Below are 55,134 nucleotides of genomic sequence, written 5' to 3'. Positions count from 1 at the left end.
ATGGAGCACGGGTCGGGACCATCTCCTCACCCGTTGAGTACTACCTGGAGTGGAAGGACCCCTACCCCAAGACCCATCAAGACCTGGGAGAAAACCCAGCACCTCAAAATCTGTTGATTCAAGGGTTACTGGACCCAAGGAACTTCCTTGACATCATCCAGAATTTCACGATCTACGAGACCGAATCAGGTCGCACCATCAAGAAGATCGCCCGTTACCAGCAGTACAGGGCAGTTCAGAAGACCATTGAGCGTCTGAAGGGTCCAGGAGATCGCAAGAGTAAGGGCGGAGTCATCTGGCACACCCAGGGTTCGGGTAAGTCCCTCACCATGGTCTTCCTCACCCAGAAGATCCGTCGGGACCCACTGCTTCGGGACTACAAACTCGTCTTTCTTACAGACCGCACCCAACTGGACGGGCAACTGACTGCCACCTTCAGGAACGCACAAGGCGAATCGGTTCTTCATGCCTCGTCGGTGTCTCACCTCAAGGAACTGTTGGCAAAAGATGCCTCCGATCTGGTCACCGCCACGATCCAGAAACTTCAAGAAAAAGATTTCGGGTACTCATGCCTCAATGATTCTGATCGGATAATCGTGCTGGCGGATGAGGCACACCGAACTCAGTACGGGACCCTGGGTTCTGCCATCAATACCGCTCTGCCCAATGCCCCCAAAATCGCCTTCACGGGGACGCCCCTGATCACGAGCGAGAAGACCACCAATGAGTTTGGTGGGTACATAGACACCTACACCATTGAGCAGGCGGTCGCTGATGGTGCCACCTGTCAGATCCTCTACGAAGGGCGGGAGGCAACCACCAAGGTCACAGGCGATTCGCTGGATGCCTTGTTTGACCGCTACTTCCACGACAAGTCACCAGAAGAGCAAGGTGCCATCAAGAAGAAGTATGGGACCGAGCGGGCAGTGCTGGAAGCACCCCAGCGTTTGGAATGGGTAGGTCTGGATCTGGTCGGGCACTTCCGCAGCACAATCCTCCCCAACGGGTTCAAGGGGATCCTGGTCACCTCCAGCAGGGAAGCAGCAGTCACCTACAAGCAAAAACTGGATGCCATTCCAGGGGCACCCGAATCGGCAGTGATCATCTCAGGGGACCACAACGACAAACCCCATATCGCCAAATGGACCAACCCTGCTGACCACAAGGCGGCAATTGAGAACTTCAAGAAACCCATATCAGAGCACCCCCTGTCCCTGCTGATTGTCAAGGACATGCTGCTGACGGGGTTTGATGCCCCTATCTGTCAGGTGATGTATCTGGACCGCAAATTGACCGACCACACCCTGCTGCAGGCAATCGCACGGGTGAATCGCACCAAGGCAAACAAGCACTGCGGGTACATCGTTGATTACTACGGACTGACCGACTACCTGGCAGAGGCACTCCAGGTCTTCTCCTCAACCGATGTCCAAGGTGCCCTCAAGGACCTCAAGGACGAGATCCCAAAACTCCAAGCAGCACACACCAGGGTCAAGCAACACCTCAAGGGGCATGACCTCCAGGACATTGATGCCTGCATCGCTGCCCTCGCAGACGAACTGAAGCGACAGCAGTTTGAGGCGGACTTTCGGACCTTCGCCAAGCAGGTGGAGATCGTCCTACCCGAACCAGCAGCAAACCCGTTCCTGCCAGACCTCAAGGCACTGGGGAAGGTGGTGATCGGTTGCCGCAACCGCTATCGGGATGAGCAGTTGGACATCGTGGGGTGCGGGGAGAAGGTCAGGGCACTGATTGAAGAGCATGTCCGTGCCACAGGGGTGGATCCACGGGTGCCCCCCACCAAACTCTTTGATGTGGAGTTCAAGCAGGCGGTCAATGCCCTGGGCAACGACCGAGCGAAGGCATCTGAGATTGAACACGCCACCAAGAAGGTGCTCAGGGACCGCATGGACGATGACCCCGAGTACTACCAGTCCCTATCGCTCCGCCTGGAGGAGATCATCCAGAAGTACCAGGGCAAGTGGGAGGAACTGGTCCAGCAACTCTGGTTGTTCCGTGATGGCATGGAGCGAGAAAAGACCCAACAGAACGAGGACCTTGGACTGAGTGAGATAGAAGGTCCCTTCTACAGGTCGCTGATGGCAGAGATCACCAAGGCATCAGGCGACGAAACCATGGATGAGGAGACCCATCAGCGGGTGCTGAACCTGACCAAGGAACTGGTGAGCGAGTTCCAGGAAGCAACCCAGATCGTTGGGTTCTTCCAGAAGGACGACGAGATCAAGTCCGTCGCCAAGAAAATCAAGCGGTCGCTGCTGGATCAGGGGTTTGATGACTCTGACCTTCGTAAGGAGGTGACCGAGGCATTCATGGCGCTGGGCAAGAGGCATTTCCGATGACTGCCATCCCAGAAGAGGTGCTGGGTCTGCGGGTGGAGGTGGTTCGCTCCATCAGACGGTCTGCTGCTCTCCACATCATCGGGAGTGACCTTCAGGTGAGAGTCCCAGAGCATGTGGGTGATGAACGGGTCGCTGCGTTCCTGACGAAGAAACGCCCCTGGATCAGGAGCAAGGTTGCCGAGATCCAACGCATCCCACCACACCGACCGAAGGAACTGGTCAGTGGGGAGTCCTTCCCTTACCTGGGTCGTCACTACCGCCTCAAGGTTCAAGAGGGGCATCAGGTGGGGGTCTGCCTTTCAGGTGGTTACCTGAAGGCAACCATCCGACCCACTGAGCAGGGTGAGCATCGGACGCTAAGAATCCAGCAATATTTACAGAACTGGTATCGCTCCCGTGCTCTGGAACGACTCCAAGAGAAAACCAACCGCTACGCCCAGCAGATCGGGGTGTCGCCTGCAGGGGTGTCCGTTCGGAACTTCAGGTCTCGCTGGGGTTCCTGCGACAAGCGTGGTCAGGTGGTCTTCAACTGGAACATCATCAAGGCACCCCACAGCATCGTGGATTATGTGGTGATCCATGAGTTGTGCCACCTGATCCATCCGAACCACTCCAGGGACTTCTGGCAGGTGGTTAGTCGCCATGACGCTGCCTACCCTGAGCACAGGCAGTGGTTGAAGGAACGAGGCGAGGGACTGCTCTAATGGACAAGACCACCCGTGGCAATGCGAGTCAGTTCTTTATTGCAGGGCAACTCTGCAGGATGGGGTACTCAGCGGTAGTGACCCTGGGAAACACACCCAATACGGACATCCTGTGCAGCAATGTGGAGGGGACCAAATTCGTCCATATCCAGGTCAAGACCTATGTACCTGGGATAAGGACCTGCAGCGTTGGGAGGAAGGCGGAAAAGTTTTATGGCGACAACTTCTTCTGGATACTGGGAGGAATTCCAAAGTGGGGTTCAGAAGACCCCTTTGAGTACTACATCATTCCGTCGGCAGTTATGTCAAAGAATGTCAAAGAGAAAAGCGATCATTGGTTGGCAACTCCAGGGAAAAACGGGCGTGAGCACAAAGACAGCAATGTTCGCATTGTCACGCTCCCACCCTTCAAGTCAGAACACTCATGGAGCATTGAAGGGTACAAAGACCGCTGGGATTTAATTGAAGAAAAACTGGGAGCACCACACCAATGAAAGAGTTTTACAGAGTCATGCTTGGGCGGGGCAGTATGTATGCCCATGAGTGCCGAGAGCAAGGTTTCATTGGTGCCGATTTTGACATCCAACAGGATCTGACACATGAACTACCCGATGATTGGCGGGAGTTCAACAAGAAGTTTATCCCGATCTACCTTCAGTCAAATCCAGGGAAAAGCAAAATTGCCGCTGGTCTATGCTGTGGTTTTCTTTGGACTGTCTGCAAGAAAATACAAATCGGCAATGTTGTCTTATCGCCCGATGGCAAAGGTAAGTATTTTGTGGGCGAGGTACAGAGCGAGTACCGATTCATACCTGGAGCGGACCAACCTCACCAGAGGCAGGTTCATTGGTTTGATGAGACCATTGACCGCTCAGAAATGAGCGAAGCACTGAGGAGATCAACAGGTTCCATTGGAACCGTCAGTCAGATCAGCAAATACCAAGAGGAATTAGAAGGTCTCATCAAAGGAGAAGCACCTAAACCAGTGCTGATCAGCACCGATGAAACCATTGAGGATCCAACGGTCTTCGCCCTGGAACGACATCTAGAAGATTTCTTGATTCACAACTGGGCACAAACACCTCTTGGTCGTGAATATGACATTTACCAAGATGAGGAGAATGTTGGGAGACAGTTCCCAACGGATACAGGACCAATAGACATCCTGGCAATCAGCAAAGACAAGCAAGTGGTCTTGGTGGTTGAACTTAAGAAAGGGCGGGCGAGCGACTCAGTGGTAGGGCAAATCCAAAGATACATGGGATATATCGCAGAGGAGATCGCCGAAGACCACCAAAGCGTGAGGGGCGTGATTATTGCTCTTGAAGATGACCTGCGAATCAAAAGGGCGCTCAAGGTTGCCCCGAATATTGAGTTCTATCGGTATGAGGTCAAATTTGACTTGATCAAGTCCTAAGCGACAAATACTACTTCCAGCAAATCCTCAATCCCACAATCCAATACCGTCACGATCTTCCCCGCCAGATCCAGAGACAGTGCCGCCGCTGCCTTGTCATCAGTCCTCGCCAGGCGGGTAATGGTGGTCGCTGCCACACCCGCCTGAACCGCCAGCGAGTTCATCGTGATGGGTTTCTCACCCGCCTCAGCACGGCGCAGATTTGCCTTGGCGATTGCCTTGGCGAGGGTCAGACGAACTTGCTTTGCCATAAGGCGCACGATACCTCAAGCACCCCGAAGAGGCAAAGCAGTTTTGAGTGCCTATGCCTCAGTGCCTAGCACAAACAGTAGAGTGTCAGACACCAAACCAGAGCAGTACCTGAACCACGGCAAATCCCACCAGGGCGACGAAGGCAAGAAGTGACGGGAAACCAGTTGCGACCATACCGACTCCGCTTACGACCCCATTTCTAAAGCAAATCTGAAACGATGCCGTAGCGATACACACACCAGCACCGAGCGGAACATTCCTCAATGAATAGAGGTATCAGGCGCTCGCTCTCCAGTTCAATGTGCTATGATTGCTGTGTTGAGGGCAAGAGGTTCATAGAAACCCGCCCTCTCAACCACTCACCCGAATCCCACAGAGGATCAGACCAATGCCCACCGACCTTTCCACCCTTGACCTGGCGACCATCAACGCTGCCCAGAGCGTGATCGTTGCCGCCATTCGGAACCAGTGCTGCCAGTGGGAGCAGGAATCCAGCGATGCCGTTGCTGATGGTCGCCTCTCCAACGCCGTGATGGTTCAGCACTGGGCGTTTGCCGCTGACATCCTTGCCAGCAAGGTAAGCAGCGAGTTCAGCACCCTGTTCATCAGGACACTGGATGCCCGCATTGGCGACCTGACCAGCACCCCTCAGCGTTCTGCCGCCGATCAGGTGGTGGATGCCATCGCCTTGGAAGTGGCATCAGCACAGGAAGCACCCGAACTGGTTGCCGTCTGAGCGACAAAAGCAGCACAAGGAGCACTGTTACCAGTCCCCTGTGCTATGATTTCAGTGTTGAGGGGCAAGAAACTCATAGCAGTTCGCCCCTCCAACCCTTTTCCCAGAAACCCACAGAGGTTCCATCCGATGCTTCAGCAATCCATTCCCCGCCACTGGCACTTCGCCACCCCAGAGCACGAGGGTCTATCCATTCGCCTCTCACGCTTCACGGGTGAGTTTGATCTTTCCCGCCGAACCCAAGTTGGCGAGATGTGCTGGGAGACAACCATCCTCTCCAGTCACCAGACCCTGGAGCAGGCAGTCGCCGCTGCTGATCAACATTGCTTGGTGGCGTCACGATGAAAACCCAGACCGCTGCTGGCGCTGGCGGAATCCCACGCCAGAATCACGCGACCCATCCCAGCAGCAATGGCATACGACCATCCTGACGCTCCCAAGCAGTTCGGTATCCGCCTCAGCGACGAGACGATGGAACTGGTATCCGCCATTCAGGAGTTTCGCCAACGCACCAATCAACCCACCACCCTTGCCGCCATCGTGGAAGACGCCATCGGCATCTATTACGACACCCTGGTGAAGGAGGGAGCGATTTATGGAAACAAATGACACCACTACCGCCAGGAGCACTGAGTCATCTGCTCAAGACCCTGCCACCAGAGCGACCAGACCCATTCCCCCACCTGGCAGACCTCAATGCCGACCAACTGATTCAGAGGCGGGTGGAGGTCACAAGCACCATCAAGACCCTGGAGCAGGAACGGCAGGTGATTGACGCCGAACTGCTTTCCACCTTTGGCGATGCCGAACTGCGCTTTGGTGTTCGTGCCCCTGGTGGTTGGGTTCTTCGCCAGCGGTCGCGAACCTCCTGGGAATACTCACCCGAAACCAAGGAGACCATCAAGGGTCTTCAGCAGCAGGCACAGCGCGATGGGCGGGCACAACCGCTGGTGAGCACCTATCTGGTGGCAGTTCAGGAGGAAACCTGAGAGGGACCGATCGAAGCAAATTCTGGTAATATATTACTACTTGTAAAGGCGGCAATGTTCACGAGTCTCTTCGGGATCCTATTTGCGGTGCTGTCCTTCGTTCAAGTGCCCCAGTGGGACAACGACTGGAAAAAGTGCTCCGTTGCCGTCCCCGACACTGCCTGCCATTGGTATGTGGTGAACCCTGACAACACCTTTGGCAAGGGGTTCAGTTGGATCACCGCTCCTGAGTTTGATGTCGCCACCCTGCGGGATATCGGCATTCAGCACGAGGTCACCGTGGCACAGGGTTATCAGACCACCGTTGAGTTGATGAATGCCACCTCAACGGTCAAATACGGCGACGATTACTGATCGCTTCAACGCCTAGTAAGGCATGTATCAGCGACGGAACACCCGCTGGAGGTGGGCAATTGGGTTGGTCTGATCGTCGCCACGAACAGTCCAAAACTCGGTGCTGCCACTGGTCAAGAGAGCGCGGAAGTCATCAGCGTCAATAAAGATGCCTGCCGCTACCGCCAATGCCACCATCTCCTCTGGGGTGTTGGCACCATAAAACTCTTCCTCAATCTCAGGGTCACGATCTACCTGATGGCAGATGTGATCAAGCGCATCCAGCAGGGGTTGAGAGTGGGTTTCCACACTGCTTTGGCGGGTAGATCTCAACGCTACGCGAGCAACAGGAATCGCAGCACAAAACTTTACGAATACTGCGCTAGACGCTATAATCACAGCAGTGAAACCCACAGAGGTTCTATCCAATGCTCAAGACCTCAAGCAACGGCACTCAGGCACCTGCTGCCATCAAGTTCTCTCTGCGACCCACTGCCGAAACCCTGGCGGATCTGTCACGCCCCATTGACCCTCGGCACCTCAAGACGAGGAAGCAGGGCAACACGACCCTGACCTACTGCCCCTGGAACACCATCGCTCGCCACCTTCATCACCGTGCTCCTGGTTGGTGTTGGGAGGTTCAGAGCGTTCAGGAGGTTGGTGGTGCTGTGGTGATCACTGGGCGCCTGACCATCCCCACTGCTGATGGAGACCTGCTCCACTACTCGGCAGTTGCCTCTGAACCACTGGAATCAAAATCCCAGGCACCTGCTGCTGAGGTTGCTGCTTCATCTTGCCTTAGGAGGGCGGCAGCGTTGGCGGGTCTTGGGTTGGAGTTGTGGGGTTAATCCAAATAAAAACTATTTGGTTGCGACCTTAAGTAGAGTCACAAGTTGAGCAGTGACATCAGCAGAAGGGAACCACTCATCAGTTAAGATGAATCAAACAAGAGATGGGGGATTCCCAATGTATGAAGGCCTTTCCACTTTTGAAAGGACACTCGCAAGGTCTGGAGACAAGGTAAGTCTCATAGCAGGACTTGAGTTGGCAGGAAAACTCTCACCAGAAGATGCTTATCAGCAAACAAAAGGTCTCTACAAAGAACTCAAAGATCTGAGAAAACAGGAAAAAAGTGGTTGGGACATCAACTGATGATCCCTACTGCCGATGGAAACCTGCTTCACTACTCGGCAGTGGCATCAGAACTGTTGGAGTCAGCGTCCAAGGCACCCGCCATTGGGGTAGACCTCAACAAACAAGGACTCCCCAGCAGAAACCCGATATTTCTTGGACTGGGGTTGAAGCGCCCTAAGATCGCTGTCGGTGAAAGGCATTTGAGAAATACCCCAACACGCAAGTAGTCATACCCCAACAAATCCCCCAACCAACTTTTTCGGCGACCCTGGTTTTAGGTGGATGTCCCTGGACGACCAACCTGCCAAAACCCCAGAACCAGCAAAGGGTCTGGACGTACCAGACCCTTTGAAAACCCTTGGAAAGCGGAGAGGGTGTCCGTGTGCAGCGGATCAGATTGGATTCCCTGGGACGGTTTGGGACAACGGGTGGTGCTTTCTATACCGTCTTTTATACCGTCATTCACCATCTGTGATGGATGACCGCTGTTGGAGGCAGATTCTCGCTGCCGTGCCGCACCTGAAAGCGCCGGTGCCAGGTCAGGTGGCTCAAGCCTCAGGCCATGACCCGCAGGATGAGAGGAGGGGCCGTTGAATCTGGAGACGTTCAGGCTGGCCACTGATCCGGGGCCAGACTGAGATGCTCCATCAGACGACAGCAAGGGGCTGAGCAGAACCCTGTCATGGCCCACCGATTGATCGTTTCCGACAACCGTGACGACCCGGGCAACCCCCTGGTGCTCGATGGTGAAGTCATTGACGCAGCGGCGCAGGATCCACTGGCGATCGGAAAGCTGATGGTCGATCAGGTCTGGGCAGAGGGGACCGATCCCACAGGCGGGGGCCTGTACTACGAACGCAACAGCAACCAGCACCGGCGGCTGCAGGCCTTTGAGACCGGCAGCGAAGACTTCATGACTGGCGGCTGGGTGCGGGTGCTTGCCACCGCCGAGCAGGTGCGCAAGGAGCGTCCCGGCATGGAGCGTGCCGCCAAAGCTGGCCTGGTGAAGATCCACGGCACCCACCGGGGTGTGCTGCTGGTGGAGTTCCTGGACGTTCCCTGGGGCTGAGCAACCGCCGCAGGGCTCCGGTCGGCGGCGGCCGTCCTTCAGCGTGCCACGGCTGCGCCGTGGCGTGCATCGGCCAGCCGCCGCCGCCCTCCGCTCCGGGGCCGGTGTGGGGGTGGGCAGGCAGGGCCGCTCTCCCGCGGCTGCGGTGGCCGGGCCTTCGCCCGCGTTGATGAGGAAGAGGAAGGCCCCAAGTTTCCTCGCGCGGCTGCGCGGTCAGCTGGTTGTTCAGCTGGTTGTTCAGCCCTGAATCTGGCGGGTCTGCTTATCAGCTTTCCGATCCATCAGCGCATGGCTTTGCTTTGCGTAGATCCACTGCCCCGCAGCCATTCTGCCCGCTGCTCAGTGCGTTTGTACTGGTAGAATAAGAGCTGCGCCAAAGGCCACGAGCCCATCGCCTGCGGCAACGAAATCCTCGGACAACTTGCCCCGTTCGTTTGCTCTGTAGCCCATGAGCTTGTCCTCTGCTGCAGTGGCCCAGGCCGCTGCATTGTCTCTTCCTGGCCTATTGCCGGCGCCGGTGGCAGCCCATCGCTCGGTCGTCATCGTCGCGGCCGGTGGCCGTGATCTCGTCTGGCCCCAGGAGCGCATCGCCTCCGCCCTGCTCCAGCGCAGCGGTAGCCGGCCTGTCCATCTGCTCCTGCATGGCGGGGCCCGTGGCGCTGATCGTGCCATCGGCCGTGCCGCCCATCAGCTCGGCTGGCGGGTCCAGTCCCTCGCCGCTGATTGGCGCCGCTATGGCCGCAGTGCAGGCCCCATCCGCAATCGCCTTCTGCTCGAGCAGGCCCTGGTCGAGGCCCAGGCCCACACCTCCCCAGCGTTCAGCGCCTCGGTGCTGGTGATCGCTTTTCCCGGTGGGGCAGGCACGGCCTCGCTGGTGCAGCAGGCCCGCCGCTGCTCCTCCCGCTCACCGGTGCCGGTGGTGGTGATGGAAGTGCCGCCGCCGTTCTCGCCGGAGCCCCTCCCCGCCTGAGCGGCATCCGCCGTCCCGTTCCTCTTGTTCCTCGTTCCCATTCACATCCCCATGGCTGTTCTCACTGCCCCCGCCGCTCCACTTTCCCCATATCTCCCCCAGGCCGCCGGGCCGTCCTGCTCCCTGCAGCGCTCAGGCTCCCTCTGGCAGCTGGGCATCGAGGCCCAGGAGCTCACCACCGCCGTTGGCCAGCTGGCCGAGCAGCTGGAGAGCGACGACGCCGAGGTCCGCGCCCAGGCCCTGGCCGAGCTGGAGGCTGCCCTGCTGGCCGAGGAAGGCAACAAGGCGGCCCTGGCCGCCAAGGCCGATGCCACCTGCTGGGTGATCGAGCACCTCCGCGGCCAGGCCGCCTACCGCCAGCAGCAGGCCAAGCGGCTCACCGAGCTGTCCCGCTCCGATGCCTCCCGGGCCGACGCCCTGGAGGAGTCGCTGGTCTTTGTCCTCACCCAGCTGCAGCCCACAGCCAACCGCTTCTCGTTCCCGAATCACGAGCTCACCTCCCGCAAGTCCTCTGCCGTGGTGATCGACGACGAGCAGGCCCTCGATCCCGCGTGGCTGAGCTTCACCACCACCAGCAAGCCGGACAAGGCAGCCATCAAGGAGGCCCTCAAGGCGGGCCAGCAGATCACCGGCGCCCAACTCCTCTCCCGCCGCTCCTGGCGCATCTGCTGAGGGGGCAAAGCCCCCTCATAGGTGGGGTCCTGGCTGAGCAGCCGGGGCCCTCTCACCTCCTCACACCATTGCTTCCAACGCCATGACCGTCGCCGCTCCTTCCGCCAGTGGGGCCCGCACCACCAGCCGCCCCGCTTCTCCTCGACCCAGCCAGAGGCCTCCATCGGCCCTGGAGCTGATCCGCTCTGCTGACCGCGCCGAGGAGGCCCCACCAGAAGCTGGCTCCGTTCCTCAGGCTCAGCCCTCCGGCTTCTCCCCAGAACAGCTCGCTGCCCTCTCCGCTCCCCTCGATCGGGCCAACGTCCGCCAGCGGGAGCAGGGCCGCAGCCGTGTGAGCTATCTGGAGGGTTGGCAGGTGATCGCGGAAGCGAACCGCATCTTTGGCTTCGATGGCTGGCAGCGGCAGACGATCGCCGTCCGCTGCGTCGCCCAGGCCGAACGCCTCATCGGACGCGATCAGAAACCAGGCTGGGGCGTCACCTACACCGCCCGCGTGCGCGTCACCGTCACCGCCGGTGGTCTGACACCCCTGGTTCGGGAAGGCAGCGGCGCCGGCCACGGCATCGACGCGGATCTCGGCCAGGCCCATGAATCGGCACTCAAGGAGGCCGAAACCGATGCCATGAAGCGGGCGCTGATGACCTTCGGGAACCCGTTCGGCCTCGCGTTGTACGACAAGGCGCAGAGGCAGGTCAGCAGTGCTGCGGGCCATGGTGATGGAGCCCAGCGGCCAGGCGGGCAGCGAGCACCTGTTGGCCGACCGGCGGCTGGTTCTCCATCCGCCGCCGTTGCCTCCCCTGCTCAGGGCCGCACCCAGGCCACGGCACCGACTCCACCACCATCAGCCCCGGCCGACTCCGGCCAGGTCCCCCTCGATGCCGAGACGATCCAGCACCTCCACAGCACTCTGCGGGCCCTGCCACGCCCCCTGCTGGAGAGCCTGACCCGGGCCTTCCGCAAGCGGTTTCAGGTGCCCGAGGAGGCGGTGACGATCGCCGATCGGATCAACCAGAAATGCCACCACGACTGGATTGAGACGTTCCTGGTGCAACACCAGTTGCAGCCAGGCCGAGCTGCTTAGCCCCTTTCCTGAGGGGGCCAGTCGGCGGTTTCTGCCTACGGTTGGCCCATGGCCTTCTCCCGCATCAGCCACGATCCCGCCGTGGTGGGCGGCAAGCCCTGTATCCGCGGGCTGCGCATCACGGTGGGCACGGTCGTGGGGTTAATCGCCAGCGGCAGCAGCCGTGAACGGATCCTGCAGGCCTACCCGCAACTGGAAGCGGCTGACATCGAGGAGGCGCTGACCTCGTGGCAGCGGCAACCCACCGGAAGCTCAGCAGTCGAGATAGCGCTGCACCGTTGCCGTGGTCCAGGTGGCCACGCCGGTGCCGAAAAAGTCCTGGTCTTCCGTCCAGATGGCGCACTCCAGCTGGAGCGCCAGAGCCAGTGCGGGCCAGTCAGCAGGATCGCGGATGCGCTTGAGCGCCTCGTCCCTGGCCGTTTCGATCCAGGTGCTGTCGACGATCTGCACCACCTCCATCAGGCTGAGGAAGGCCTCCTGGCAGATCTGCAGATCAAGGCCTCGACGGGCTGCCAGTTCGCTGAGGTAACCCGAGGCTTCAGAGGCATTGGCCTCTGCCACGAAGAAATCCACCTCACGGGCGGAATCGGCGATCAGAGCCCTCACCCTGACACCGAGACAGCCGCGGATGAGGATGTTGGCGTCAAGCACCAAGCGTTTGCGCTCTGCCATCAGGCCGGGGCCTGATGCTGCTGATCCCGCCTCCAGTCCTTGAAGTCAGCCGCCAGCTCCTCTTCTGTCAGGCCCATTCGCTGCAGCTCAACCTGCATGAGGCGGCCGGCTTCCAGGAGCCGCTCGCGTTCGTTGAGATCGGATTCTTGCGGTAGGGGGACATAGAGCCCAACGGTGCGCCCATGGCGCGTCACCTCCAGCGGGGTGGCTGATTCCAGGTGCGAGGCCAGGCGCGCCCGAAGCTCTCGAATGCCGACACGGACAGCCACGCAGCACCCCGCAAAGTGTGTACACATCCTAGGCGGATGTTTCGGCCTCTGCTGGTGCAGGTGCCACGCCAGCATGAGCACACCGGGACTACCGCCGTGCTTCTGAACCCCCTCTGCCCGTTCACTGCCGCCAAGGTGCTGGCCCTCAAGGCCACGGTGATGCTGCTGCTCACCCTGCTGATCAAGGCCAGGGTGCAGATCGGCGCAGCATCAGCGGTTGGCATCGCCCTGTTGCTGCTGCAGACCCTGGTGTTTCTGGCGATCAGCGGTGGCCTGGTGCTGGCAGCCGGTGGGGCAGCACTGGTCGCCACCCAGCAGCGCCGGCCGGCGGCAGCCTGATCGCAGCCATCGCAGTTGAAGTCGCCCTGGCGATGCTGCAGCGGGAGGGCCGCTGGCTGATGCAGCTGCGCGACGAGATCCCCACGATCGTCGCCCCCGGTTGCTGGGGCCTGTTCGGTGGACACCTCGACCCTGGCGAGACGCCGGAGCAGGCGCTGCGGCGTGAGCTGCTGGAGGAGATCAGCTGGCAGCCCCCGGTACTGGAGCTGGTGATGGTGCACCACATCCACCGCCGCACAGCCCATGTGTTCCGCTCTGAGCTATCGGTGCCGCTGGAGCAGCTGCAGCTGCTTGAGGGTCAGGACATGGCCCTGGTCAGTGCGGAGGAGCTTCTGGCGGGATCGATCTGGAGCAGTCAGCTGAGTTGCCACCGTCCCCTGGCCGATGGGTTGCTGGAGGTGATGCAGCAGGTGCTCGCGGGGCAGATCTGAGCGCCACGGAGCGCACGGGGAGCGTTCACCCCCTGGGATTCCCCCGCTCCACCGGCTTCACCAGCATGGATTGGGGCAAGACTCAGCTCGGCGGCGGGGACGATGCGGCCAGCCGTTGGGCGATCGCCTCGGGTGGCACACCCACCTGCTGAGCGATCAACAGCACCAGCAGCTCCAGTCGATCGAGGCGTTGCTCCAGCTGTTGCAGGTCGGCACCACCGACCTTGCCGGTGGCTTTTGCACCCTTGCTGGCCTTGATCGGCAGGGCAGTGCGTAGGGGCGGGCCGTCTGGATGGTTGAGCAGGGCCTCGATCTGCTGCGGCTTGGGCCCGCTGCTGAGGCCCTTGATGCCCCGCTCTTTGCACAGGCCCCACAGCACCTTCACCGACAACGGCTCGAGGTCGGCACGGTTGGCTCGCTCCTCACCTGACAGCAACGCCGTTGGCGTACTGGTGGCGGGGGTTGCATCAGAAGAAAGCTCCTCCTGCAGGCCCCGGTAGAGGCGGGCATCGGACTGCGCCAGGTCCCGCAGGGTTGCCCGCAGGGTGTCAGCGATTTGCCCCACGCTGGCCTCCCTCTGCAGCGGTCCCTTCATCCTCCATCTCCTGGAGATCCAACTGCTGGACGCCGATGTCCACAGGGCCCTGGTGGCCGTTGCCGCCGAGGCTCAGGGGCGGCAGCTCCTTACTCTTTTCAACGAACGCCTGGCGCTTCTTGTCGAGCTCCACCACCTTCTCTTTGGTGGTGGTCCAGCGGTTGATGAAGCGGATCACCGCCTGCACCAAGCCACCAATAAAGGAGCCGCCCTGATAGGTCCTGCGGCCCAACTTGTACCGACCGAATTCATTGACTAGGTCGTCCCCGGCGTCTTCCAGATCACCAGCAATAACGGTGACGATCTCCAGCATTTCGTAGACGTCGGTTCGCACGGACGCCTCACGTTTGGCCAAGGCCAGCAGCCTCACCCGCAGCTGGGCCGCTTCTTCTTTGGCCTTGTTGGCCAGGCTTCTGTGCTGGCCGCGGCTGCGCAGGGAGCTGGTGTAGCAGCTGCGCAGTTCGCGGTAGGTGCTGTTGAGATCCTCACGCCTCATCGGCTCGGGATCGGGCGGGAAGTCGCTTGTTGACGGCAGGAAGACCATGCAGCACACTCAGCTGCTCTGATCCTGGATCGCAGCCCTACCCAACAGGCCGCCACAACGCAGGCCAGGAAATGCAGAATTCGCATGGACCGGCCATCGCGTCCTGTCAGCGACGTGACTTGTGCCAGAGGCTACCTTTCGCCTCTGACGGGAATCGTTGCAGCTCTTCTTCTTTCGTAACGGGCTATCCCGCGCTCGTAACGACTTCGGATTGGTTCGCCATGCTCACTGGCGCTGATCGGATGCCCGGTATCACCAGCAGCGGCTGGGGGTGATTCAGCTGATCGTGGCCAGGCCCTGGCGCTGGCGATCACGCCACCCGGCCTGCCCCGGCTTGCGCACCACGCAAGGGCTGACGCGAGGCGCTGCGCGCCCCTTGCCTGGCGCTGGCAGCGCCGGGGCTGAACGGCGGTGTCGTTCGCCAGCCCAGCCATGGCCACCACTCCTCTCAGTCGCTCCTGCCCGATCCGCATCATCTCGGTGCATCTCCTCGGGGCTGCCGGTGAGCTCCTCAGGGTGCTCTTCCTTGATCGCGAGGGGCACCTCTCTGCGGAGCCTCACTACGTGCCCCGCGATGAAGCCCTGATCCTGGCCTCCAATCAGCAGCGGGTGCTCGGGCCTCAGGCCGAGGTGCGGGTGCTCTGAGGCCCGAGCCCAGTCGCCCATTCATCGCCCGGCGGTTCACCCCGCCGGGCTCTTCTGCGCCTGGAACTGTTGATGGCTGCCGCGCAGGCCTCGTCATGGCGCGCGGAGTTCAAAGGGCCTCGATGAAGGTGTCGCCATCGACGCCGGCTTGACGCAGCACGCTGGCCAGGGTGCCGATGGCCAAATCCCGGCGATGCAGGGGAACCACACAGATCACTGATCCAGTCGTGCCATCGGCGTTGGTGCTGGTTCTGCGGAGCACCAGGTGGCTGCCTTTCTGGCGCACCTCCTCAAACCCCAGCCTCTTCAGTGCTGCCACCACCTCGGCGGCAGGGAGGCGCGGGAGCTTAGGCAACGCTCACCTCAAAGGTGGTGAGCAGCCGCGGGACCGGCACCGGCTGGGGACACTCCTCCAGGAAAAGCTCTGTGGCCTCCCGCAGGTTGGCCAGGGCTTCTTCCACGGTTTCGCCTTGGCTCACGGTGCCCACTTCCGGGCACTCGGCCACGTACACCTCCTCCTCGCGGTGAAGGATTGCCGTGAGTCGTTGGGCGGTGGCAGTGCTCATCGGCGTTGAGCGGTGTCCTTCCAGTCTGGGGCTTCTGCACAGGACCAGCTAGCAGCCCGGCAGTCAGGGGAGGGGATCGCCACCAGGGCCGGCGCACACCCACCGGATCCCTCGGCCAGTCCTCACGCCGTGTCAAGGATCGGGCCAGGCGCCCCAGGGGGGCGTCCTTGCCGCGGCGCTGCGGCCGGCCGGTGGGGGTGGGGTTCTCCGCCGTCCCCCAGATGGCTTCCCCCGCTTCCTCCCTCAGCCGCTCGGCCCTACGTGCCCGCGATGGTGCTGGAGCACCTGCCCCTGGCCGATGCCATTGCCTCCGCCACCGCCCGGCGCCTGTTCCCGCTGGTGGAGCGGGAGGATCTGATCCAGGTGGCCCGAGAAGCCCTGGTCCGCTCCGCTCCACGCTGCAGAGCCGGCGAGCCAGCTGAGCCCTATCTGCGCCGCTGCATCACTGGGGCCCTGCAGCACCACCTCCGCGATCGCGTGCGGCTGGTGCGGGTGCCACGCCGGCTGCATGAGCAAGGCCATTGCCCGCTGCGGCATCTCAGCCTGGATGCCAGCTGTGATGGCGAGCCCTGCCTGCTCGATCAGCTGCCCTCCCCTGAGCCTGAGCCGGCCCTCAGCGAGGCCATCCATGGCCTGGCGCTGGAGCAGCTGGTCGATCAGCTGCCTGCTGCCCAGGCCACAGCCCTGAGGCTCACAGTCCTTGATGGCCTATCGCTGCGGGCTGCGGCTGAGCGGCTGGAGATCAGCGCCATGTCGGTGATGCGGGCCCAGAAGAAGGCCATCGCCGCCCTGCGGCAGCAGCTCTCTGGTGGGGGCTGAGGCCCCTTCCCAGCTCTGCGCTGGGCCTGCCTGGCAAAGGCCCATGGAGGGCTGACCGCATCCGTAGGCGGTGGCCCCACTGATGCCGATGGCACCTCCGCAGCTCAGTAGCAACACCGCCCCAATCCTGGCCCTAGTCGGCGCGGAGATCTTTTCGTTGATGGCCTTCGTCGGCGTCTGTGAGGCCCGCGCCACCGACATCGCCCTATGCGATAGCCGCTGGTCGCTTGCCCTGCCGGCCATCGCCCTGGCGGGTCAGTCGGCCGCCACCTACTTCATGGACTCCGGCCGCCCGGGTGCCAGAGGCCCCATGGCGCCGGGCCCTGGTGGTGGCGGCCCCGATGGCGGCATGCCATCGCCTGTGGTGCGCCACCTGCCCCCGCGCAACCGGCTTGGTCAGTTCCGCTCCAACAACGACGAGGACGGGGACGATGCGCTGGCTGCTTGATCTGGCCGTTGCCCTCCTCGCCCTGGGTGCCGTCGAGGCCCTGGTGAAACAGCTGGCCCGGCGGTTCGTGCAGCGCCGGATCCTGGCGGTAGCGCCACTGCTGTTCCGCCAGCTTGATCCACTGCTGGCGGCACTGCTGCAGCGCTGTTCCGGCGCTGAGCTGGAGCAGGTGGTGCGCCAGAAGCTGGAGGCCCTCACCGGCGAGAGCTGGGCCAGAGAAGACCTGGGGCCGCTGTTTGCCCTGTTCGACCCGCGGGCGGCGGCCGATCACGCCCTGGGACAGATGAGTGATGACGCCTTCTCCCGCTGGCTGGAGGGGGCCACCCCTGAGGAACTGGAGCGGTGGCAGCCATGAGCAAGACCGCCAAGCCCAGCAAGCCGCTGGTGCCCACCAGCAACTACGTCAGCCACTACGACCCGGCCAAGAGCCACCACCGCGCCTGGCTGCAGGCGGTGCTCGATCGGCTGGTGGCCCTCCATCCAGCAGCCCTGGCCGAGGGCAGCGAGCTGCGAGACCTGTGGAAGGCAGCGGTCGAAACCAAAGCACCAGAGGCGCAAGTTCCCCAGGCGTGGCCAGAACAACCGGCCACGGTCATAGGCCTCCCGCCAGTCGTTGCCGTCGCACTCCCGCTCGTGAAGGAGTTCGAAGGCTGCCGGCTCACCGCCTACCCCGATCCCGAAACCGGGGCTGAACCCTGGACGATCAGCTGGGGCAGCACCACCTATGCCGATGGCAGCCAGGTGCGCCAGGGCGATCGCATCAGCCAGGAGCTGGCCGACGCGTTGCTGCACACCCGGCTGATGCACGACGCCACAGAGCTGGCTGCGGCGTTGCCGCCGGAGAGCTGGCAGGCGCTGAACGTCAACCAGCGGGCTGCCCTGCTCTCCTTCTCGTACAACTGCGGGCCCTACTGGTTTGGCAGCCCGGGTTACACAACGCTCACCAGGCACCTGCGCAACCAGGCGTGGGAGCAGGTGCCGGCGGCGCTGATGCTCTACGTCAACCCCGGCGGGCCCAGCGAGGCCGGGCTCAGGCGGCGGCGCAAGGCGGAAGCCGCGCTCTGGAATGCCAAGCCTGCGGGAGCGGGCGCGATGCCATCGGCACCGGCGGTGCTCCGCCACCCTAACCCGCTGGTGGGAGTGCCCCGGTTCAATCAGCGCGATTCGGTGCAGCTGGCCCAGCGCGATCGCACCTGTTTTTCGTCGAGCTGCGCCATGCTCCTGGAGGCCATCAAGCCCGGCACCCTCAAGGGCGCCAATGGCGACGACCAGTACCTGGCCGTGGTGCAGCGCTTTGGCGACACCACTGACGCCAGCGCCCAGCTCCGTGCCCTGGCCCATTACGGCGTCACCGCGCGGCTGGTGCAAAACGCCGACTTCAAGCTCCTCGAGCAGCAGATCAACCGGGGCATCCCGGTGCCTTGCGGTTACATCCACCGCGGGCCGGTTGAGCGGCCCACCGGATCGGGCCATTGGCTGATCGTCTACGGCTACACCCCCACGCATGTGGTGGTGAATGATCCCTGGGGAGAGCCGGATCTGGTCCACGGCACCACGCTCAACGCCAAGGGCATGGGGTTGCACTTCTCCCGGCTGAACTTTGGGCGGCGCTGGATGGTCGAGCCGATCGGCGGGGGCGCCTACAGCTATGCCCCCGGCAAGGGCTGGGCGGTGGTGGTAGACAGCATTCGCTGAGGCGTGTCCTGAGAAAAAGCGGCTGCGTTGTGGGGTCGGTGCCGCAGGCCCTTCCATGCTCCGCGCCTCGGCAAGGGTTTCACCAGCCAGCCGGGCTGGGCGTTGGGCTCCGCTGCGCTCCGCCATTCGCTGGTGGCTGGCCCTTGCCTTTCGGCGCGGTTGCAGGGCGGGTCCTGCGTCACCCCTCCTGTGGCTGCTGCCGAGTCCCACCGTGCCTCCCTGTCCTTCCCGTCTGACAACGGCAAAACCGGCCCGATCGCTGTCTCCAGCACCAGCCGGCACACCTGCCCCTCCAGTTGCCCGCTGGCTGGCGATCAGGGCTGCTACGCCGAAGCGGGCTTTCACACCCGGCTGCACTGGGATCGGCTCAGCCGCGGCGAGAGCGGCTTCCCGGCAGCAGCTTTCATCCGCCAGGTGATGGCACTGCCGGCCGGCATCCTCTTCCGCCACTGCGTGGCCGGTGATCAATGGCCTGATCCAGCCGATCCGCTGCGCATCGATCAGGCCCTGTTGCTCCAGCTGGCGCGGGCCACCCGGCATCTGCGAGCCGCCTGGTCGTTCACCCACTTCCCGATGGGGCCCGCCAATCAGGCCACGTTGAAGCTGGCTGCGGCCAAGGGGCTGGTGGTCAATGCCTCCACCGAGTCCCGCTCCAGGGCGGCCGCGTTGGTGCGGCAGGGCATCCCGGCGGTCTGCGTGGTGCCGCCCGATGCGCCAGCGGTGTTCTGGCATGGGGGCGTGCGGTTTGTGGCTTGCCCCGCCAGCCGCAGGGGCCGCAAGGTGCAGTGCATCAGCTGCGGCGGCCGGTTTGGCCGGCCCCTCTGCGCCCAGGCCGAGCGGGGGTTCGTGATCACCTTCCCGGCTCATGGCGCCCGCGCTGCGGCGGCAGCAGCTCACTGCAGCTGAGCGGGCAGGGCCCGATGAGGCTTGCTCCTGTGGGGCTTGACCCCCTGGGTCTTGCTCCGGGCCTCTCCAGTCTGGGGCCTTCCTGCGTCAGGCCCCGGCTGGGATCGGTCCCGTCGCTGCGCCGCTCTCGGCGCCGATTCCATGGCCATGCTTTCTACTGCGGCTTCTTCCTTCTGCCGGATCGCACCGGAAGGTGCGTGTTGCAGGCCGGAAGAGGATCCGTTTCTACTGCTCGAATCGAGCCTCAAGGCGATCGAGCGGATCCTGCAGATGCGGCGGGGGCTGCCGCTGCGCCGTACCTGGATCGAGCAGCCTTATGGAGAAGAGGAGATCACGATCCTGGAGGAGGAGGTGATTCCGGCGATCCAGCAGTGCCTGGCGCGCATCGATGAGCTCGATGGTGAGCTTCAGGCCCAGCAGGATGCCGAGGTGGCGCTGCGGCAAGCTCAGCGCTCCGCAGAGATCGAGCTGGCGATGGCCTGAAGCCCACGGGGGGCTGCGGCCCCCTGCCGCGGCAACAGCGAGCCGCATGCCGGGGAGTCCCTGATCGGATCCAGGACTCCAGGCCGAGATGCAAAGCCCGCTTCAGGGCTGGATGCTGCAACCAAGCAGCCAACCAGTCAACGCGTCACTTGGTGTCATGCCGGTAAAATGCTGATGTTGTTTTTGGTGCACTAAAAAATGGCGGAGCCTTGTTTTTGGGGCTTCGGATGTGTCCCATCCCCCATCGAGCGGGGCGCCGATAGCGGCAGCCCGCATCAAGCGCTGGGATCACGCCAAAGCTGAAGCAACGTCTGGCTCACCACTGAGTTGTCGTAGGCCTGCAGAGGCGTGCTCACAGCCTGCAACCAATCCACCAGGGGCTGCCGGGGCGCATGGACAGCCTGCGCCAGGGGCTGGCTTTGGGTCTGCTGGGGAGAGCCCAAGGGGTCGGGCCAGCTCAGGACCACCCGCTGTCGGTTCGCCGTGATGGCATGGACCGCAGCTTGGGCGGCGCTGTCCTGACGCCAGGCGCGATCTATTGGCAGGCCTTCCTCCTGAATCGGATCAAGGCTGCGCGGGAAACGCACCACGGTCATCGGAAGACCGGGAAGGAGTGCAGCAGCCTCAAGGACGGAGGCTTCTGCAGCGGCCAATGAGGCCCCGAGCACAGTGTGGGTCTGGAGGGCCAGATCACTGCTGAGGAAGACAAAGGGTCCCGTGGGGGTACTGATGACAACCTGCAGCACTTGACGGGTGAGCAGCAGGTTGCGGTGCACGGCATCGCAGGGGTTGGCCTGCGCCAAGGACTGGGAACGTCGCGTTTGACCATGAAACAGCAGGCACCCCTGGCGCTTGCTCAAGGCTGCCTCCAGCGAGGCGCACTCGCGACTGCCGGAAAACGAGCAGAAGTCGAGTTTGGTGTGAGGAGCCTGGAGCTGTTGAAAGTCCTGAAACACCTCATGGGCCTTCCCTAAGTCCGTGAGGTCACTGCAAAGGGCCAGGCTTTTGGGTTGCTCGCGCAACAGTTCGAAGACAAATGGACGGACGACCGGCAGTCCAGCCCCGGTGACAACGGCATGGCGGATCATCATCCTGCACCTCCCACGTCAGGGATGGCTCCGGCTGCACGTCCAGCTACAGGACAGGACAGGGTCGAAGCCAAGAGAAAAAGCATGATTAAGAGAGCAACAGCAAAAGAATGAGTCGCCTCACAAAAGATCTGAGCCCACCACAAAGCCGCTCAACAGCTACAGCAACCTGGGGTTGATCGAGCCTGAACTGACCCCGGCAAGCAGACCAGGTTATGAACATGCAGGATCAGCATATCTGTTACCAAAGGGCCGGAGTTGGAGCGGGTCTATTCGATTTGGCGGGCTTGATCCCAATACCCAGGCAGACCGTCTGTGTGCCCCTAGCTTGAGCGCGACTGTGGTTCATGGTGACGCGAAGCAAGCCTGCACCTTGCGTTGGCGTTTGGCCGCTTTGATGGAAGCCCCGGTGCTGCCGGTGGCGCGCCAAAGCTGCAGTCGTAGAGCATCACGCCACGACGGCCAATGGAGCCACCACTCTTCTTCAGTCATCAATGGGACGCCGGTGGGAACCGGCAAGGCCACAACCTGGCTGCCGCTGCTACCCACAGCCACCTGAGCGGCCCACTGCGCCCGGGGGAAGTGGTGGGGGTCGCTCACCAGCAGCAGCTGGCCTGGGGCGGGCTGCCCCTGCTGCCGGCGTTGCTGCAGCCACTGGGCCAGGGCCACCGCCTGGGTGGCGGTGTCAAAGCCCTGGTGCAGCACCCGCAGCTGGGGGCGGTTGGGGTGGGAGCGGGTGTTGCCCTGGTGGGTGCTCCACTGGGCGGCGGTGGGTTGGCGCGTGGCCAGGCAGGTGATCAGCAGGATCGGTTCGCCGCTGCGGCCCTGGCGTTGCAGGGCCCAATCCAGGCGGTGGTAGCCATCGAGTACCACCAGCCAGGGATCCCCAGCCGCGGGCCAGAGGCGTGGCCGCAGGAGCGGCCAGGCCAGCCACAGCAAGGCCGTGGCCCCTGCCAGGGCCAGCCACGACGGCCTGGGCGGAGGGTTCCGGTTCACCAGGAGCGGTAGAGGGTGCGGCCGAGGGCTTCCCGCAGGGCGCGGCTGCTGCGCTCGAGGCCATCGGCCGAAGGAATCCAATTGAGGAGGTTGGCCGCGGGGTGGCCGGCCCAGGCGCCGCTGGCCTGGAAGTCCACCGGATAGGGCAGCACCTGCAGGCCCTGGCGCTCAAACAGGCGCCGGGCGCGGGGCAGGTGGAAGGCGGAGGTCACAAGCACCACGCGGCTGCCGGCGGGGAGCTGGGCGGCGATGGCGCGGGCCTCCTCTGCGGTGTTGCGCACCCGGCCGGTGGTGGCCAGATCGGCGGCGGGAAGGCCCAGCTCCAGGGCCTGCTGGCGCAGTACCTCGCCTTCCGGGGGCAGCTGGGGCTGCAGGGGCCACCAGCCGCCGGTGAAGATCAGGCGGGGGCGCTGGCCCTGGCGGCGCAGCTCTTGGTACGCCTCGATCCCCCCGAAGAAGCGATCGGCGTCTACCCATTCACTGGTGCGGGCCGGGCCTGGGGCGGCGTGGCGACCGCCGCCCAGCACCACCACCGCCGCCGGTGCTTGGCTCACCCGGGCAGTGGCTTCTCGGGCAGGGCCGAGCAGGGCGGTGGCCGTCTGCCGCTGGTAGGGGCGCTCCAGCCAGCGCCACAGGCCCTCGGCCACCAGCGGCGTGGCGAACACCCAGAGGAGCGCCAGGGCGGCCAGAGCAGGCCAGCGCGTGCCGCGCACCGCGCCCCAGAGCAGCAACAGCAGCGCCAGCCCCAGGGGCAGCACCAGCAGGGGCAGCAGCTTGCTGAGCAGAAACATCAGATCAGCCCCATCGCTTCAGCCCCACTCGGCCAGCCAGGCCTGCCACATCAGCACGGCCCAGAGCTGGGGGGTGTGGTCGGCGCCGGCGAGGTGCTTGCGCCAGAGGCGCTGGATCGGCTGGGGCTGGAGATAGCCCTGGCGGTGGAGCAGGGCGGGGTCGAGCAGGTCGTCGGCCCATTGGCGCAGGGGGCCGCGCAGCCAGGCGCCGATCGGCATCGCAAAGCCGGCCTTGGGGCGCTCGATCAGGTGGCGGGGCACGTGGCGATCGAGCAGCTGGTGCAGGGCCCATTTGCCTGTGCCGCCGCGCACTTTCATGGCAAGCGGCAGGCGCCAGGCGGCGGCGGCCACGCGGTGGTCGAGGAAGGGGGCGCGGGTTTCCAGGCCCACCGCCATCGCGGCCCGATCCACCTTCACCAGGATGTCGGCCGGGAGATAGGTGAGGGCATCGGCGAGCATCAGCCGCTCGGCCGGGCTGGGGGCCGGCGGCAGGGGCTGGGCGCCCGCCAGAACAACACCGCCACCTGCAGCCGTGACATCAGCGCTCTGCAAGTGGGGTTGCAGCAGGGCGGCGGGATCGGCCCACACGCTGGTGAGGCTGGCCTGGAGCTCCTCCAGGGAGCCGGCGGCGCGGATGGCGGCGGCCAGCTTGCGCTGCTTGTCACGGGCCAGGCCGCTGGCTGAGACGGGCAGCTGCTCGAGGGCGCGGCCCAGGCCGCGCCGGGCCAGGGGCGGCAGCGGGCCGAGGCGCCGGTGCAGGGTTGGAATCAGGCGGTGGCGGTTGTACCCCCCGAAGAGCTCATCGCCGCCATCGCCGGACAGCGCCACTGTGAGGCCGTTGCGGCGGGCCTCTCGGCACACCAGATGGGTGGGCAGCTGGGAGGAATCGGCGAAGGGTTCGCTGTAGATCCGCGCCAGGGAGGGGATCAGGGCGCGGGCATCGGCGGCGGTGAGGGCTACCTCGGTGTGGTCGGTGCCGAGGTGGGCAGCCACGGCGGCTGCGTATGGAGCTTCGTTGAAGCCGGCGGCACCAGCGCCGCTGTCGGGGAAGGCGATGGTGAAGCTGCGCACCGGCCGGCTGCTGGCGGCCTGGAGCAGGGCGGTGATCAGCGACGAATCGATGCCGCCGGAGAGGAAGGCGCCGAGGGGCACATCGGCGATCGCCTGCTCAGCCACGGCCTGCTGCAGGGCATCCTCCAGGGCCGTGAGCGCCTCAGCCTCGGAGACAGCGCCAGGAACCAGCGGGGAACCCGGCTCGCAGCCAACCGCTGGGGCCGAGCCCTGCTGGAGGGCGATGCCGGCTGCTGCTGCACTGGCATCCCACCAGGGCCGGGACTGGGGGAGCTGCTGGGGCGCCTGGCCGCTGGCGGATGCGGGGATGGCCACCAGGTGGCCGGGGGGCAGTTGCTGCAGGCCGGCCTGGATGCAGAGGGGGGCGGGGATGCAGCCGAGGCGGAAGAAAGCGGCCAGGGCGCGCGGATCCGGCGTGGGGACAGCGGCGCCGGGGAGGGCGCGCAGGGCGGCGAGCTCGGAGCCGAAGGCCAGGGCGCGGTTCACATGGCCTGCTGCTGCGCCGCCGGTTTGCTCGATCCAGCCCCAGTAGAGCGGTTTCTCCCCGAAGCGATCGCGGGCCAGCCAGAGCACCCGCTCACGCCGATCTCACAGGGCGATGGCGGCCATGCCGGCGCTGCGCTGCATAGTGGCCTCCAGGCCCCAGGCCTCGATGGCCGCCAGCAGGGTTTCGGTGTCGGCGTGGCCGCGCCAGGGGCGCTGCAGCCGGCCGGAGTGCTCCAGTTCGCGGCGCAGCTCCAGGTGGTTGTAGATCTCGCCGTTGAAGGCGATCACGTAGCGCCCCGTGGCGCTGGCCATGGGCTGGTGGCCGGCCGGGGAGAGATCGAGGATGGCGAGGCGCCGGTGGGCCAGGGCCAGGCCGGCGGAGGGATCACACCACAAGCCGGCGTCATCGGGGCCGCGATGGGCGATGGCATTCGCCATGGCGCGGGCCTGGGCCTGCAGCGTTTCAGCTGGGGTGGGTTGGGGGAGCCAGAGGCCCGCGAGGCCGCACATTCAGGAGTTCAGCCGATGAACGGCGCAGATGTGTCGAGCAACAGCAGGGCTGCCTTCAGCGACCTGCGGAGCGCTCTGTTTGAAGCTCATCTTCGTGTTCAGCGACATGCCCTGGATGGGGGTGGCAAGGATGCTCACGTGGACAAGCAACACGGGGGAGAGCTCAGGGCGCTGCGACAGGAGGCTTGCTGCCAGGCCTTCCTATACCTCTTACAAAGATGGGTCCCATCGACTGGCTGCGCCAGGGGCATGTGGATGCGGTGCTTGCAGAAGCCCGCCAGGTTGGTCGTGGTCAGAATTGATCCCTCCCTCGAGGGAGCATCAGCCCAGATGTTCAAGCCCTGTTAGCAGGGGAACGGCTGCTGAGGATCTACAGACCAGATCCGCAGGTTGCCTGCGGAGAGGGGCAGATCATCAACCGCGTCAGACACCCAGCACCTCGCACCAGCGTTGGAGCACAACATCGGCGGCGAAGCGCTGGCGCACCCCGGGAGCCCGGGCCGCCAGGGTGGCGCGTTGGGAGGGATCGGCCATGAGCTGATCCAGGCCAGTGGCCAGGGACTCGATGGAACCGGCTGGCACCAACAGACCATTGACGCCGTGCTCGATCAACTCGCGGGGCCCAGTGGGGCAGTCGGCGGCGAGGCAGGCGCAGCCAGCGGCCATGGCCTCGAGCAGCACGTTGGGGATGCCCTCGAAGCGGGAGCTGAGCACAAAGCAATCAGCGCGGGCGTACCAGGCAGCCATGTCGGCCACCGGGCCCACGACGTGCACGCGGGTGGCAAGGCCGGCGGCGTGGGCGCGGCGGTGGAGGGTGGCGGCGCTGAGCCCCGCCTCGATGCGCTGGGGATCCAGCCCCACGATCGCCAGATCCCAATCGGGATGGCGGGGAGCGATGGCCTCAAAGGCCTCGAGCAGCAGATCGAATCCCTTCTGGTGGGGCTTGGTGCCAGCGGCCAACAGCAGCAGCCGGCCGGCAGGGATGCAATCCTGTGGCCCAAGCTGGCGGATCGGAGGTGCTGCTCCAGCTGGCGATGGGCGCAGCACGGGCAAGGGGTGCTGCACGGCATTGGGGATCACGGCCAGGCGGCGACAGGCGGCGTGGCGGTGGAACCAGGCGGCGATCGGCTCGGTTTGCACCACCTGGGCCGCAGCGCAGCGGTAGAACAGCCGGCGCAGTAGGTCCAGCCCCCAGGGCAGCTGCCGCCGCCAGGGGGCATTGCGTTCCGTCACCACCACCCGCAGCGGCAGGCCGATGCAGGCCAGCACGGTTTTGACGGACGCGTGGGGCATGAACGCCAGGGCCACATCGACGCGCTCCCGTTGCAGCAGGCGGCGCAGGGGCCGCAAGGAGGCGCCGTGGCCCAGATATTTCCCGAAGGGCCTCCAGCCCCAGTGCCAGGGCTGAGGACCGAGCACATGGCGCTCCAGGCCAGCGGGCAGGGCGTAGACATCGGACTCCGGCGCCAGCTGGGTGAGCAGCAGAACGCGGTCGCCGCAACGCTGCAGGCTGACGGCCAGCCAGAGCGCAACGCGTTCGGCACCGCCGAGGCCGAGGCTGGGGATCACGATGGCCGCGGTGGCGGCAGGCCTGGCGAGAGGATCGCCCGGGGCAGGAAGGATCAATCCCGTGGGTCAGTGCGGTGTTGTGCTTACGAGAGGATCAGCGGCCTCGCTGCAGCCACGGCCACAGACGGGGGCGGAGCAAATGGGGGCGAAGCAAACGGGGGCGCAGGTGGAGGATGCGGGGCCTGGCCTCTTCGGGACTGTGGCGCCAGAGCCAGAGGGTTTTGCGGTAGCGGATGTTGTATTCGGGCGGCAGGGTGGCGATGCGTAGGTCTGACTGCCAGAGCAGTTCACGCAGGGTGACCTGGTCTTTGCGGAAGCCGGCCTGGCGGTAGTGGTGGGGCCAGGCCTTGAGCAGGGCCTGGGTGGCGGGATTGCGGCGCCAGGCGATCACGCCACTGTTGAACTGGGGGAAGGCATCGGGCAGGACTTGGCGCCACACGGCCTGGGTGGCGGGGCGGTTGCGGGCATGGGCGTGGGCCAGGGCGATGTCAAAACGATCGAGCAGGGCGAACACGTCGCGTACATCGGCCACCAGGCGGGTGTCGGCGTCGAGATAAAGCGTGCGGGTGAAGGGCGAATGGGCCAGGGCATCCACCTTGGAGCGGCGGTGGGAATCGGCCAGGGGGATCACGTCATCCACGCAAGCCGTAGGCCCGCACTGCCCCGCCAGCACCTGGCAGCCCTCGGCATCACTGAACAGCACCACCGGCAGGCCCGGGCAGTGGCGCCGCACCGAGCGGGCGGCCTGCAGGGCGAGCGCGCGGTGATGAACGCCAGTGGCGACCAACACCACTCCAAGGCTTTCAGCAGCGGCAGGGTTCATGGCACCACCCATTGCCGCAGAGCGGCGTAGAGCGCTTCTGGATCCTGGCCCTGACGCACCCAGGCGATCATCCGGGCCAGCTGATACGGAGCGGTGCGGCGGGGCTGGGAGTGCCGCAGCTCCGGCCGGCGGCAGTCGGGCAAGGGTCTGCCCACATGGCGTGCCAGGGCATGCAGGCCTGCGTCGCTGGCGAGGAAGGCGTCGTAGTCGAGCAGCAGCAGCTGGGGGTGGCGCTGCTGGATCGCCTGCAGTTCGCGGTTGTGCACCAGCCACACGCTGAGGCACCGCCAGAGCAGGCGCCAGAGGCTGCGCGGCCGAAACAGCAAACCATCCCCCCGGTAGTGGGCAAATACGGCCGCGGGATGGCGCACGATGCCCACAAGGCAGGGGCTGTTGAGCAGGGGCTCCCAGAGGGCGCGGTAGGTGAGCAGGGTGCGCGGATCTTTGAAGCCCCAGGCCGGAGCCTGGCGGGAGGTGGTGGCGGTGAGGGCCGCGAGCAGGTGACGGGCAGCGGCTTGGTGTTGAGGCTGCAACTGGGCTGGGGAGAGCGGAGCCGCGATGCTGAGACTGTGGGCATGACCCATCGCCAGCACAGCTTTGTTGAGGGCACGGGTGCTGGCGCGCTCCACGGTGGGGCCTTGGGCGTTGCCCTCCACCATGGCGATCCCGGCGCCGTGGAGGGTTGCGGCGATCAGGCTGGTGCCGGATTTGTGCATGCCAAGCACGACCAGAAGAGATCCGCCTGAACTCAGCGAGGAGCACTGGATGGCGGGGTGGGCTGCGGCCTCACATCCGTCCTTGCATGGCGTAGAGCAGGGTGGCGGCGGTCTCGCGCAGGGCGAGGCGGTTCTGATCGTGGGCGGAGAGGGTTGGCTGGGCAGCGATCGGCACCACGGCGAGCTGCTGGTGGCGGAAGGCCTGGGCGGAGCGGGGCAGCTGCCAGCGGTCGGTGATCAGCAGCACGGGGGCACCGGGATGGTGCTGCTGCAGCCAGCGCTGGGTAACGGTGGCGTTCTCCCAGGTGGTGCGCGCGCAGCTGTCGCCGGCGATGCGGGCCGGTTCAACACCGAGGGCCAGCAGGCGCTCGGCCGATGCGGGCGCATCGCCGGACACGTACACCGCAGCGGCCCGGTGCTGGGCGAGCAGGCTGGCGGCCTCAGCGGTGGTGGCAGCGGCGATCGTGTCGCCTCGGCCTGGGATCACCACCACCGGCAGGGGCTGGCCGGATGGTCCGGGCGCAGCCAAGACGGCAGGGTCGGGCTGCAAGTTCTGCAGCCAGGCGGTGAGCAGGGCGGTGCTCGCGCTGCTGTAGAGCGTGCTCAGGGCCAAGGGCACCAGCAGCACCAGCAGGCTGCGCTGCCACAGGGGCCAGGGCAGCCGCCAGCTGATCAGGGCACTCAGCAGACCGATCAGCGACAGCAACAGGGCTGGGGTGTGCAGCAGCTGCAGCAGGGCTTCTCGCAGACCAAACCAGGCGAGCGGCTGCGGCGGGCAGTGCTGCCAGGCCACCTCAGCGGGCAGGGCAGGCTGGGGCAGGGCGCCGGGGTGCAGCTCAGTAAGCATTGAGTGAGCGCAGGCGCAGGAGGGTTTTGATCAGGATCTTGATGTCGAGCTTGAGGCTCCAGTCGCGCTGGTAGCGGAGGTCGGCATCGACGCGGCGGGCCATGGCCTCGAGGGTGCTGGTTTCGCCGCGCCAGCCCTCCACCTGGGCCAGGCCGGTGATGCCGGGCTTGGCGGCGTGGCGCTGCATGTAGCCGGGGATGAGCTGGCGGTATTGCTCGTTGTGGTCCACGGCGTGGGGGCGTGGGCCCACCAGGCTCATGTCGCCGCGCAGCACATTGAACAGCTGGGGTAGTTCATCGAGGCTCCAGCGTCGCAGCACGCGGCCCACGGGGGTGACGCGGGGATCATCGCGGGTGGCCTGGCGCAGGCCGGGCTGGTCGCCGGCCTCGAGCACGCGCATGGTGCGGAACTTGTAGATGCGGAAGCGGCGGCCGTCGAGGCCGTAGCGGTCTTGCGCGAACAGGATCGGGCCGGGGCTGGAGAGGGCCACGGCCAGGGCGATGGCCAGCAGCAGGGGGCTGATCAGCACCAGGCCCACGCTGGTGAGGAGCAGGTCGAAGCCGCGTTTGAGCTGGCAATCGAGCAGGGAGCGCTCGGAGCCCCAGAGCTCGATGCAGGGCTGCTCACCGATCGCATCCACCGAAAAGCGCATCGCCCGCTGGGCCCATTGGGGGGCGTAGATCACGGGCACCGAGGTATCGCCAAAGAGGCGCAGCACCTGTTCCATGCCAATCCCATCACGGGTGATGTGACTGAAGACAATGCGATCGACAGCATTGCGCTCCAACCAATGGCGCATGTCGTTGATGCCACCCCTGCAGAGTGGCAGGTGCTGGCTGGGGAGCATGGATCGTGGCGGAACCGGTGAAAACCAGGCCACAAGGCGCAGGCCCATCCAGGGGTTTTGCTGAAGCTGGCCCGCGAAGGCAAGGGCCGCCTCGGGGGTGCCCCAGTACACGATCGTGCGCTGGTTACCGCCCTGGCTGCGATGCCAGCGCAGCAGCTTGCGCAGGCCCACGTGGTTGGCCAGCAGGACCAACCAGGAGACGAGTGCCCAGATGCTGGTGTCCACCCGGGAAACGGTGGCGGTGGTCTTGGTGAAGAAGGTGATCAGCAGCAGGGTGGTGATCACCAGCAACCAGCCACTGGTGACGCGGCGTGCCAGCAGAAGCAGACTCTTCTGGCGATAGCTGGCGTAGAGGCCGGCGCGCGGCAGCAGCACCACGGTGGTGAGGGCCACCCACAGCCAACCGGGCAAGCCCAGGGCGGCAGGGAGGGCGCTGCGCTGCAGCAGCAGGAAGAGAGCAACCACCACCAGCGGATCACAGAGCCGCTGCAGGCGGGTGAGATCGGCACTGTGCAAACGCAGACCACCACCAAGACGGGGGGTTACGGCCAAGCTGGGGATGCGCATGCAAGGGATCGACAACCGGGGTGAGGGGGGAGCCGGGATGAAGGCAGCACTGAAACGGCTGCTGGCGCGGCTGCGGCTGGTGTGGCTGGCGGCCGTGCTTTACGAGGGCTGGCGCCGGCTGGTGCGGCCGCACACGCACGGCGCCCTGGTGGCGATCTGGTGCGGCGAGCAGCTGCTGCTGGTGGAAACCAGCTACCGGCGCAGCTGGGGGCTGCCGGGGGGCGGCATCGGCCGGGGCGAAACGGCGCGGCAGGCGGCGGTGCGGGAGCTGGCCGAGGAGCTGGGGCTGCGGGTGGCGCCGGAGCAGCTGCGCGATCCGTGGACGATCACCGAGCGCACAGCCGGCGGGCTGAATACGGTGACGATTTTTGCCCTGCACGCTGGGGAGCGACCGGCCGTCGCAGTGGACGGGCTGGAGATCGTGGCCTGCCATTGGCTGGGGCGGCAGGAGGCCCTGGCGCAGGTGCTGCCCAGCCATGTGCGCCAGTATCTGCTCACCGCCGGCCAGGCGATCGGCCAGGCTGGAGGGGTTGGGGCAGCGGAGTAAACGGTGCGGGTGCTGGTGTATGGGCTGAACTATGCCCCTGAGCCGGTGGGGATCGGCAAGTACAGCGGTGAACTGGCCGAATGGCTGGCGGCGCGGGGGCACCAGGTGCGGGTGGTGACGGCGGTGCCCTACTTCCCGCAGTGGCGGGCGGTGGGCAACCGCTACCGGCGCGAGCGGCGGGCGGGGGTGGAGCTGTGGCGCTGCCCGCTGTGGGTGCCGCGCCGGCCCACGGGGCTGACGCGGCTGCTGCACCTGCTGAGCTTTGCGCTCAGCAGCCTGCCGGTGCTGCTGGGGCAGGTGCGCTGGCGGCCGCAAGTGGTGCTCACGGTGGCACCGGCCTTCTTCTGCGCGCCGGGGGCACTGCTGCTCGGTCGCCTGGGCGGCCAGGGCACCCGCACCTGGCTGCACATTCAGGACTTCGAGCTGGACGCGGCCTTCGCGCTGGGGCTGCTGCAGGGGCGGTGGCTGCGGGGGCTGGCAGAGAGCTGGGAGCGGCGCACGCTGCGGGGGTTTGCGCGGGTGAGCACGATCAGCGGCGCGATGCGGCAGCGGGCGCTGGATAAGGGGGTGACTGGCGAGCGTGCGCTGCTGCTGCCCAACTGGGTGGACCTGGCGGCGATCCGGCCCCAGAACGCGGCGGAGCGGGCCGCCAATCCCTACCGGCGCGAGCTGGGCCTCAGCGCCGAGCAGCTGGTGCTGCTGTATTCGGGTTCGATGAACCGCAAGCAGGGGCTGGAGCTGCTGGTGGACGTGATCCGCGAGCTGGGGAATCTGCCGCAGCTGGTGTGGCTGCTGGCGGGGGAGGGGCCCAGCAAAGCAGAGCTGGCGGCGGCCACGGCGGGGCTGGCCAACGTGCGGCTGCTGCCGCTGCAGCCGGCGGAGCGGCTGCACGACTGGCTCAACCTGGCGGATGTGCACCTGCTGCCGCAGCGGGCGGGGGCGGCGGATCTGGTGCTGCCCTCGAAACTGCTGGGGATCCTGGCCAGCGGCCGGCCGGTGGTGGCCAGCTCGCCGGCGGCCAGCGAACTGGGCCAGCTGGCGGAGCAGGCGGGGCTGCGGGTGGAGCCGGAGGATCCGGCCGCCTTTGCGGCGGCCGTGCGCCAGCTGGTGGGCGACGGGGCACTGCGGCAGCGGCTGGGGGCGCAGGCGCGGCAGCTGGTGGAGCAGCGCTACGGGCGCGAGGCGGTGCTGGGGGAGATGGAGGGGGAGCTGCAGCGGCTTGCTAGCCGGGGGCGATGAAGGCGCGGGGCTTACTCACAGGCTGACCCGCCCCACCCGCAAGGGTGCCGCGGTGCGGCAGCGCTGCTGCACGAAGGGCAGGTCGCGGATCCAGAGCTGGTTGTGGCCGGAGCCGGGCTGGTTGTGACCGGAGCCTGCCTGGGTGGCGCCGCTGAGGGGCTGGAGCTGGCGGGTGAAGGGGTCGTAGACGTAGCGGGAGAAGCCGGCGTCGGCCATGGTGGCCTGCAGGGCGGGAGTGTCGGCCTCCAGCAGCACGGCCCGGAGCTCCGGATTGTGCAGGGCGTGGGCGGCGCCCTGGAGCACCTGGGGCTCGAAGCCCTCCACGTCCACTTTCCAGAGCAGCGGGGCGGGGGTGCCGGTGAGCAGCTGGTCGACCGTGGTGACAGGCACCTCCACCGTGGCTTCCAACGTGTTTTTTGCGGTGGCGAGCGAAGAGCCCGTGACCACACGGTTCATGGGGCCGCGGTCGGCGGTGAAGCGCAGGCTGCCTGGCTCGGCGCCGACGGCCTGGCAGTGGCTGGTGACCAGCGCGTGGAGGTTGTTGAGGCGCAGGTTGCGCTGGAGGCTGGCGTAGGTGGCCGGGATGGGCTCCAGGGTGATGCTGTGGGCCCGGGCGACGCCGCTGGCGAGGGCATGTCGGCGGCTTCGTGGAGGCCGCAGTACACGATCATGGTGGTGACGATCCAGGGGCCGACCACAGACATCTCCAGCAGGCGGGCGCCCAACTGCCAGCGCAGGAAGCGAAGCACCGTGCCGAGCAGATCGCGGCCGGCGATGGGATAAGCAAAGATAGCAACAAATATGGCATTTTGAATATGACTACCGCATCATCAACGTCTAGATACCTGGATGTTTGACAAACAAACCTACGCAAAACATTACAGAATCGAGGAGGCGCGGGGCCTAGAGGAACTGAATAGGGGCTTGATGCGTAATAATATATTTGCGAACGAGTGCGGAAAGAAACATCTAGGCCCTAATGAGAATCATTTACATACCTATACAAGCGAAGACATGCCCGTGGCACGAGAGCCTGTAGCAATCAACTGACAAAGCAAAATCTTGCAAGGAAGAATATCAAAAAATTTTAATTGACAGAGATTACGATTGCCAGCTGACAATATTAAGCACCTAGGCCAACCAAATGCACTAGCTCAAAGCCTGCGTCCTTCCTAATGAATATGAAGTTCTCTCCGCATATATAAGAGTCGCCGTGAATTCCAAGCTCCAGAAATTTTGCCATAATTTTTTGAAAAGATCCCGGCCGATCATTGTCCGGCATTTCCATAATAAATTCATTTACAAGCTTCATCCAGTTTAGAGAACCGCTGCAGAAGACATATTCTTCTGCCCCTTCAATGTCGATTTTGAAAATATCTATATGCCTTCCTTGAAAGCCGAACTTATTTAATAGCCTATCAACAGTAAATGACTGTACGGTCTCTTCAGGGCAACTGCGAGTGTTGGGAAAATCAGACTGCGCAAGTCGAAATGACTCAAAACTATCTCCCTTCTGTAATTGAAGAAAACCATCTTCATGCCACAATGCACCGTGAATAGGATGCACCATTGGATCAGCCGTGAAATTATCGCGCAAGAGCTCATAATTTCTTGCAGACGCTTCAATTGCAACTATTTCTGCGGAGGGATGAAAGTATCTAAATCTTAATGTTTCATCTCCAATGTTTGCGCCAACATCAAAGACTAAACCTGCATTGCCCTTGATGTGATATCCAAGCTTATACAAATGACTCATTACCCCTTTGTCAGCGCGTGGGTAAAAACAAAATGGCGCAGAGCAACGCTCAACAAGAATCGAACGCTTTTTGTCACCCCCAGCCGCAAGATAACTGAAGATTTTTAGCGAATTGACAAGACCAACCTGGTTGGTGGACTCAACAAAACGATCAAAGACCTGAATTGCCCTAGAGAGCTTCCGAATAACTTTTGCTTTCATAGTTGGGAACTAATGCTATAGTCAGAACATGCAACAAAAACCGGAAAGGGAAAGAGATCAATGGAATAAAGATTTAGATTATCGGCAAAAACAATAAGACCATGCCTGCAAGGGCGTAATTTAGCGTAAGCGGGAAGGGCGAAGACAGAATCAGTACAAAAACATTACTCAGGAAGAAAAGACAGAGACTCCCCCTGCTTGTGGACAATGAGCCGTATCTGGCAAGATATAATTCCTAGAGCATCCACAGCAGGCAAACGCATCAAGACCGACTGATCACACGCTAGCCCGGCCCACCCGCACGGGTACCGCGGTGCGGCATCGCTTTTGCACGAAGGACAGGTCGCGGATCCAGAGCTGGTTGTGGCCGGAGCCGGCCTGGGTGGCGGCGCTGAGGGGCTGGAGCTGGCGGCTGAAGGGGTCGTAGGCGTAAGCGGGAGAAACCGGCGTCGGACATGACGGCCTGGAGGGCGGGGGTGTCGGCTTCCAGCAGCACGGCTTTGAGCTCCGGGTTGTGCAGGGCCTGGGCGGCGCCCTGGAGCACCTGGGGCTCGAAGCCCTCCACGTCCACCTTCCAGAGCAGGGGGGCGGGGATGCCGGTGAGCAGCTGGTCGACCGTGGTGACGGGCACCTCCACCGTGGCTTCCAACGTGTTTGCCGCGGTGGGGAGAGAGGAGCCCGTGACCACACGGTTCATCGGGCCGCGGTCGGCGGTGAAGCGCAGGCTGCCCGGCTCGGCGCCGACGGCCTGGCAGTGGCTGGTGACCAGCGCGTGGAGGTTGTTGAGGCGCAGGTTGCGCTGGAGGCTGGCGTAGGTGGCCGGGATGGGCTCCAGGGTGATGCTGTGGGCCTGGGCGACGCCGCTGGCGAGGATCGTGTAGGTGCCCACGTTGGCGCCGATGTCGAGGAAGCGGTCATCGGGCCGAAGCAAGTGCAAAGCGAAGGCCATGTCTACGGGCTCCATTAGCCCGCAGTACAGGTTCATGGTGGCGGCATGCATGCCACGTTCCACCACAAGCGATGTACCTCCAATCCAAGGAGCAATCACTGGCATAGCCAGCAGCCGGGTAGCGATTTGCCAGCGAACAAAACGGCTGACCGTGCCGGGCAGATCGCGACTGGCGAGGGGATGCCGTTGCCAAAAGCGAAACAGTGACAGCAATCCGGAGGCTTTTTTCATGTCATTTGCTCAAATCCAAATTGAAAACACAAGTCAAAGCATCATCATGTTTTAACAAACTATAATCAGTCGCAACGAGCAAAGTTGCGTCGGCAGCAAACGACGTCTCGTTGTGGAGGAATGAAGCTAACAGGGTTCCAGGCCATCAGCCGGGCAAACACACCGTAATCACTGAACTCCCAAGACAAAAAGGGCGCAATGAGAAAATGCATGCAATCTGCAACGGGAGACGAAGTAAAGAATTACGGCCGGTAGCACTCCATTCCTAGATGCCCTTCCCATCGCCCTTTGCTTTCCACGAGGCTGAACATTGGATCGGGGCTGTCGCCAAAGCAGGCTCGGCGTATCCCCTCAAAACCAGCCTTGACAAGCTCGGCGCGATTCGAATCCTCATCCCATAACCAAAAATGGGCTGAATTGCCGAAGAACGACATGACAAAGCCCTTTACCCCTTTGGATCGACTCACCACACCAAGACCAGATTCCTTCATGAATTCATTGGCATCAAGGCGCCCAGTAACGTAATCACGAGCGATCTGATTGAGATCTGGAAATACAAATCTGAAGATCCCACCTGGCGCGAGCATGGAAAAGGAATGCTTCAGGGCGAGCAGACAATCCCTATATGACAAATGCTCGAGAACATGGGAGCAATAAACACCTTTAGCGGTACCTGGATTCACAAGAGGGCCCTTGGTAATATCTCCATACATAACGTTGAGAGGAAAACGCGTGGGATTCTTGTAGACCAAACGGCCAAACAATGGCATTCGCTCAAGTCTCAGCGTAGGGCTCGCGTCAAAATTCAAGAATTCCTTGGGAGCAGGGCCCGCATACGAGCCACCATAGTGAATGTATCTTTGCTGAGCGGGTGGCATGGAGTTCATCGGAGCCAAAAGAATTTCACCGAAACAGATTGGACGGCATGCCGCAAAAGAAGGGCGGACTACGAATACGATAGCAGTACAAAAGACTGCCATTAACGCATCGCACAAGATCCAAATGACACCAAAGCGGCAATGCATGCAGGGTCCGGACTGCGATAATCTTGTTTAGTTAAATATATTTATAGCAGACAATGTCAGCGCCTGCTCGATCGCCTGGGCCAGGCAGGCCTGGCCTACGGAGATATAAAGTTAGGTGCTATTGTTTAAGAGGCTGTCGATCAGCCCACAGGTGCAGGCTGGCGCTCGAACAAAAAGTCTGCCTGAATGGCAAGGCCATCAGGGTTGTAATGAGCGTTATAGATGCCTTTGATGAGGTAGCCCCGCGAAGCCAGCCAGGAAATCACGGCAGGAGCCAACTGCTGGCCTGAGTAGAGCTCTACGAAGGAACACTCGCAAAAGATGGTAGTGAAACGATTCAGCAGGCTTTCACATCCCTGCAACGCCTCATATTCAAAGCCTTGTACGTCTATTTTGAGCAGTGATCGGTTAACGATATCGTCAGCCTGCAGGAACACTGAAAGTGGAGCGACCGCTACGGATGTTCTGCCGACTTCGGCAGTGCCTGAAAACGTCTGGGCCTGCAGCTCGGAAATGGGCAGCAACGACGAAGAGTCGTCGCGGGCAGAGATGTGAATCGGAACATTGCCTTGCTCGGGCCCGATTGCGGATTGAAACAGGGTTACCCGTTCATCGGATGCGAAAACGCTGCGATAGGTTTGAGCTGGTGATGGCAGAGGCTCAAAGGAGATGATCCTGGCGGTTGGGTTGTAATGCCTTGCAAGCAAGGAAAACTGGCCTCGATTGGCACCGATATCAACAACCAGGTCCAGGATGCCGAGCAACTTCAAAACAGACTCGTGCTCAACAGATGCTGCAACGCGATGCTGTCGGAGAGACCTACGCCATAAAGGCACCTGAAGAACGCGAGCCAGCTTGCCCGCTTTACCCAGCAAGATGCTCAAGTTGTCTCCCCCGTGGCAAGGCCGCCAGCAAGAACACGAGGATTGCCACGAGAGCTGCGAGCAATCACAGCCTCATATTGCTTGGTCAGCTCCTCCACTATGGGAGGCCAGGTGTACTGGGATTCCACAAGCCGCCGACCAGCAAGCCCCATGGCATGGCGGCGCCTTGGATCGGTGAGAAGTGCTTGCAGAGCTTGAGCAACTTCAGCAACGTCACAGCGCGTGACGATGCCCGCATCAGCACCCGAAACCTCGGCGTGAATGTTGACTTGATCGGAGATAACGACGGGTAGTGAGCATGCCAAGGCCTCAATCACCGTCATCCCGAAGTTTTCGGTGTAGGAAGGCAAGGCGAACACATCAGCATCAACATAGGCTTTCAACGTGTCGTCACCTTCCAGCGCACCAATGAAATGGACAGAGGAGCCAAGTCCGCGTTCCTGCACCCAGCCGCGAACCTGGTGGCCATAATTGTCATTCTCTGGCCCTGCAATCACAAGCTGAACATCAGGAGTACTGCGCCGTAATGCATCAAATGCAGGAATCAACAGATCCAAGCCTTTCTTGAAGTGCAGCCGGCCCAGAAACAGCACAAGCGGCTGATCCGCCAAGCCCAAGCGAGCTCGCAACCAGCCCGACGGTGGGAGTTGCTGGTAGCGACTCCAATCAAGGCCATTGGGGATAACGAAGGATGGAGCACGAAGATTCAGAAATGCGGTGCGCTCTCGTTCCTCGATCGCGGTAAAGTGAATGGCTGATGCTCCGTTGAGGTTTGGCAGATCAAAACAACGTTCATAGATTCGCTTGAAGGCGAGCTTGCCCACTGAACTTCTTGCGTAGAGATATGGATCGAGCGAACCATGGGGCCTAATTATATATGGCTTCTTGCACTTCTTTGCTTGATAGGCAGCAAAGCTAACGGGGAATCGGTAGAGGCCATGGATTTCGATCAGATCAAACGCATGCATCTCTTTCTGCAACCAGCGTGCCATGCCGAGAGACACGAGTAGTGGTACGTATTGCACGCTAAAGCTTTGTACATGAATTGGCACTGGAAATGCCTTTTCAAAGTAGCAAATTGGCAAGCAGCGATCAGCCGGGTAATCTCGATCTGTGGTGCAGATTGTAACGGAGTGTCCAGCGGCCACCTGCGCTTTCGCTAGATCCTGGAGGACACGGGTGGGGCCTCCGGCAGAGGGCGCCAGCGTTGAGGCAATGTGCAATAGGCGAAGTGGTTTCATTTAATACATGGCATTTAGTGGGTGTTGAGGGTAGAAAGTACGCAATATGATTCAATCCAATGGATGAATGCTACCAGCACTAACGGCGGTTAGACTCAAACGCTATTGCTCATAGATCAGGCACCCAGTTATAGGCCAAGGGTCTAGGGCAAGGATGAAGAAGGAGTGAAGCACCACCACGCCATGGAGAGATGGGATCCAGCCTCGTTCCAAATAAGCCCAAGGCCTCACGGCCGCGATGCCGAAGGGTGGTTGGGGATGCGAGGAGGCGCTAAAGTAGACTGCGCGTTTAACTGAGTAACACCTTGGACCATTCCTTGCAGGCAGGCGAGCATAACATAAAGTGTGCTACAGCATTCGCACTGAGCCTTACAAGGGATCAAAAGATGTTTGCCCTCACAGCAAGAAAAGAGTAACCAACGATGTTCAAGTAAAATATGCGAGTTAATCTAATAAGCGCTATCCCCTGTCGAAGTAGCAAACTTGGAAGCCAAGAAAAGATTTGCAACATAGAGGATGCTCTCTGGCGGCTTTGGCGAATCGTATCCAGCATAGATCTTTGCAATCCTTAAACGATGATAGGCTCGCTCAATCAATGATGGCTTGCTTTTAACTCGCTGGAGTCTATCTTTGTACTGACCATCCCGGAATCAAGCTATTCCCGAATCTTGAGGCGACCAATCAAGTCTGCTAACATCAAACAAGCAGTCGACTGTTAGGCCTACAAGCGTAATGGCCTCAATTGCTTGATCTTGGGTGGATAAGACTAGCCGCTTCTTCATGTCAATGTCAGACCTCAATCGAGCAGCCTCAAACAGAAGCTCAGTATTGAACGCTATTTCGCGATGAAGAATCAAAAGACACTGCTTATTTCTCAGAGATATATCCTGGTCATCTCTAGCTTTTTGGTCAAGATACTTAATCGCATTAAATAATAAGTTTGCTAGCATTGCAATGAAGGCAATCAAGAGTCATTTACTTGGCCAAGAGTTAACCTGTTTAACGAGTCTCTGAACAAGCCGTCACTATGCGCGAGAATGGCCGAGCCAACGCTGGCGCGGACTGGGCTTATGGGCACCAACCAGTTCAGTTTTCGCGACAACGAGCAATCGACGGACCAAAAGCGCAGCAAGAGCCAGCGTTGCCTGGCTGAGATGGAGGCGGTTGTGCTATGGAAGGTGCTGGCTTGATCTGATCGAGACCCACTGCCTCAACAGCAGCATCAAGGCCAGTCAGCCTCCTTAACTTCTGGATACGGAAGCCTTGGATTCCGCAAAGCGGTTTCTGCGCAACCATCAGCTGCAGCAGTGGAAAGACTAGAGCGATCTGGCGATGCAGTACGCGCTGATTGAGGTGACAATGATGCGCAGGGTTGCCAGTAACGTTCTTATCACCAACCGGATCCCTGGTGAGACCACGATGCTGGTGTTTCGCGATCAGCAGGAGCAGAACGATCTGGTTGTGCAGATTTTCGAAGCCGTAAAGGCGAACTCCACGCAAAACGGAATGGCAATGAAATAGTCCATGTTTTTCGAATCCACATTCATCGCGGCACCAAGTACACCCTCTAATAGGGCAAAGCCTGCGTCCGCCGAATGCTACAGAATGAGCGGCTGGTGCGGGAGCTCGAGGGTGATCCGGAGATGCACCAGTTCTGCAAGTGCAAGCCAGTGGAACCACGGCTGCGCGCCGAAGGCTTTGCCGACGGCATGAAAGTGCACGGCAGCGTTGACAGGGAGAAAGACCTATTACATACAGGGTAAATCACGCCGAGAGTGTTCTTAGGCCATCGCAACACATTGCATGGGACGCGATAGAAAGTAGCGCCAGCAATCGTGACCCTCCCTCAGACTACTTGATCTTTACTTACAGTATTGGATGAAAGGAATAGCCCTTCTCCATATTTGCTATTGCGAGAAAAATCAAGTCTGTAAGCAAAAACTAATAGCATAATAAATAACAAAGCTGGGCTTGAGTAGAAATTCTTAGCAAATCCATTATACAAGGCGGCCATCATGCCAAACCAGACAAGGACTCGGGAGCTTGATCTCTGCGTTCGTAGCGATTTCCATGCAAACAAAGACCAAATAATTAGATAAACTGAACCTATTATACCGTCTCTTGCAAGGTAGTAGTCAAAATAGCTCTCTGTTGCCGCCTCTAAGCGAGAGCCGTCTTCAAGATAATAGTCATTAAGAGCACGATCAAAGCGAACAGATTGTGATCCTCCCCCAAGCCATGGGTGAGCTAAAAAAGTCTGAAAATTAAATCTCCAAAGGGTATCCCTTCCGCTAAAAGGGCTATATATTGAGTCTTGGTTTCTACTAATATCATTTACACTTAGGAAGTTAATCGTCGTATTTACTGAAAAAAAGTAATAGATTGGAACAAGAATAAATAGCGCAATAGTAACTAGTCTTGAAATTCCGATGATTTGCGATCTTCTTCCAAATCTAATTGAACATAATAACCTAAAAGTCTGATCAGCAAGAACAGCAATGACCGCTGCAATAATATATGCCATTGATCCTGAAAGACTTATAAATAGTATTGCGACTGAACAATCTACGACTCTTTTTTTGATGTAAGCTTCAAGAAAGTATAATGTCGAAAATATGCCTAAAAAGTGATGTGTGCCATTAAGGGGAGCCAGAGGGGTGCGCTCCAGTGGCCCAATCGAACTTACGAGTAATGATAAATTGAATCCATGAACTTGAATAAAGCCCCATATACATAATGGAAGCGCAAAGAAAAAGAAAACATTTTTGCACGCAAATGCATCTGCCCGTCTTGAAATGCAAAAGATTGTAAATCCAAGTGCAATAATCAGGTTTCCTAAAAGCTCTCTAATTGTGATTACGTCAAATCTTATGATCGCCGGCACGGTAGGCAATAGAGCCAAAAAGATAACTAATCGAAAATCCGAGTTTCTGAGGATCCCAATTGAAAGATTCCATTTTGACACCCAAAGCAATACAACTACCGCAATGCCTAGAATTGCCTGCGGAATAACATCGCCAAGGTAATGCCAAAGCCAGAAGAGGCTGACAAATAAAAAGTCTTCAGCGCGATGCTTTTCTCGCGCATCTAAAGCATTGATCATCTGTCCGCTGCAAACAAGAAAGTTCTCGACAAGGGAAAACGGAATGTATTCCTTCCCGTTTCCACCGTGCTGGCCGCCGCCAGGACCGTCCGTACGCCGCGCCAGGCGAGAGCTCTGATTCTTCCCTTCAGCCCAGCAGAGGCGCCGATGTTCTCATAAGCACCGATCCACTGGAGGCCACTGGCGCGGCAGAACACCTGGATGCTCTCGGGAACGGGGCACCACAGATGGGTGAGGTCGCCCCAGTACACCGAGCCGCAGAAGGGCGAGAGGCCGTTGGGCACATGGCCGATCAGGCGGCCGCCGGGGCGGAGCGCGCGCTGGATCTCGGCAAACCAGGCAGCGCACACCGCATGGGTGAGATGCTCGAATACATCGAAGCACACGATCAGGTCGAGGCTCTGATCAGCCTGAGCCTGCAACGCCTCCAGCCCATCACCCTGGCGCACTGCCTTACAGCCATGGGCCCGGGCCAGCTCCACCTGGGAGGCGCTCAACTCAACGCCCGTAGCAGCAGCACAGCCCAGCTGGTGAAGCGCTTCCACCAGCTCCCCCTGACCAGCCCCCAGATCCAGGGCCCGTGAGCATGGGGTGGGGAGATGGGGAGCCAGCAAGCGTTGCAACCGGCGGATCGAGGCTGCGCGTATGGCGGCTGTCTTCTGCTTGCCCTGCAGGATGGCGTAGTCGTCCTGCAGGCGGGCATTGAGATCGCTCATTGCTATTCGCTCCGCATGGCCCATTCTCCCAGCACCACCAGGCACCAGGCACGCCTCCAGTGCAGCTGGCCGGCCTCAAACAACTGCCATTGGCCGCTGATCCAGGTGGGCTGCAGCCAGCTGCTGCCCTGCAGGGCCCCCAGGCGCGAACGGCACAGGCTGCTCAGGGGGCCAAGCATCCAGGCGCGCATCGGCAGCGAGAAGCCCTGCTGGGCGCGATCGGGATCGCCCGCAGGGAGCAGATCTTGGCAGGCGGATCGCAGCAGACCATTGCCAGGGCGTTGATAGCGCTGGGGCATGCGCAGGGCGATTTCGGCGATGCGGTGATCCAGGAAGGGCATGCGCAGCTCCAGGCCGGCGGCCAGGCTGAGCGCATCGGTATCGCGCAGCAGCAGCGGCTCGGTGGTGCCGAACAAGTCCGCCCAGCTGATCTGGCCCCAGCTCTGGGTGATGCGTTGCGGCGGTTGGTCAGGCCACAGCAGCGGATCAGCTCCCGCCGAGGCCAGCTCGCTGTCGCCGAAGCAGCGGCGCAGGGCCAGGGCCAGATGCCAGCGATCCCAGCGAGGTAGTTCCTGGAGCCGGGCCGCGAGCGCCGGATTGAAGAGAGCCAGCAGACCGTGGCGCAGAGCTGGGGGCAGGCGCCGCAGCGGCAGCAGCCGAGGCACGTGCCGGTGGGATGAACAGCCTCCGAACAACGCGCCGGCGCCAAGGCCGCTGAGGCCCACCTGGATGCCCTGCTCGGCCACAGCTCTGCTGATCAGATAGTGATGCAGGCCGTTGGCGCTGGGCGCATCGAGGGCCTGCAGGGCCTGCTCCAGCCAGGCGAGTGCCTGCTCGTGATCGAGTTGCAGCTCGTAGTGGTCGCTGCCGCAGTGGCGGGCCAGCTGGCGGGTGAGCGCGCCTTCATCCGGGGTGGTGCCTGCCAGGCTCACCGTGAAGCTGGCGATGCGGCCGGGCTGCAGCCGGCAGGCCAGGGCCGTGAGGATGCCGGAGCCGAGGCCGGAAGAGAGGCAGCAGGCCAGCGGCTGATCACCCTGCAGCTGAAGCTGCACCGCCTCCTCCAGCTGCTGACGCAGAAACTGGCGGGCCCAACGGCCGTTGCGGATCGGCAGGGGCGTCCAATCGGGCCGGGGCTGGGGCGGCCAGTAGCGCACCGGATCATGGGGCCGTGTGCGGTTGATGCGCACCACCATCCCGGCGGGCAGGCTGCAGATGCCATCAGTGGCTGGGCCTGGGAAGGAGGCTGGCGTCTGCAGGTGGCCGAAGGCCAGGAGCTGACTGATCTCCTGGCGGCTTAAGGGATGGCCATGGCCCAAGGCCCGCCGTTCGGAGGCAAAGCGCAGGCCGCCCTCGATCCAGTTGAGGTAAAGGGGCTTGATGCCAAGGCGATCGCGGCCGAGCAGCAACTGCTGCTTCTGGCGGTCGTAGGCCGCGAAAGCAAACATGCCGCGCAGCTCGAGCACCAGGGCCAGGCCGCGCTGGGCCAGGCCCTCTACCAGGGTTTCGCGGTCGCTGTGGCCGCGCCAGGCCTGAAAACGCAGGCCGCCGCGCACCTCCAGATGGTTGTAGATCTCGCCGTTGAACACCAGCGTGAAGCGCCCGCAATGGCTGGTGATCGGCTGAGAACCGAACCAGCAGTGGCCGTCGTGGCTCAGCCAGCTGCCTTGCGCATCGGGCCTGCCATGCCGGAGGGCTTCAAGGCGCAGTGCCTGAGCAGACTCCTGCCAGCGAATTTCACCGATCAGGCCACACATCATTGAGAGGTACACCTGCAAAGGTGCTCCCGCATGGCCAGGGCACGCTGGTAATGAACTTCAAGCTGATCCAGCCAGTCGCTGTAGTGAAACCGGCGGGCCTGAAGCAGGCCTTGCTCTCGTGCATGCTGCCGTACGTTCTGGGGCCTCTGAAGCACCTCAAGAACGCGGAGGGCGCCCTGGTATGCCCAGGCCTCCTGATCAGCTGTCTCCACAGGACAAGGCGGGAGCAGGGTGGCCGCCTCACCCGCCACCTCACTCATCGGCGCGCGGTCGGTGCTGATCACGGGGCAGCCGCACGCCATCGCTTCCAGGACAGGCCAGCCGAACCCTTCGCAATGGGACGGGAACAGCAGGGCCTCGGCCCTGTTGTAGAGGGCAACAATCAGCTGATCGCTGGCCCGATCCAGCACATGCAGATGGGGCTGCAACGAAGGGCGCTGCGCGATCCAGGCGGAAAGGCTGGGTTCGAGCTGGCCCACCATCACGAGATCCACATCAACACCAAGCTGATGCAGCTGCTGCCAGATCATCAGCAAACCCAGGCGGTTCTTGTACCAGTTCCGGCCGATGTGGAACAAATAAGGGCGATTGCATACATCTGGCAAGCTGGTCTTGAGATCAGCGCTGGCCACTGATGCAGCCAGAGGCGCAAACCGCGGTGGCAGGGGGTTGTAGAGCACCTCAGAGGCAAGCGGAGCCACCGGCAGATGGCGGGCAAGGGCCCGACGGCTGGCGGCTGAGACGGAGAGGAAATAACGGCCCTTGCGAAAGCCACGGCGAATCCAGCGCTGGTAGAGACGGCCACTGAAGCGCACAGGATGGAACGGCTGCTCACCGAAGGCACCCTCGAGGGCCAGCAAGTCATGCACATGGATGACATGGGGGCGGTGCTTGAGCAGGGGAATCCAGGGGCCCAGGGCCTGGTCTGCAAACACACAGAGGGAGTGGCTGGGCAAGCGCCGGCGACGCAGCAACAGAAGGGGCGGGAACAGCACAAACTGATCGATGTAGCCCAGCCACTTGCGCAAGCCGCGATGTCCGCCTGCAAGCCGGGCTACTACCACAGGTGCGGTGAGTTCATACACGCGATGCCCGCGCGAGCGCAGCCCCCCCGCAAGCTGATCCGCAAAGGATCGCATGCTGGGACCCTCAACAAGAGGATAATGACGGAGCAGCAAAATATCCATAACTAATACATATTGCCAGGAAACTCACCAGAATGAAAAGAAATTAATAGACATTAAAAGCATCGTATCTAGATGGAGTTTAAAATTTGTAGACACACATCTTCGTTTCCATAGCCTCCAATATGGATATAATCTTCGCCTGCCTTGCGAATCGCCTGATTCCTGAGAGGATCTGCCAAGAGGTCTTTACAAGCTGCGATGCACTCATCAGCTGAATCCCAAAAAACGGCCTCAACACCATCCTCAAAAAGCAACTGGTGCTCTGATGTGCGCTCAGCACAAAACAGACCCCCACAGGCTGGCGTCTCAAAGGACCTTTGTGTAGATAAATCGCGATTGCCATGAGACAACAAACCTAGGCTTACCGCAGGCGCCGCAAGAGCCAGAGAGTATCTATCGCCACTGACACTAAGGCCCTCGTAGTACGCATTTAGAGTCTTAAAAAATGGGCTGCGAATCCAACGATCGCCAATGATAGACAAAGGCAACCCAGCGCAAAGCAACTTCATCAGAAAACGATCGCGGCTTTCGCCGGGAATAAGGGTGCCTACAAATGAAACCAGGTTATTTGAAGTCTCAAGGCTTGTATGCTGAGGTTTGACATGCAGAATTTCATCATAACTCATCCATACTCTGAGTGATTTTCGTGAGCCCAAAGCTTGAGACTCAAGCGATGTTTCAGACCTGCACAAAACACAAAGATCATACAAGGGAAACGTCTTGCGAAGCGCAGCAAAGCGACGACCATCACGCGAGTGCGTGGGATCGTCGTTGTTATAAAGAACTATTTTACAGCTGAATTTACGCCGCAACCAAGCCAGAATACTTTTCCCAATTAGCTCGCCACCATTAATCCAGATCAGATCCGGCTGTAGCTGTAAACTAAGCAACTCGAGCGAGAGCGAGTTCAAGAGATGCCGCTGTACAAATCGAAAGCCAGTACGATAATCTATATAAGCAAGCAGAGGGTTCCGTGGCCCAATAAGTACGCTTGGATTTAGGATAACGGCATCGCATCCCATCCTGCGTAGCGCATCAGCTCGATGCCTGGAGGTAGATCTCGGCCTGTCATCTCCGATGTAAAGGATACTTTTACATTTCATAGCTCAAGCCTGCAAATGATTAAACCACGTTCCCAATGGAGATATTCTTGTTTAAAAATGAGTGGATTAATCCATCAGGTGGGTGGTAAGGAAGCATTGCCAGGCATCCCCATAGGCATCCCATCCGCCAAGTTGCTTCACTCTCGCCAATGCGGCCCAGCTCATTCGCTCACGCAGCAAAGGCTCATCAGCCAGCTGCTGGAGCCGATCGGCGATCACGCCAGGCGAACGGATTGGAACAATGAAACCCTCTTGCCCGTCTGTGAACAGGTCTGCTGCGCCAGTATTCATGCTGGCAATCACAGGGCAACCACAGGCCATCGCTTCACCCATCACCATACCAAAGCCTTCTTCAATGCTGGGCAACACAAACACCGTTGCTCGGTTGTAGTGCCCTCGAAGTTCAGCATTGGGCACTGATCCCAGGTACTCAACGCCCTCGTGGGAAAAGGCATCAAGCATAGATTTGGCCTCAGGGCTGAGGCTGCCTATCAAGGAAAGGCGCTTGTGTGGATGCTGCAGCAGGGAAAAGGCCTTCAGCAGATCAACAAATCCTTTGCGGGGCCCAGCCTGGCCAACGAATAAGACACGAAACTCATCGACACGATTGTGGGCATTGGTGTCATGGCTGCATTGGCTGGGTGCAAAGCGGTCTAGACGTGCTCCATAAGGAATCTTGATCAATTTATCAGCCGGAAAACCTTTGGAGATGAAGCTTTCCAAGCAGAACTGGCTTGGAATGGAAATCCAGTCAGCCTGCACATACTCCGCTTCCTCTTTGGCTACGCTCCGTGGATCAATGCCCTGCCACTCGGCGCCATAGCGGCGATACTCCTGATGCAGCAGCTGATCCTGAACACGAATATGGGACGAGCCGCGATCACAGATGTGCAATCCGCCCAGCTGCTGAGCGCGGCGGCCCGCATACAGCCCTGAGCCGGAAAGAGCCAAAAGCACCGTTGGCTCATGCAATCTGCTGGAGACGTAGCGGTCGATCGTTTCGTGGGCGCACCAAGCCCACTCTCGATTGAGCCAATTCAATCGTCGAAGGCCGTATCGCATGCCCAGCATGTAGGGCCCTTGGAGCCAGGGGAATGTATGGATCTTCTCAGCGGGGATTCCCGGCTCGTCTCGGAGCTTGAAGCGGGGGTAGCCAGTGTAAATGGCGGTGAGTGATCCATTCTTCTCTAGCTGACGCGCTAAGTGGAAATGATGGAAGCGCCCGATTGAGAGTTGGGTAACCTTAACGGGCATAAGAATTACTCAAGCCAGTAGAGTATACACTTTCAAGCCAGTATGCATTATCTTCGGTAAGCGGTGTATGCAGCAGAACGCAAAGCAATAGGGACAAGAAATACTTCAAATGTGCGCCACCGGAGGCGAATGGCAAAGACACGAGAAGATTAGAATATCTGCTGGAACCGTTCAATAACAAGTTTTGGAAATGCAGAGTCGTCATTTGGATGCATGGACGATTTGAGATCCATCTCTACATTATCCATAGCCTTGAAGAGATTGTCAAATTTTGAATGTCTTCTTGTGATGCAGAAGAGATAGTCAGTGAATACCAATAGTAAAACCGCTGGCACGCAAGCGAGGATGGCAATTGAATCAATGGTGGTAGTTGCTGAGAGAATTAATGACCTAACAGCTTTTCGCCTGCGGCCAAAGGTAAGCACTAAAGCTCTCCACAAGATCGAACGAAACCAGTCATAAGATCTTAGGGATGCAAAGAAGCTAGCGTTGGCTAGATGCATAAGGAAAGGACATTCATAACAATGAACCCAATACTCTTTAGAGCTAAAGAGTGAAGGTGCTAGGGTATAGTTTATAAAAGGGATCTGAAGAGATTTGAAGCTATGTGCATAGGAATATATTTCAATATGAGGATAATAATAAAGCAGATGGTTGACTGATTTTCCGCTGGAATATCGCCGAAGGATAGAAGAGGAAAAAATTACTTGACTAAGAACCCCAATCTGCCCGCAATTAAATATTCTTAAAAATTTAGGAAAGGATGTTGAATGTAGCGACGGGATTGGATCATTCTGCCACTCTTTTGTTGATTCATTAAAGATGATGCGCTCAAGAAAGAATACTTCTAAACAATTAGCTTTAGGTTCATGCAGATAGCCAGTCAATCGATGACCAGAACCTTCACAAAGCCAGTCGTCATCACCGAGGCACCATGTATAATCAGACGGAATCTGTGCGGAACTTGTGATTGAGCTGTAGTAATGCCTATGGAAGGGAACACGTTCAGCAAGACGTCTATACCATAGATTAATATTTAAAGAGCATCGAAAAATTGAGGAGATAATAGCAAGATCAAGAACAATGTCCGAACAGTTGTCAGAAAGGAATATGGTTACATATAAATCTTGACATGACAACTCGCTTGCAACAGAATTCAAAAGTCGTATTAGCTGAGTATGTCTGTTAATTGTCAGGATAACAATATTAAGGCGAATCATTTGCATGTAAATGCGAGGTTAGTTAGAAAGCTTTGACAGCGATTATCCCCCTCTGCCAGCAAAGTTGACGCCTCTCCATTCCGCTCAATTTTCACCAGGGGGTTTGATGGAGCGAGTTGATGCGTCGTTACAGCGAGGCGGTCAAGGCTGATGTCAGAAGGCGGATGAGTCCGCCGCACCGGCAGAGCGTGGCCCGGATTTCAGAAGAGCTGGGCATCCACGTGATCACCCTCTACAAATGGAGGAAGGCCTGGCGGTTGCAAGGAGAGGTGGTGCCGGCATCCGAGAAAGACCCGGAGGGCTGGAGTGCCACCGACAAGTTCACGGTGGTTCTTGAGACCGCTGGCCTCAACGCCACCGAACTCAGTGCCTACTGCCGCGAGCGGGGCCTGTTCCCCGAGCAGGTGGAACGCTGGCGACAGGCATCCCAGGATGCCAACGACAAGCCAGTGCTCACCTTGAAAGAGCAGAAGGAGCTGGAGAAGCTCCGCGCCCAGGACCAGCGGGAGATCAAGCGGCTCAAGCAGGAGCTGCGCCGTAAGGAGAAGGCCCTGGCCGAGGCAGCAGCGCTGCTCATGGCCGCAAAAAAGATCCAGGCCTTCTGGGGAGAGGACGCGGACGACTGACGTCGCCTGTTGATCGCCAGAAGGCTCTACAGATCCTTGATGAAGGCATCGCTGACGGTGCCCGTGCCTGTGAGCTGGCGCTGCTGCTGGGCGTGGGGCTGACCACGCTGCAGCGCTGGCGCCGCCAGTTCGCTGGTCACGGTGATGGCGTCGATCGCCGCAAAGGCAGTCCCCGGCACGTCGTCCATCGCCTCAGCGAGGAGGAACGCCAGCGCATCCTGCTCACCTGCAACGAGCCTGAATTTGCGGCATTGCCACCAGGGCAGATCGTTCCGATCCTGGCCGATCGGGGCTTGTACATCGGGTCGGAGCGCAGCTTCTACCGGGTGTTGCACGCCCATGGCCAGGCTCACCGGCGCGGTCGTGCCCGGCCTCCTCAAGAGCCAAGACCAGTGCCACGGCTCAGAGCCACAGGCCCGAAGCAGGTCTGGAGTTGGGACATCACCTACCTGCCGACCACCGTTCGTGGGGTGTGGCTGTACCTCTACCTGGTGATCGACGTCTGGAGCCGCAAGGTCGTGGCCTGGGATGTCGCCGAGCGCGAGGATCCAGCCATTGCAGCGGATCTGGTCAGCAGGGCCTGCATCCGCGAGCGGATCAGCAAGCGCCGCCAGCAGCCCCTGGTGCTGCACGCCGACAACGGCAACGCCATGCGTGCGGCCACGTTGGAGTGCCGGCTGGAGGAACTGGGTGTGCTGCGGTCGTTTTCACGACCCAGGGTGTCGAACGACAACCCCTACTCAGAATCCCTGTTCAGGACAGCGAAATACCGGCCTGACTACCCGAGTCGGCCCTTTGCCAACGCGGAGGACGCCTGCCTTTGGGCGGCCTCGTTTGTGGATTGGTATAACCACCGCCACCGCCACAGCGGCATCAAGTTCGTGACGCCCCACCAGCGCCACAGCGGCCAAGCGGTGGAAATATGCAGGCACCGGAGTGTTGTCTACGAGCAGGCTCGTCACCGCCATCCCCGCCGCTGGTCACGATCCATTCGCTGTTGGTGTCAACCAGAAGTGGTCTGGATCAACCCGCCACCCCCAGAAAACGAATCGGTGTCGGTTACGTTTGCCATGGCTGCCTGAACGGCAGCAGGAGCGTCATCTTTTCTGGCAGTCACCGTTATTGGATATAGAGATTCTATCGAACTGATGATTGTCGGGAAGCGAGGTAATCGTGCAAGAAACATGCTGCCAAAGCCTGCACAGCAAGAAAGTCACGAACCTGCCAACCTTTAGACTCGGGCAAATCGTAATTTACCAATGCAGCACTTGATTACCCATAAGCCTCCGCGACCCTGAGATCGCGCTCGGTACAAGGCCTACAGTAGCAGACCGCATTGGCGATCCGTTCGGTCATCGCATCCATCGAAAAGCGCCTGTTGAAGCGAAAGCAGTACCCACCGAGGTAGCGCCTGGCGTATTTGTCAAAGTTGAAGGCATGGAAGGTGCCGTTAAAGCTGGTCTTGAGGTTTCCCAGCAGGGTGTTGATCCAGCGGAACTGCGGCAGGTCGCTGGGGTGCTTCCCACCGGTGACGATGGCCCGATGGCTGCAGCCCGCTGTGGTCACGGACCGGAAGCAGGCCAGGCCATCGGAGAGCACCTGGCTGCCGGGAGCCAGATGTTGTTTGGCCCACTCAGCGATTGCCTCTGAGCTGAAGCCACTCACAGCTGTGATCCTGGCGTGAATCGGATGCCCCGCCTCGTTCAAGGAGACGGCCGCGACAATGGGGATCTTGTTCTCAGATCCGCGACCAGCCTTGCCGCCCGGGAGTTCTCCGCCGAGGTAGGAGTCATCGATCTGGATCTTTCCCCGCAGCAGGTAAGCCTCCTCCCGATCAGCCATCGCCCGCAGAATCTTGTTGTGCAGCAGCCAAGCCGTGTCGTACTTCACGCCCAAGTGGCGGCTGAGCTCCAACGAGGAGATCCCGGTTTTGGCCTGGCCGATCAGGTAAAAGGCCAGAAACCAGGCGGTCAGAGGCAATTTGGTCGCTTGCATGATCGTGCCGGCCGTAAGCGTGGCCTGATGGCCGCAATGGCGACACTGATAGCGCTTGAGCCGCCGGCCATAGACCAGCCCATGCTCATGGCCATTGCAGCGGGGACAGCGGAACCCATCAGGCCAGCGCGCTATCTCCAAGGCAGCCTCACATTGCTCCTCGGTGCCGTAGAGGCGCAGGAATGCCGGCAACGAAAGGCCTTTCTGGAACTGGATGCTGTTGCGCGCCACGACCAGGGTGGTATTTACGTACCACTTTATGCGCTCAGGGCTGCCTCTGCGGAGCGAGCTGGGTAATCAAGATGCAGCAAGCCAAAGAGAAGGCCATAGCAGAGCTTGAGCGTGAACCTCTGCATAGACATAGAACATTTATAGTATCTCAAAGCAAAGCTGGTGCACCTTAGACAGCTGACGCAGAGCCATGGAGGCTGCTGATAATGCTACAAAGCCAATGATGTGCACCACGGGTGTATTGGGAAGGAAGGCTTTGCAGCACCACCACTATAACTGTAGAAACTTGGCGGTCTGCTAGGTACTTCTACGAGATTAGGCTACAATGACTAAAGAAAAAGGGGCAGAGCATAGTTCTTGCAAATAAAAGAAGTAAGCTCGCTAATTATGACCTTGGGCGATAGTCATGCCCCTCATTATACAGTCATCACTCCAGAAATACTTCCACTGTCCAAAGCGCCCTGCAAGAATCAAATCACCATAGTGATTATCTTTTACAGAATCCCAGTCGGTCATTGGGTCAAGATCTTGCTCTTCTCTAGCTAGCCCAAACTGCTCGAGCCATGAAAGGATAATATCTTGAGCCTCTCGTCTATTGTGATCAAAAATGACATTAGCATAGGGAACGTATTGCGTATGTACTGTCATTTTTCCCTTAGCTAGCCCAATATCTTGTAGCTCTTTAACAACAGCCTGGGCAACGTCAGAATGGCTTATTTGAAATGGCTGATAGGCCGACTCATAGACTTCAACTTGAATGCCAGTCCGCCCATCAGGACAGTTATTCGCAGAAAGCAGTTCAATCATGTTGATACGGGTGCTCATCATATCTTTATCGTAAACATACATCCAGTGGTAGGGCTTGAGAGAGGAATGGTTTGCAGTGACATTAACGAGTAGCAATGATGAGCAACGCAGGGCGAGAGCGGCCTCTGAAACATCACTAGGAACATCAACATTAAGATTGATAAACTCTGGGAGCGGCAAGGTGCTGATCAGCTTTTTAAATGTGCAGCGCTCCCCGTTAGAAAAATGCACTCTCTTGCCTTTTAAGTCTATCAATGAGACTTTATATCCTAGATTGATTTTTGAACCATCGATGAGCTTCTTCGCGAAACTGACAAAGCCACCATGCTTTGGATAACGAACAGTCGAAATGTAATGGGTCTTCCTTTCGGGAGCCTTCTCGGATCCAGCTAAAACCGTTTCTACGTCTGGGTAGTAGACGCGATTGCCTACCCAATCCGTTGCTAGGGAAGCTGGATCACATGTCCAATATTTGCGAGTATATGCAAAAGGAAAAGTTTGTGCAAATGTTTTCCCAAATGCACATTCCAGCCATTGACCATAGTTCTTTGGAGTCTCAAGTAGCCTTTTCGCTTCATCACGGCTATACAAGAAGTCTTTGAGGCATTCACTGCGTTTTGGCTGTGGAACAGCGAAGAGATTGGATTGAGCGGGATGAGGAATCCAAGATCCTTGGTAATAATTGCTTACATTGCATTCAAATTCATGGTAGTCCCCTTCGATACTATCTGCAAGAAGCTTTCTTACGTAATCATTGTTTGTAAATGAAACATGTGGCCCTTCATCCCAAGTAAAACCATCGCGCTGATGGCTATAGATATGTCCACCAGCATATTTGTTTTTTTCAAAAAGGATGCAGTTCTCATGGCCAAGGTGGTATGAATAGCTAAGACCAGCTAGGCCAGCACCAAGGATGACGGTATTTGACATGGTCTAAACCTCTGGAACGTAGCGCATCACTTCGCCATCCCGATATGGCAATGCACCTATAAGAAGGATTCCTTTGGCCTTGAACGTCACCCACCAACTCTCAGCAAACTCGAGAATTGTCTGAGTTCTACCACTGCCAATATTTCTGATTAGCACTTTTGGCATTTTATCGCTCTGATTGCCCGTTGAGCAGAGAATGGCTTGAGCAACATCCTGTACCGCCATGAGATCCCGAATCTGCTCGCCGCCGGTCATGGGCAAGTCTTCACCGGCCAGTGCAGCACGGCGGAGATAAGGCCAAAAGCATGTTTCAGCCTCCCCTTCACCAAAAACATGAAAAACTCGCAGGATTTCAAGACTGAGCTCTGATGCTCCTCAGCCCACTGACGAAAAGCAATGGAGGCAGCTGCCCTGGAGGCTGCATAAGCATTGGTGGGCTCCAAAGGTGCATCGGCAAGGTCTTTTCATAGCGCTCTCCACTGCGACCGTATTCAAAACAGCTTCCGGCCACCATATAGCGCCGAATGCCAGCCAACCGAGCCTGTCCAGAAAGAGCCAGAACCGCCATCAGGTTCCAACGAAGGCAGTTTGACAGAGTGTCGTAGGGAAATATCACAGAGTGGGCCAGCCAGATGCACCAGCACATCGCAACGCTTGAGATTCTCGTCTGACAACTCATCTAGGGCTCGATTCGCCTTTATATTCTTATGCCATAATCTGTTACAAAGGCGAATTCGCCTTGTTAAAATTCTCAATTATGCAAATAGCGAACTGGAATCAATCCAGGCAAGCATTCGGCTAACTCCCTCACGGCTAGATACAGTTGGAACCCAGGCCAGAAGCCGCTCAGCCTTGCTGATATCTGCAATGAAGCAGTCCTGATCGCTAGTGCGTCGTGGGGTCGTTATGTATATAAGTGGAGGAATGCCGAGCAACTCCGAGAGCAAGGCAAATAGCTCTAGCAGGCTAAGAGAATTGGCAGTACCGCCTCCAATATTGAATATTTCTCCAGCCAGTGTTTTTCGATGCTCATAGGCGGCATGGTAGAGGCTGATAAGATCTTCGGCGTGGAGTACGTCACGTACCTGCTTACCGGTTCCGGCAATGGTGAAAGGTTCGGGAGATGCTCCAGATTGGTGTGTACATTTCTGTTCGATTGCTTTTTGGCAGAACCATCCAACCCAGCCTTGATCAAAAGAGGGGAACTGATGACCACCAAAAATTGACGAATGGCGGAACACGACAGTCTTCAGGCCATACACCCTTGCCCAATCACGAACGTACTGATCTGCCGCTCCCTTGGAGCATCCATAAGGGGTTGAGAAATCGAGCGGTAGGGACTCATCGAGGCCATTAGGATAATCTGCCAGGGAGTAGCGCATAGGAGTCTCCTCGATGCGCAACCCTTCGAGGTCGCCGTAAACCTTGTTCGTACTGCTGTAGGTAATGAGGGCCTCCGGAGAAAGGGCCCGTGCCGCTTCAAGAACAGCAAAAGTGCCAAGCACATTTGTCTGCAGATCGCGGGCTGGATTCTGCAACGAGGTGGTCATGGCTACCTGCCCACCCAGGGCCGACTGAAAGTCAGGCACAAGGCAGCTGGCGCGGCCATGCTGGTGCCGGTTTTGTCGGGACTGCTCCCGTCCGTTGGCCCATTCTGTTGCCAGTGCTGATCTGATCGCCTTCCTGCAGGCC

General features: G+C 60.4%; 61 protein-coding genes and 2 pseudogenes (1 of these 63 only partly in view). 28 read left to right on the top strand and 35 right to left on the bottom strand.

Annotated elements, in window-relative coordinates:
- The 4 genes in view from KBY57_RS04530 to KBY57_RS04515 are tightly spaced (each overlapping or abutting the next) and all read left to right on the top strand, a layout consistent with a single transcriptional unit that may run on beyond the window.
- Positions 1-2,360 carry the 3' portion of a type I restriction endonuclease subunit R gene (locus tag KBY57_RS04530; RefSeq protein WP_254994688.1) on the top strand. Its footprint begins 610 nt before the window's first position, so the window shows 2,360 of its 2,970 coding nt (coding positions 611-2,970); its start codon lies beyond the left edge, outside the window; it ends in the stop codon at positions 2,358-2,360.
- A complete protein-coding gene (locus tag KBY57_RS04525; protein WP_254994687.1) occupies positions 2,357-3,064 on the top strand; it encodes a M48 family metallopeptidase in 708 nt (235 codons plus the stop codon). Before KBY57_RS04530 ends, KBY57_RS04525 begins: the two co-directional genes overlap by 4 nt.
- Complete coding sequence (locus KBY57_RS04520) at positions 3,064-3,558, top strand: hypothetical protein (protein ID WP_254994686.1); 495 nt, start codon at positions 3,064-3,066, stop codon at positions 3,556-3,558. The genes KBY57_RS04525 and KBY57_RS04520 overlap by 1 nt, the downstream gene beginning before the upstream one ends.
- Positions 3,555-4,481: an endonuclease NucS domain-containing protein gene (locus KBY57_RS04515; RefSeq protein ID WP_254994685.1), complete on the top strand. Its 927-nt coding sequence runs from the start codon at positions 3,555-3,557 to the stop codon at positions 4,479-4,481. The genes KBY57_RS04520 and KBY57_RS04515 overlap by 4 nt, the downstream gene beginning before the upstream one ends.
- Here the strand turns inward: KBY57_RS04515 and KBY57_RS04510 are convergent.
- Positions 4,478-4,732, bottom strand: a complete 255-nt coding sequence (locus KBY57_RS04510; protein WP_254994684.1) for a helix-turn-helix domain-containing protein — start codon at positions 4,730-4,732, stop codon at positions 4,478-4,480. The two genes, KBY57_RS04515 and KBY57_RS04510, sit on opposite strands and share 4 nt — an antisense overlap.
- Positions 4,733-5,121: 389 nt before the next feature.
- Here KBY57_RS04510 and KBY57_RS04505 point away from each other — a divergent pair, with 389 nt between their 5' ends.
- The 4 genes from KBY57_RS04505 to KBY57_RS04490 all read left to right on the top strand — a co-directional run bounded on the left by KBY57_RS04505 (position 5,122) and on the right by KBY57_RS04490 (position 6,812).
- Positions 5,122-5,469, top strand: a complete 348-nt coding sequence (locus tag KBY57_RS04505; RefSeq protein ID WP_254994683.1) for a hypothetical protein — start codon at positions 5,122-5,124, stop codon at positions 5,467-5,469.
- 411 nt (positions 5,470-5,880) lie between these two features.
- The gene (locus tag KBY57_RS04500) at positions 5,881-6,078 is read left to right on the top strand and encodes a hypothetical protein (RefSeq protein ID WP_254994682.1); all 198 of its coding nucleotides are present in this window, start codon (positions 5,881-5,883) and stop codon (positions 6,076-6,078) included.
- Positions 6,075-6,458 (top strand): hypothetical protein, encoded by a 384-nt coding sequence (locus KBY57_RS04495; RefSeq protein WP_254994681.1) that lies wholly within the window; start codon positions 6,075-6,077, stop codon positions 6,456-6,458. Before KBY57_RS04500 ends, KBY57_RS04495 begins: the two co-directional genes overlap by 4 nt.
- Before the next feature lie 87 nt (positions 6,459-6,545).
- Positions 6,546-6,812, top strand: a complete 267-nt coding sequence (locus tag KBY57_RS04490; protein ID WP_409996404.1) for a hypothetical protein — start codon at positions 6,546-6,548, stop codon at positions 6,810-6,812.
- A 27-nt stretch (positions 6,813-6,839) separates the two neighbouring features.
- On the opposite strand, the gene KBY57_RS04485 is transcribed toward KBY57_RS04490, so the two are convergent.
- Positions 6,840-7,100 carry a Nif11-like leader peptide family natural product precursor gene (locus KBY57_RS04485; RefSeq protein ID WP_254994680.1) on the bottom strand — a complete coding sequence of 87 codons (261 nt, stop codon included), beginning with the start codon at positions 7,098-7,100 and terminating at the stop codon, positions 6,840-6,842.
- Positions 7,101-7,691: 591 nt separating this feature from the next.
- On the opposite strand from KBY57_RS04485, the gene KBY57_RS04480 reads away from it, so the two are divergent.
- The 6 genes and pseudogenes from KBY57_RS04480 to KBY57_RS04455 all read left to right on the top strand — a co-directional run.
- Positions 7,692-7,943 carry a hypothetical protein gene (locus KBY57_RS04480; protein ID WP_254994679.1) on the top strand — a complete coding sequence of 84 codons (252 nt, stop codon included), beginning with the start codon at positions 7,692-7,694 and terminating at the stop codon, positions 7,941-7,943.
- Between the two features lie 664 nt (positions 7,944-8,607).
- Positions 8,608-8,994 (top strand): hypothetical protein, encoded by a 387-nt coding sequence (locus tag KBY57_RS04475; protein WP_254994678.1) that lies wholly within the window; start codon positions 8,608-8,610, stop codon positions 8,992-8,994.
- 448 nt (positions 8,995-9,442) lie between these two features.
- On the top strand, positions 9,443-9,964 hold the full coding sequence (locus KBY57_RS04470) for an SLOG family protein (protein ID WP_254994677.1): 522 nt from the start codon (positions 9,443-9,445) through the stop codon (positions 9,962-9,964).
- A 51-nt stretch (positions 9,965-10,015) separates the two neighbouring features.
- A complete protein-coding gene (locus KBY57_RS04465) occupies positions 10,016-10,636 on the top strand; it encodes a siphovirus Gp157 family protein (RefSeq protein WP_254994676.1) in 621 nt (206 codons plus the stop codon).
- Positions 10,637-10,718: 82 nt separating this feature from the next.
- A complete protein-coding gene (locus tag KBY57_RS04460) occupies positions 10,719-11,717 on the top strand; it encodes an RAD52 family DNA repair protein (RefSeq protein ID WP_254994675.1) in 999 nt (332 codons plus the stop codon).
- A gap of 48 nt (positions 11,718-11,765) precedes the next feature.
- Positions 11,766-11,927, top strand: a pseudogene (locus tag KBY57_RS04455) (DUF433 domain-containing protein); the annotation flags it as partial.
- A 42-nt stretch (positions 11,928-11,969) separates the two neighbouring features.
- On the opposite strand, the gene KBY57_RS04450 reads toward KBY57_RS04455, so the two are convergent.
- Both KBY57_RS04450 and KBY57_RS04445 read right to left on the bottom strand, forming a co-directional pair.
- Entirely contained in the window at positions 11,970-12,389 is a 420-nt protein-coding gene (locus KBY57_RS04450) for a PIN domain-containing protein (protein WP_254994674.1), read from the bottom strand.
- Complete coding sequence (locus KBY57_RS04445) at positions 12,389-12,658, bottom strand: prevent-host-death protein (RefSeq protein ID WP_254994673.1); 270 nt, start codon at positions 12,656-12,658, stop codon at positions 12,389-12,391. Before KBY57_RS04445 ends, KBY57_RS04450 begins: the two co-directional genes overlap by 1 nt.
- 36 nt (positions 12,659-12,694) lie before the next feature.
- Between KBY57_RS04445 and KBY57_RS04440 the strand changes: the two genes are divergently transcribed.
- Together KBY57_RS04440 and KBY57_RS04435 are read left to right on the top strand one after the other, a co-directional pair.
- Entirely contained in the window at positions 12,695-12,997 is a 303-nt protein-coding gene (locus tag KBY57_RS04440) for a hypothetical protein (protein ID WP_254994672.1), read from the top strand.
- Positions 12,998-13,005: 8 nt separating this feature from the next.
- Positions 13,006-13,428, top strand: a complete 423-nt coding sequence (locus KBY57_RS04435; protein ID WP_254994866.1) for an NUDIX hydrolase — start codon at positions 13,006-13,008, stop codon at positions 13,426-13,428.
- Positions 13,429-13,510: 82 nt separating this feature from the next.
- Here the strand turns inward: KBY57_RS04435 and KBY57_RS04430 are convergent, their stop codons facing one another.
- On the bottom strand, positions 13,511-13,993 hold the full coding sequence (locus tag KBY57_RS04430; protein WP_254994671.1) for a hypothetical protein: 483 nt from the start codon (positions 13,991-13,993) through the stop codon (positions 13,511-13,513).
- The gene (locus KBY57_RS04425; protein WP_254994670.1) at positions 13,977-14,567 is read right to left on the bottom strand and encodes a hypothetical protein; all 591 of its coding nucleotides are present in this window, start codon (positions 14,565-14,567) and stop codon (positions 13,977-13,979) included. Before KBY57_RS04425 ends, KBY57_RS04430 begins: the two co-directional genes overlap by 17 nt.
- Positions 14,568-14,978: 411 nt before the next feature.
- Between KBY57_RS04425 and KBY57_RS04420 the strand changes: the two genes are divergently transcribed.
- Positions 14,979-15,212 (top strand): hypothetical protein, encoded by a 234-nt coding sequence (locus tag KBY57_RS04420; protein WP_254994669.1) that lies wholly within the window; start codon positions 14,979-14,981, stop codon positions 15,210-15,212.
- Positions 15,213-15,321: 109 nt separating this feature from the next.
- Here the strand turns inward: KBY57_RS04420 and KBY57_RS04415 are convergent, their stop codons facing one another.
- Together KBY57_RS04415 and KBY57_RS04410 are read right to left on the bottom strand one after the other, a co-directional pair.
- Positions 15,322-15,567 carry a type II toxin-antitoxin system HicA family toxin gene (locus KBY57_RS04415; RefSeq protein ID WP_254994668.1) on the bottom strand — a complete coding sequence of 82 codons (246 nt, stop codon included), beginning with the start codon at positions 15,565-15,567 and terminating at the stop codon, positions 15,322-15,324.
- Positions 15,560-15,778, bottom strand: a complete 219-nt coding sequence (locus KBY57_RS04410) for a type II toxin-antitoxin system HicB family antitoxin (RefSeq protein WP_254994667.1) — start codon at positions 15,776-15,778, stop codon at positions 15,560-15,562. Before KBY57_RS04410 ends, KBY57_RS04415 begins: the two co-directional genes overlap by 8 nt.
- Before the next feature lie 270 nt (positions 15,779-16,048).
- Here KBY57_RS04410 and KBY57_RS04405 point away from each other — a divergent pair, with 270 nt between their 5' ends.
- From KBY57_RS04405 to KBY57_RS04380, 6 genes are all read left to right on the top strand, one after another.
- The gene (locus KBY57_RS04405; protein WP_254994865.1) at positions 16,049-16,597 is read left to right on the top strand and encodes a sigma-70 family RNA polymerase sigma factor; all 549 of its coding nucleotides are present in this window, start codon (positions 16,049-16,051) and stop codon (positions 16,595-16,597) included.
- Between the two features lie 88 nt (positions 16,598-16,685).
- Positions 16,686-17,045, top strand: coding sequence for a hypothetical protein (locus tag KBY57_RS04400; protein ID WP_254994666.1), 360 nt, complete (start codon positions 16,686-16,688; stop codon positions 17,043-17,045).
- Entirely contained in the window at positions 17,029-17,400 is a 372-nt protein-coding gene (locus KBY57_RS04395) for a hypothetical protein (RefSeq protein ID WP_254994665.1), read from the top strand. The genes KBY57_RS04400 and KBY57_RS04395 overlap by 17 nt, the downstream gene beginning before the upstream one ends.
- Complete coding sequence (locus tag KBY57_RS04390) at positions 17,397-18,740, top strand: glycoside hydrolase family protein (protein WP_254994664.1); 1,344 nt, start codon at positions 17,397-17,399, stop codon at positions 18,738-18,740. The genes KBY57_RS04395 and KBY57_RS04390 overlap by 4 nt, the downstream gene beginning before the upstream one ends.
- A 132-nt stretch (positions 18,741-18,872) precedes the next feature.
- Positions 18,873-19,646 (top strand): hypothetical protein, encoded by a 774-nt coding sequence (locus KBY57_RS04385; protein ID WP_254994663.1) that lies wholly within the window; start codon positions 18,873-18,875, stop codon positions 19,644-19,646.
- Between the two features lie 141 nt (positions 19,647-19,787).
- The gene (locus KBY57_RS04380; protein ID WP_254994662.1) at positions 19,788-20,129 is read left to right on the top strand and encodes a hypothetical protein; all 342 of its coding nucleotides are present in this window, start codon (positions 19,788-19,790) and stop codon (positions 20,127-20,129) included.
- A gap of 275 nt (positions 20,130-20,404) precedes the next feature.
- Here KBY57_RS04380 and KBY57_RS04375 read toward each other — a convergent pair whose 3' ends face one another.
- The 10 genes from KBY57_RS04375 to KBY57_RS04330 form a co-directional block, all read right to left on the bottom strand.
- On the bottom strand, positions 20,405-21,217 hold the full coding sequence (locus KBY57_RS04375; RefSeq protein WP_254994661.1) for a polysaccharide biosynthesis protein: 813 nt from the start codon (positions 21,215-21,217) through the stop codon (positions 20,405-20,407).
- Between the two features lie 345 nt (positions 21,218-21,562).
- Positions 21,563-22,213, bottom strand: a complete 651-nt coding sequence (locus KBY57_RS04370; RefSeq protein WP_254994660.1) for an ElyC/SanA/YdcF family protein — start codon at positions 22,211-22,213, stop codon at positions 21,563-21,565.
- Positions 22,210-23,004 carry a YdcF family protein gene (locus KBY57_RS04365; RefSeq protein ID WP_254994659.1) on the bottom strand — a complete coding sequence of 265 codons (795 nt, stop codon included), beginning with the start codon at positions 23,002-23,004 and terminating at the stop codon, positions 22,210-22,212. The genes KBY57_RS04370 and KBY57_RS04365 overlap by 4 nt, the downstream gene beginning before the upstream one ends.
- Before the next feature lie 18 nt (positions 23,005-23,022).
- The gene (locus KBY57_RS04360; protein WP_409996403.1) at positions 23,023-24,648 is read right to left on the bottom strand and encodes an asparagine synthetase B family protein; all 1,626 of its coding nucleotides are present in this window, start codon (positions 24,646-24,648) and stop codon (positions 23,023-23,025) included.
- A gap of 15 nt (positions 24,649-24,663) precedes the next feature.
- Positions 24,664-25,071: a hypothetical protein gene (locus tag KBY57_RS04355; protein ID WP_409996402.1), complete on the bottom strand. Its 408-nt coding sequence runs from the start codon at positions 25,069-25,071 to the stop codon at positions 24,664-24,666.
- Between the two features lie 423 nt (positions 25,072-25,494).
- On the bottom strand, positions 25,495-26,697 hold the full coding sequence (locus KBY57_RS04350; protein ID WP_254994658.1) for a glycosyltransferase: 1,203 nt from the start codon (positions 26,695-26,697) through the stop codon (positions 25,495-25,497).
- Between the two features lie 37 nt (positions 26,698-26,734).
- Complete coding sequence (locus tag KBY57_RS04345; RefSeq protein ID WP_254994657.1) at positions 26,735-27,463, bottom strand: putative nucleotide-diphospho-sugar transferase; 729 nt, start codon at positions 27,461-27,463, stop codon at positions 26,735-26,737.
- The gene (locus KBY57_RS04340; protein ID WP_254994656.1) at positions 27,460-28,179 is read right to left on the bottom strand and encodes a hypothetical protein; all 720 of its coding nucleotides are present in this window, start codon (positions 28,177-28,179) and stop codon (positions 27,460-27,462) included. Before KBY57_RS04340 ends, KBY57_RS04345 begins: the two co-directional genes overlap by 4 nt.
- A 70-nt stretch (positions 28,180-28,249) precedes the next feature.
- Positions 28,250-29,026 carry a YdcF family protein gene (locus KBY57_RS04335; protein WP_254994655.1) on the bottom strand — a complete coding sequence of 259 codons (777 nt, stop codon included), beginning with the start codon at positions 29,024-29,026 and terminating at the stop codon, positions 28,250-28,252.
- On the bottom strand, positions 29,016-30,425 hold the full coding sequence (locus tag KBY57_RS04330; RefSeq protein WP_254994654.1) for an undecaprenyl-phosphate glucose phosphotransferase: 1,410 nt from the start codon (positions 30,423-30,425) through the stop codon (positions 29,016-29,018). The genes KBY57_RS04335 and KBY57_RS04330 overlap by 11 nt, the downstream gene beginning before the upstream one ends.
- 7 nt (positions 30,426-30,432) lie before the next feature.
- Between KBY57_RS04330 and KBY57_RS04325 the strand changes: the two genes are divergently transcribed.
- Both KBY57_RS04325 and KBY57_RS04320 read left to right on the top strand, forming a co-directional pair.
- Entirely contained in the window at positions 30,433-30,987 is a 555-nt protein-coding gene (locus tag KBY57_RS04325) for an NUDIX hydrolase (RefSeq protein ID WP_315859770.1), read from the top strand.
- Positions 30,988-30,990: 3 nt separating this feature from the next.
- Positions 30,991-32,226, top strand: a complete 1,236-nt coding sequence (locus KBY57_RS04320; protein WP_254994653.1) for a WcaI family glycosyltransferase — start codon at positions 30,991-30,993, stop codon at positions 32,224-32,226.
- Positions 32,227-32,241: 15 nt separating this feature from the next.
- Here KBY57_RS04320 and KBY57_RS04315 read toward each other — a convergent pair whose 3' ends face one another.
- The 6 genes from KBY57_RS04315 to KBY57_RS04290 all read right to left on the bottom strand — a co-directional run bounded on the left by KBY57_RS04315 (position 32,242) and on the right by KBY57_RS04290 (position 38,513).
- Complete coding sequence (locus KBY57_RS04315; protein ID WP_254994862.1) at positions 32,242-32,886, bottom strand: FkbM family methyltransferase; 645 nt, start codon at positions 32,884-32,886, stop codon at positions 32,242-32,244.
- 463 nt (positions 32,887-33,349) lie between these two features.
- Positions 33,350-34,183, bottom strand: a complete 834-nt coding sequence (locus KBY57_RS04310; RefSeq protein WP_254994652.1) for an FkbM family methyltransferase — start codon at positions 34,181-34,183, stop codon at positions 33,350-33,352.
- Between the two features lie 283 nt (positions 34,184-34,466).
- Positions 34,467-35,132 (bottom strand): FkbM family methyltransferase, encoded by a 666-nt coding sequence (locus KBY57_RS04305; protein WP_254994651.1) that lies wholly within the window; start codon positions 35,130-35,132, stop codon positions 34,467-34,469.
- Between the two features lie 473 nt (positions 35,133-35,605).
- Positions 35,606-36,133, bottom strand: a complete 528-nt coding sequence (locus tag KBY57_RS04300) for a hypothetical protein (RefSeq protein WP_254994650.1) — start codon at positions 36,131-36,133, stop codon at positions 35,606-35,608.
- Between the two features lie 395 nt (positions 36,134-36,528).
- Entirely contained in the window at positions 36,529-37,272 is a 744-nt protein-coding gene (locus tag KBY57_RS04295; protein WP_254994649.1) for an FkbM family methyltransferase, read from the bottom strand.
- A complete protein-coding gene (locus KBY57_RS04290) occupies positions 37,269-38,513 on the bottom strand; it encodes a glycosyltransferase (RefSeq protein WP_254994648.1) in 1,245 nt (414 codons plus the stop codon). Before KBY57_RS04290 ends, KBY57_RS04295 begins: the two co-directional genes overlap by 4 nt.
- Positions 38,514-39,845: 1,332 nt before the next feature.
- Between KBY57_RS04290 and KBY57_RS04285 the strand changes: the two genes are divergently transcribed.
- Entirely contained in the window at positions 39,846-40,034 is a 189-nt protein-coding gene (locus tag KBY57_RS04285; protein WP_254994647.1) for a hypothetical protein, read from the top strand.
- 74 nt (positions 40,035-40,108) lie between these two features.
- Positions 40,109-40,276, top strand: a complete 168-nt coding sequence (locus KBY57_RS04280; RefSeq protein WP_254994646.1) for a hypothetical protein — start codon at positions 40,109-40,111, stop codon at positions 40,274-40,276.
- 83 nt (positions 40,277-40,359) lie between these two features.
- Here KBY57_RS04280 and KBY57_RS04275 read toward each other — a convergent pair whose 3' ends face one another.
- From KBY57_RS04275 to KBY57_RS04245, 7 genes are all read right to left on the bottom strand, one after another.
- A complete protein-coding gene (locus KBY57_RS04275; RefSeq protein ID WP_254994645.1) occupies positions 40,360-41,616 on the bottom strand; it encodes an O-antigen ligase family protein in 1,257 nt (418 codons plus the stop codon).
- Positions 41,613-42,332: a class I SAM-dependent methyltransferase gene (locus KBY57_RS04270; protein ID WP_254994644.1), complete on the bottom strand. Its 720-nt coding sequence runs from the start codon at positions 42,330-42,332 to the stop codon at positions 41,613-41,615. Before KBY57_RS04270 ends, KBY57_RS04275 begins: the two co-directional genes overlap by 4 nt.
- Before the next feature lie 2 nt (positions 42,333-42,334).
- On the bottom strand, positions 42,335-44,086 hold the full coding sequence (locus tag KBY57_RS04265) for an asparagine synthetase B family protein (RefSeq protein WP_254994643.1): 1,752 nt from the start codon (positions 44,084-44,086) through the stop codon (positions 42,335-42,337).
- Positions 44,086-45,228: a glycosyltransferase family 4 protein gene (locus KBY57_RS04260; RefSeq protein ID WP_254994642.1), complete on the bottom strand. Its 1,143-nt coding sequence runs from the start codon at positions 45,226-45,228 to the stop codon at positions 44,086-44,088. Before KBY57_RS04260 ends, KBY57_RS04265 begins: the two co-directional genes overlap by 1 nt.
- Before the next feature lie 116 nt (positions 45,229-45,344).
- Positions 45,345-46,298 (bottom strand): glycosyltransferase, encoded by a 954-nt coding sequence (locus KBY57_RS04255; protein ID WP_254994641.1) that lies wholly within the window; start codon positions 46,296-46,298, stop codon positions 45,345-45,347.
- Between the two features lie 147 nt (positions 46,299-46,445).
- The gene (locus KBY57_RS04250) at positions 46,446-47,420 is read right to left on the bottom strand and encodes a glycosyltransferase family 4 protein (RefSeq protein WP_254994640.1); all 975 of its coding nucleotides are present in this window, start codon (positions 47,418-47,420) and stop codon (positions 46,446-46,448) included.
- Between the two features lie 362 nt (positions 47,421-47,782).
- Positions 47,783-48,520 (bottom strand): hypothetical protein, encoded by a 738-nt coding sequence (locus tag KBY57_RS04245; RefSeq protein WP_254994639.1) that lies wholly within the window; start codon positions 48,518-48,520, stop codon positions 47,783-47,785.
- Positions 48,521-48,972: 452 nt separating this feature from the next.
- Here KBY57_RS04245 and KBY57_RS04235 point away from each other — a divergent pair.
- Positions 48,973-50,561 (top strand): annotated as a pseudogene (locus tag KBY57_RS04235) (IS3 family transposase).
- A gap of 190 nt (positions 50,562-50,751) precedes the next feature.
- On the opposite strand, the gene KBY57_RS04230 reads toward KBY57_RS04235, so the two are convergent.
- From KBY57_RS04230 to KBY57_RS04215, 4 genes are all read right to left on the bottom strand, one after another.
- Complete coding sequence (locus tag KBY57_RS04230; RefSeq protein WP_254994637.1) at positions 50,752-51,705, bottom strand: IS1595 family transposase; 954 nt, start codon at positions 51,703-51,705, stop codon at positions 50,752-50,754.
- A 381-nt stretch (positions 51,706-52,086) separates the two neighbouring features.
- A complete protein-coding gene (locus KBY57_RS04225; protein ID WP_254994636.1) occupies positions 52,087-53,442 on the bottom strand; it encodes a protoporphyrinogen/coproporphyrinogen oxidase in 1,356 nt (451 codons plus the stop codon).
- A 3-nt stretch (positions 53,443-53,445) separates the two neighbouring features.
- On the bottom strand, positions 53,446-53,793 hold the full coding sequence (locus tag KBY57_RS04220; protein ID WP_409996409.1) for an NAD-dependent epimerase/dehydratase family protein: 348 nt from the start codon (positions 53,791-53,793) through the stop codon (positions 53,446-53,448).
- Positions 53,794-54,197: 404 nt separating this feature from the next.
- On the bottom strand, positions 54,198-55,134 hold a 937-nt coding region (locus tag KBY57_RS04215), incomplete at its 5' end, for an NAD-dependent epimerase/dehydratase family protein (protein ID WP_254994635.1).

Source organism: Cyanobium sp. Aljojuca 7D2 (assembly GCF_024346415.1).
Taxonomy (GTDB): Bacteria; Cyanobacteriota; Cyanobacteriia; order PCC-6307; family Cyanobiaceae; genus Cyanobium_A.
Note: the sequence above shows the minus strand (reverse complement) of the source record. Positions and strands in the feature narration are given on the sequence as shown.

What these genes read in the sequence shown, in the direction of transcription:
- KBY57_RS04505 (WP_254994683.1), top strand. Translation starts at nt 5,122, where the DNA reads ATGCCCACCGACCTTTCCACCCTTGACCTGGCGACCATCAACGCTGCC.
- KBY57_RS04500 (WP_254994682.1), top strand. Translation starts at nt 5,881, where the DNA reads ATGGCATACGACCATCCTGACGCTCCCAAGCAGTTCGGTATCCGCCTC.
- KBY57_RS04390 (WP_254994664.1), top strand. Translation starts at nt 17,397, where the DNA reads ATGAGCAAGACCGCCAAGCCCAGCAAGCCGCTGGTGCCCACCAGCAAC.
- KBY57_RS04225 (WP_254994636.1), bottom strand. Translation starts at nt 53,442, where the DNA reads ATGTCAAATACCGTCATCCTTGGTGCTGGCCTAGCTGGTCTTAGCTAT.
- KBY57_RS04335 (WP_254994655.1), bottom strand. Translation starts at nt 29,026, where the DNA reads ATGCTTACTGAGCTGCACCCCGGCGCCCTGCCCCAGCCTGCCCTGCCC.
- KBY57_RS04395 (WP_254994665.1), top strand. Translation starts at nt 17,029, where the DNA reads ATGCGCTGGCTGCTTGATCTGGCCGTTGCCCTCCTCGCCCTGGGTGCC.
- KBY57_RS04375 (WP_254994661.1), bottom strand. Translation starts at nt 21,217, where the DNA reads ATGATCCGCCATGCCGTTGTCACCGGGGCTGGACTGCCGGTCGTCCGT.
- KBY57_RS04340 (WP_254994656.1), bottom strand. Translation starts at nt 28,179, where the DNA reads ATGCACAAATCCGGCACCAGCCTGATCGCCGCAACCCTCCACGGCGCC.
- KBY57_RS04400 (WP_254994666.1), top strand. Translation starts at nt 16,686, where the DNA reads ATGGCACCTCCGCAGCTCAGTAGCAACACCGCCCCAATCCTGGCCCTA.
- KBY57_RS04510 (WP_254994684.1), bottom strand. Translation starts at nt 4,732, where the DNA reads ATGGCAAAGCAAGTTCGTCTGACCCTCGCCAAGGCAATCGCCAAGGCA.
- KBY57_RS04365 (WP_254994659.1), bottom strand. Translation starts at nt 23,004, where the DNA reads ATGTTTCTGCTCAGCAAGCTGCTGCCCCTGCTGGTGCTGCCCCTGGGG.
- KBY57_RS04425 (WP_254994670.1), bottom strand. Translation starts at nt 14,567, where the DNA reads ATGGTCTTCCTGCCGTCAACAAGCGACTTCCCGCCCGATCCCGAGCCG.
- KBY57_RS04275 (WP_254994645.1), bottom strand. Translation starts at nt 41,616, where the DNA reads ATGATCAATGCTTTAGATGCGCGAGAAAAGCATCGCGCTGAAGACTTT.
- KBY57_RS04325 (WP_315859770.1), top strand. Translation starts at nt 30,433, where the DNA reads ATGCGCATGCAAGGGATCGACAACCGGGGTGAGGGGGGAGCCGGGATG.
- KBY57_RS04465 (WP_254994676.1), top strand. Translation starts at nt 10,016, where the DNA reads ATGGCTGTTCTCACTGCCCCCGCCGCTCCACTTTCCCCATATCTCCCC.
- KBY57_RS04460 (WP_254994675.1), top strand. Translation starts at nt 10,719, where the DNA reads ATGACCGTCGCCGCTCCTTCCGCCAGTGGGGCCCGCACCACCAGCCGC.
- KBY57_RS04265 (WP_254994643.1), bottom strand. Translation starts at nt 44,086, where the DNA reads ATGTGTGGCCTGATCGGTGAAATTCGCTGGCAGGAGTCTGCTCAGGCA.
- KBY57_RS04405 (WP_254994865.1), top strand. Translation starts at nt 16,049, where the DNA reads ATGGTGCTGGAGCACCTGCCCCTGGCCGATGCCATTGCCTCCGCCACC.
- KBY57_RS04495 (WP_254994681.1), top strand. Translation starts at nt 6,075, where the DNA reads ATGACACCACTACCGCCAGGAGCACTGAGTCATCTGCTCAAGACCCTG.
- KBY57_RS04260 (WP_254994642.1), bottom strand. Translation starts at nt 45,228, where the DNA reads ATGCGATCCTTTGCGGATCAGCTTGCGGGGGGGCTGCGCTCGCGCGGG.
- KBY57_RS04300 (WP_254994650.1), bottom strand. Translation starts at nt 36,133, where the DNA reads ATGCCATTGTTTGGCCGTTTGGTCTACAAGAATCCCACGCGTTTTCCT.
- KBY57_RS04450 (WP_254994674.1), bottom strand. Translation starts at nt 12,389, where the DNA reads ATGGCAGAGCGCAAACGCTTGGTGCTTGACGCCAACATCCTCATCCGC.
- KBY57_RS04255 (WP_254994641.1), bottom strand. Translation starts at nt 46,298, where the DNA reads ATGGGATGCGATGCCGTTATCCTAAATCCAAGCGTACTTATTGGGCCA.
- KBY57_RS04345 (WP_254994657.1), bottom strand. Translation starts at nt 27,463, where the DNA reads ATGAACCCTGCCGCTGCTGAAAGCCTTGGAGTGGTGTTGGTCGCCACT.
- KBY57_RS04525 (WP_254994687.1), top strand. Translation starts at nt 2,357, where the DNA reads ATGACTGCCATCCCAGAAGAGGTGCTGGGTCTGCGGGTGGAGGTGGTT.
- KBY57_RS04440 (WP_254994672.1), top strand. Translation starts at nt 12,695, where the DNA reads ATGTTTCGGCCTCTGCTGGTGCAGGTGCCACGCCAGCATGAGCACACC.
- KBY57_RS04475 (WP_254994678.1), top strand. Translation starts at nt 8,608, where the DNA reads ATGGCCCACCGATTGATCGTTTCCGACAACCGTGACGACCCGGGCAAC.
- KBY57_RS04305 (WP_254994651.1), bottom strand. Translation starts at nt 35,132, where the DNA reads ATGGCCTTCGCTTTGCACTTGCTTCGGCCCGATGACCGCTTCCTCGAC.
- KBY57_RS04270 (WP_254994644.1), bottom strand. Translation starts at nt 42,332, where the DNA reads ATGAGCGATCTCAATGCCCGCCTGCAGGACGACTACGCCATCCTGCAG.
- KBY57_RS04380 (WP_254994662.1), top strand. Translation starts at nt 19,788, where the DNA reads ATGGCCATGCTTTCTACTGCGGCTTCTTCCTTCTGCCGGATCGCACCG.
- KBY57_RS04520 (WP_254994686.1), top strand. Translation starts at nt 3,064, where the DNA reads ATGGACAAGACCACCCGTGGCAATGCGAGTCAGTTCTTTATTGCAGGG.
- KBY57_RS04410 (WP_254994667.1), bottom strand. Translation starts at nt 15,778, where the DNA reads ATGAGCACTGCCACCGCCCAACGACTCACGGCAATCCTTCACCGCGAG.
- KBY57_RS04280 (WP_254994646.1), top strand. Translation starts at nt 40,109, where the DNA reads ATGCTACAGAATGAGCGGCTGGTGCGGGAGCTCGAGGGTGATCCGGAG.
- KBY57_RS04310 (WP_254994652.1), bottom strand. Translation starts at nt 34,183, where the DNA reads ATGAAAGCAAAAGTTATTCGGAAGCTCTCTAGGGCAATTCAGGTCTTT.
- KBY57_RS04515 (WP_254994685.1), top strand. Translation starts at nt 3,555, where the DNA reads ATGAAAGAGTTTTACAGAGTCATGCTTGGGCGGGGCAGTATGTATGCC.
- KBY57_RS04355 (WP_409996402.1), bottom strand. Translation starts at nt 25,071, where the DNA reads ATGTGCGGCCTCGCGGGCCTCTGGCTCCCCCAACCCACCCCAGCTGAA.
- KBY57_RS04290 (WP_254994648.1), bottom strand. Translation starts at nt 38,513, where the DNA reads ATGAAACCACTTCGCCTATTGCACATTGCCTCAACGCTGGCGCCCTCT.
- KBY57_RS04285 (WP_254994647.1), top strand. Translation starts at nt 39,846, where the DNA reads ATGCAGTACGCGCTGATTGAGGTGACAATGATGCGCAGGGTTGCCAGT.
- KBY57_RS04470 (WP_254994677.1), top strand. Translation starts at nt 9,443, where the DNA reads ATGAGCTTGTCCTCTGCTGCAGTGGCCCAGGCCGCTGCATTGTCTCTT.